The sequence below is a fragment of the Ruegeria sp. BJ3 genome (assembly GCF_056535665.1).
The window spans coordinates 2,090,114-2,146,492 of record NZ_JBQFIT010000001.1; the positions used below are offsets into that span (position 1 = coordinate 2,090,114).

General features: G+C 56.5%; 56 protein-coding genes and 1 pseudogene (2 of these 57 only partly in view). 20 read left to right on the forward strand and 37 right to left on the reverse strand.

The features are described from left to right. Positions 1-42: the end of a TauD/TfdA dioxygenase family protein gene (locus tag ACR3EL_RS10460; protein WP_217358572.1), read on the forward strand. The gene continues 831 nt to the left of window position 1, outside the view; 42 of the gene's 873 nt are visible here — the last part of the coding sequence; its start codon lies beyond the left edge, outside the window; it ends in the stop codon at positions 40-42. 51 nt (positions 43-93) lie between these two features. After that, positions 94-1,128: a zinc-binding dehydrogenase gene (locus tag ACR3EL_RS10465; protein ID WP_480721512.1), complete on the forward strand. Its 1,035-nt coding sequence runs from the start codon at positions 94-96 to the stop codon at positions 1,126-1,128. Positions 1,129-1,329: 201 nt separating this feature from the next. Here the strand turns inward: ACR3EL_RS10465 and ACR3EL_RS10470 are convergent, their stop codons facing one another. After that, positions 1,330-2,889 (reverse strand): fasciclin domain-containing protein, encoded by a 1,560-nt coding sequence (locus tag ACR3EL_RS10470; protein WP_170339280.1) that lies wholly within the window; start codon positions 2,887-2,889, stop codon positions 1,330-1,332. A 213-nt stretch (positions 2,890-3,102) separates the two neighbouring features. Between ACR3EL_RS10470 and ACR3EL_RS10475 the strand changes: the two genes are divergently transcribed. Together ACR3EL_RS10475 and ACR3EL_RS10480 are read left to right on the forward strand one after the other, a co-directional pair. Then, the gene (locus ACR3EL_RS10475) at positions 3,103-4,842 is read left to right on the forward strand and encodes a type I secretion system permease/ATPase (protein WP_170339282.1); all 1,740 of its coding nucleotides are present in this window, start codon (positions 3,103-3,105) and stop codon (positions 4,840-4,842) included. Further along, complete coding sequence (locus ACR3EL_RS10480) at positions 4,839-6,164, forward strand: HlyD family type I secretion periplasmic adaptor subunit (protein ID WP_170339489.1); 1,326 nt, start codon at positions 4,839-4,841, stop codon at positions 6,162-6,164. Before ACR3EL_RS10475 ends, ACR3EL_RS10480 begins: the two co-directional genes overlap by 4 nt. 193 nt (positions 6,165-6,357) lie before the next feature. On the opposite strand, the gene ACR3EL_RS10485 is transcribed toward ACR3EL_RS10480, so the two are convergent. From ACR3EL_RS10485 to ACR3EL_RS10515, 7 genes are all read right to left on the reverse strand, one after another. Further along, complete coding sequence (locus tag ACR3EL_RS10485; protein ID WP_367646642.1) at positions 6,358-6,474, reverse strand: alpha/beta fold hydrolase; 117 nt, start codon at positions 6,472-6,474, stop codon at positions 6,358-6,360. Positions 6,475-7,114: 640 nt separating this feature from the next. Beyond that, positions 7,115-8,191, reverse strand: a complete 1,077-nt coding sequence (locus tag ACR3EL_RS10490) for a PLP-dependent cysteine synthase family protein (protein ID WP_170339284.1) — start codon at positions 8,189-8,191, stop codon at positions 7,115-7,117. Between the two features lie 393 nt (positions 8,192-8,584). Continuing rightward, on the reverse strand, positions 8,585-10,117 hold the full coding sequence (locus tag ACR3EL_RS10495; protein WP_170339286.1) for a phospholipase D family protein: 1,533 nt from the start codon (positions 10,115-10,117) through the stop codon (positions 8,585-8,587). A gap of 551 nt (positions 10,118-10,668) precedes the next feature. Beyond that, the gene (locus ACR3EL_RS10500) at positions 10,669-11,043 is read right to left on the reverse strand and encodes a YidH family protein (protein WP_170339287.1); all 375 of its coding nucleotides are present in this window, start codon (positions 11,041-11,043) and stop codon (positions 10,669-10,671) included. 124 nt (positions 11,044-11,167) lie between these two features. After that, complete coding sequence (locus ACR3EL_RS10505; RefSeq protein ID WP_170339289.1) at positions 11,168-11,668, reverse strand: Dps family protein; 501 nt, start codon at positions 11,666-11,668, stop codon at positions 11,168-11,170. Positions 11,669-11,738: 70 nt separating this feature from the next. Next, a complete protein-coding gene (locus tag ACR3EL_RS10510) occupies positions 11,739-13,364 on the reverse strand; it encodes an acetolactate synthase large subunit (RefSeq protein WP_170339291.1) in 1,626 nt (541 codons plus the stop codon). A 51-nt stretch (positions 13,365-13,415) separates the two neighbouring features. After that, entirely contained in the window at positions 13,416-13,577 is a 162-nt protein-coding gene (locus ACR3EL_RS10515) for a DUF1328 domain-containing protein (protein ID WP_170339293.1), read from the reverse strand. A 123-nt stretch (positions 13,578-13,700) separates the two neighbouring features. Between ACR3EL_RS10515 and ACR3EL_RS10520 the strand changes: the two genes are divergently transcribed. Beyond that, positions 13,701-13,985: a hypothetical protein gene (locus ACR3EL_RS10520; RefSeq protein ID WP_480721517.1), complete on the forward strand. Its 285-nt coding sequence runs from the start codon at positions 13,701-13,703 to the stop codon at positions 13,983-13,985. Between the two features lie 166 nt (positions 13,986-14,151). On the opposite strand, the gene ACR3EL_RS10525 is transcribed toward ACR3EL_RS10520, so the two are convergent. Further along, entirely contained in the window at positions 14,152-15,006 is an 855-nt protein-coding gene (locus ACR3EL_RS10525; RefSeq protein WP_170339297.1) for a formate/nitrite transporter family protein, read from the reverse strand. A gap of 187 nt (positions 15,007-15,193) precedes the next feature. Here ACR3EL_RS10525 and ACR3EL_RS10530 point away from each other — a divergent pair, with 187 nt between their 5' ends. Beyond that, positions 15,194-15,385, forward strand: a complete 192-nt coding sequence (locus tag ACR3EL_RS10530) for a PLD nuclease N-terminal domain-containing protein (RefSeq protein ID WP_093961670.1) — start codon at positions 15,194-15,196, stop codon at positions 15,383-15,385. Positions 15,386-15,479: 94 nt separating this feature from the next. Here ACR3EL_RS10530 and ACR3EL_RS10535 read toward each other — a convergent pair whose 3' ends face one another. Further along, entirely contained in the window at positions 15,480-15,878 is a 399-nt protein-coding gene (locus ACR3EL_RS10535) for a hypothetical protein (protein WP_480721520.1), read from the reverse strand. Between the two features lie 120 nt (positions 15,879-15,998). Between ACR3EL_RS10535 and ACR3EL_RS10540 the strand changes: the two genes are divergently transcribed. After that, positions 15,999-16,691, forward strand: coding sequence for a Crp/Fnr family transcriptional regulator (locus ACR3EL_RS10540; RefSeq protein ID WP_480656803.1), 693 nt, complete (start codon positions 15,999-16,001; stop codon positions 16,689-16,691). An 87-nt stretch (positions 16,692-16,778) separates the two neighbouring features. On the opposite strand, the gene ACR3EL_RS10545 is transcribed toward ACR3EL_RS10540, so the two are convergent. Together ACR3EL_RS10545 and ACR3EL_RS10550 are read right to left on the reverse strand one after the other, a co-directional pair. Beyond that, the gene (locus ACR3EL_RS10545; protein WP_170339302.1) at positions 16,779-17,348 is read right to left on the reverse strand and encodes a PRC-barrel domain-containing protein; all 570 of its coding nucleotides are present in this window, start codon (positions 17,346-17,348) and stop codon (positions 16,779-16,781) included. Between the two features lie 154 nt (positions 17,349-17,502). Continuing rightward, the gene (locus ACR3EL_RS10550) at positions 17,503-18,123 is read right to left on the reverse strand and encodes a PRC-barrel domain-containing protein (RefSeq protein ID WP_170339304.1); all 621 of its coding nucleotides are present in this window, start codon (positions 18,121-18,123) and stop codon (positions 17,503-17,505) included. Between the two features lie 56 nt (positions 18,124-18,179). On the opposite strand from ACR3EL_RS10550, the gene ACR3EL_RS10555 reads away from it, so the two are divergent. The 4 genes from ACR3EL_RS10555 to ACR3EL_RS10570 are packed head-to-tail and all read left to right on the forward strand — an operon-like array spanning position 18,180 to position 21,295. After that, on the forward strand, positions 18,180-19,139 hold the full coding sequence (locus ACR3EL_RS10555; protein WP_480721523.1) for a hypothetical protein: 960 nt from the start codon (positions 18,180-18,182) through the stop codon (positions 19,137-19,139). Then, on the forward strand, positions 19,132-19,530 hold the full coding sequence (locus tag ACR3EL_RS10560) for a phage holin family protein (RefSeq protein WP_170339308.1): 399 nt from the start codon (positions 19,132-19,134) through the stop codon (positions 19,528-19,530). The genes ACR3EL_RS10555 and ACR3EL_RS10560 overlap by 8 nt, the downstream gene beginning before the upstream one ends. Beyond that, the gene (locus ACR3EL_RS10565) at positions 19,523-20,284 is read left to right on the forward strand and encodes a DUF883 family protein (protein WP_170339310.1); all 762 of its coding nucleotides are present in this window, start codon (positions 19,523-19,525) and stop codon (positions 20,282-20,284) included. Before ACR3EL_RS10560 ends, ACR3EL_RS10565 begins: the two co-directional genes overlap by 8 nt. Positions 20,285-20,293: 9 nt before the next feature. After that, positions 20,294-21,295 carry an AI-2E family transporter gene (locus ACR3EL_RS10570; RefSeq protein WP_170339312.1) on the forward strand — a complete coding sequence of 334 codons (1,002 nt, stop codon included), beginning with the start codon at positions 20,294-20,296 and terminating at the stop codon, positions 21,293-21,295. Here the strand turns inward: ACR3EL_RS10570 and ACR3EL_RS10575 are convergent. From ACR3EL_RS10575 to ACR3EL_RS10590, 4 genes are all read right to left on the reverse strand, one after another. Then, positions 21,292-22,788 (reverse strand): phospholipase D family protein, encoded by a 1,497-nt coding sequence (locus tag ACR3EL_RS10575; protein WP_480721526.1) that lies wholly within the window; start codon positions 22,786-22,788, stop codon positions 21,292-21,294. The two genes, ACR3EL_RS10570 and ACR3EL_RS10575, sit on opposite strands and share 4 nt — an antisense overlap. Then, positions 22,766-24,334 carry a sensor histidine kinase gene (locus tag ACR3EL_RS10580; protein WP_480721527.1) on the reverse strand — a complete coding sequence of 523 codons (1,569 nt, stop codon included), beginning with the start codon at positions 24,332-24,334 and terminating at the stop codon, positions 22,766-22,768. The genes ACR3EL_RS10575 and ACR3EL_RS10580 overlap by 23 nt, the downstream gene beginning before the upstream one ends. Positions 24,335-24,532: 198 nt before the next feature. Continuing rightward, a complete protein-coding gene (locus tag ACR3EL_RS10585) occupies positions 24,533-25,078 on the reverse strand; it encodes an RNA polymerase sigma factor (RefSeq protein WP_005982020.1) in 546 nt (181 codons plus the stop codon). Beyond that, entirely contained in the window at positions 25,071-25,295 is a 225-nt protein-coding gene (locus ACR3EL_RS10590; RefSeq protein WP_367646643.1) for a NepR family anti-sigma factor, read from the reverse strand. Before ACR3EL_RS10590 ends, ACR3EL_RS10585 begins: the two co-directional genes overlap by 8 nt. Before the next feature lie 57 nt (positions 25,296-25,352). Between ACR3EL_RS10590 and ACR3EL_RS10595 the strand changes: the two genes are divergently transcribed. Beyond that, complete coding sequence (locus ACR3EL_RS10595) at positions 25,353-26,168, forward strand: response regulator (RefSeq protein ID WP_093961657.1); 816 nt, start codon at positions 25,353-25,355, stop codon at positions 26,166-26,168. A gap of 58 nt (positions 26,169-26,226) precedes the next feature. Then, entirely contained in the window at positions 26,227-27,162 is a 936-nt protein-coding gene (locus ACR3EL_RS10600) for a mechanosensitive ion channel family protein (protein WP_170339317.1), read from the forward strand. Positions 27,163-28,189: 1,027 nt separating this feature from the next. On the opposite strand, the gene ACR3EL_RS10605 is transcribed toward ACR3EL_RS10600, so the two are convergent. Genes ACR3EL_RS10605 through ACR3EL_RS10650 form a run of 10 tightly spaced genes read right to left on the reverse strand, consistent with a single transcriptional unit; the run spans position 28,190 to position 36,407 of the window. Then, positions 28,190-29,320, reverse strand: a complete 1,131-nt coding sequence (locus ACR3EL_RS10605) for a cytochrome-c peroxidase (RefSeq protein WP_170339319.1) — start codon at positions 29,318-29,320, stop codon at positions 28,190-28,192. Further along, positions 29,317-29,694 carry a hypothetical protein gene (locus ACR3EL_RS10610; RefSeq protein WP_170339321.1) on the reverse strand — a complete coding sequence of 126 codons (378 nt, stop codon included), beginning with the start codon at positions 29,692-29,694 and terminating at the stop codon, positions 29,317-29,319. Before ACR3EL_RS10610 ends, ACR3EL_RS10605 begins: the two co-directional genes overlap by 4 nt. Beyond that, positions 29,691-30,497 carry an amidohydrolase family protein gene (locus ACR3EL_RS10615; protein WP_480721532.1) on the reverse strand — a complete coding sequence of 269 codons (807 nt, stop codon included), beginning with the start codon at positions 30,495-30,497 and terminating at the stop codon, positions 29,691-29,693. The genes ACR3EL_RS10610 and ACR3EL_RS10615 overlap by 4 nt, the downstream gene beginning before the upstream one ends. A 21-nt stretch (positions 30,498-30,518) precedes the next feature. Next, positions 30,519-31,385 (reverse strand): dioxygenase family protein, encoded by an 867-nt coding sequence (locus ACR3EL_RS10620; RefSeq protein ID WP_170339325.1) that lies wholly within the window; start codon positions 31,383-31,385, stop codon positions 30,519-30,521. Between the two features lie 10 nt (positions 31,386-31,395). Next, positions 31,396-32,700 (reverse strand): TRAP transporter large permease, encoded by a 1,305-nt coding sequence (locus tag ACR3EL_RS10625; protein WP_170339327.1) that lies wholly within the window; start codon positions 32,698-32,700, stop codon positions 31,396-31,398. Next, positions 32,697-33,248: a TRAP transporter small permease subunit gene (locus ACR3EL_RS10630; protein WP_170339329.1), complete on the reverse strand. Its 552-nt coding sequence runs from the start codon at positions 33,246-33,248 to the stop codon at positions 32,697-32,699. Before ACR3EL_RS10630 ends, ACR3EL_RS10625 begins: the two co-directional genes overlap by 4 nt. Before the next feature lie 30 nt (positions 33,249-33,278). After that, a complete protein-coding gene (locus ACR3EL_RS10635; RefSeq protein ID WP_480721535.1) occupies positions 33,279-34,352 on the reverse strand; it encodes a C4-dicarboxylate TRAP transporter substrate-binding protein in 1,074 nt (357 codons plus the stop codon). Between the two features lie 34 nt (positions 34,353-34,386). Then, a complete protein-coding gene (locus ACR3EL_RS10640) occupies positions 34,387-34,842 on the reverse strand; it encodes an OsmC family protein (RefSeq protein ID WP_170339491.1) in 456 nt (151 codons plus the stop codon). 18 nt (positions 34,843-34,860) lie between these two features. Continuing rightward, positions 34,861-35,526 (reverse strand): malonic semialdehyde reductase, encoded by a 666-nt coding sequence (locus tag ACR3EL_RS10645; RefSeq protein WP_170339332.1) that lies wholly within the window; start codon positions 35,524-35,526, stop codon positions 34,861-34,863. Further along, on the reverse strand, positions 35,523-36,407 hold the full coding sequence (locus ACR3EL_RS10650; RefSeq protein WP_170339334.1) for a fumarylacetoacetate hydrolase family protein: 885 nt from the start codon (positions 36,405-36,407) through the stop codon (positions 35,523-35,525). The genes ACR3EL_RS10645 and ACR3EL_RS10650 overlap by 4 nt, the downstream gene beginning before the upstream one ends. An 84-nt stretch (positions 36,408-36,491) precedes the next feature. Here ACR3EL_RS10650 and ACR3EL_RS10655 point away from each other — a divergent pair, with 84 nt between their 5' ends. From ACR3EL_RS10655 to yghX, 5 genes are all read left to right on the forward strand, one after another. Continuing rightward, positions 36,492-36,878 (forward strand): YciI family protein, encoded by a 387-nt coding sequence (locus ACR3EL_RS10655; protein ID WP_170368222.1) that lies wholly within the window; start codon positions 36,492-36,494, stop codon positions 36,876-36,878. Between the two features lie 42 nt (positions 36,879-36,920). Continuing rightward, a complete protein-coding gene (locus tag ACR3EL_RS10660; RefSeq protein WP_170339492.1) occupies positions 36,921-37,586 on the forward strand; it encodes a GntR family transcriptional regulator in 666 nt (221 codons plus the stop codon). 1 nt (position 37,587) lies between these two features. Continuing rightward, positions 37,588-38,886 (forward strand): malonyl-CoA decarboxylase, encoded by a 1,299-nt coding sequence (locus tag ACR3EL_RS10665; protein WP_480721538.1) that lies wholly within the window; start codon positions 37,588-37,590, stop codon positions 38,884-38,886. Beyond that, positions 38,883-40,406 (forward strand): malonate--CoA ligase, encoded by a 1,524-nt coding sequence (locus tag ACR3EL_RS10670; protein ID WP_170339340.1) that lies wholly within the window; start codon positions 38,883-38,885, stop codon positions 40,404-40,406. Before ACR3EL_RS10665 ends, ACR3EL_RS10670 begins: the two co-directional genes overlap by 4 nt. A gap of 89 nt (positions 40,407-40,495) precedes the next feature. Continuing rightward, the gene (gene yghX, locus ACR3EL_RS10675; RefSeq protein ID WP_170339342.1) at positions 40,496-41,386 is read left to right on the forward strand and encodes a YghX family hydrolase; all 891 of its coding nucleotides are present in this window, start codon (positions 40,496-40,498) and stop codon (positions 41,384-41,386) included. Positions 41,387-41,983: 597 nt separating this feature from the next. Here the strand turns inward: yghX and ACR3EL_RS10680 are convergent. From ACR3EL_RS10680 to ACR3EL_RS10700, 5 genes are all read right to left on the reverse strand, one after another. Beyond that, a complete protein-coding gene (locus tag ACR3EL_RS10680; RefSeq protein WP_367646644.1) occupies positions 41,984-42,799 on the reverse strand; it encodes a CHAP domain-containing protein in 816 nt (271 codons plus the stop codon). A 44-nt stretch (positions 42,800-42,843) separates the two neighbouring features. Then, positions 42,844-44,187, reverse strand: a complete 1,344-nt coding sequence (locus ACR3EL_RS10685) for a metal-dependent hydrolase family protein (protein ID WP_170339344.1) — start codon at positions 44,185-44,187, stop codon at positions 42,844-42,846. Positions 44,188-44,508: 321 nt separating this feature from the next. Continuing rightward, complete coding sequence (locus ACR3EL_RS10690; protein WP_170339346.1) at positions 44,509-45,741, reverse strand: alpha/beta hydrolase family protein; 1,233 nt, start codon at positions 45,739-45,741, stop codon at positions 44,509-44,511. Between the two features lie 306 nt (positions 45,742-46,047). Beyond that, positions 46,048-47,475 (reverse strand): adenylate/guanylate cyclase domain-containing protein, encoded by a 1,428-nt coding sequence (locus tag ACR3EL_RS10695; protein WP_480721544.1) that lies wholly within the window; start codon positions 47,473-47,475, stop codon positions 46,048-46,050. Between the two features lie 20 nt (positions 47,476-47,495). After that, positions 47,496-47,792, reverse strand: a complete 297-nt coding sequence (locus ACR3EL_RS10700; RefSeq protein WP_170339349.1) for a putative quinol monooxygenase — start codon at positions 47,790-47,792, stop codon at positions 47,496-47,498. Between the two features lie 795 nt (positions 47,793-48,587). On the opposite strand from ACR3EL_RS10700, the gene rsgA reads away from it, so the two are divergent. Next, on the forward strand, positions 48,588-49,424 hold the full coding sequence (gene rsgA, locus ACR3EL_RS10705) for a ribosome small subunit-dependent GTPase A (RefSeq protein ID WP_480721546.1): 837 nt from the start codon (positions 48,588-48,590) through the stop codon (positions 49,422-49,424). Positions 49,425-49,428: 4 nt separating this feature from the next. Then, entirely contained in the window at positions 49,429-50,196 is a 768-nt protein-coding gene (locus tag ACR3EL_RS10710) for a VOC family protein (RefSeq protein ID WP_480721548.1), read from the forward strand. Positions 50,197-50,331: 135 nt separating this feature from the next. Here ACR3EL_RS10710 and ACR3EL_RS10715 read toward each other — a convergent pair. From ACR3EL_RS10715 to ACR3EL_RS10740, 6 genes and pseudogenes are all read right to left on the reverse strand, one after another. Beyond that, positions 50,332-50,442 (reverse strand): annotated as a pseudogene (locus ACR3EL_RS10715) (integrase); the annotation flags it as partial. A 346-nt stretch (positions 50,443-50,788) separates the two neighbouring features. Then, on the reverse strand, positions 50,789-52,477 hold the full coding sequence (locus tag ACR3EL_RS10720) for an ABC transporter ATP-binding protein (RefSeq protein ID WP_170339355.1): 1,689 nt from the start codon (positions 52,475-52,477) through the stop codon (positions 50,789-50,791). Then, entirely contained in the window at positions 52,474-53,388 is a 915-nt protein-coding gene (locus tag ACR3EL_RS10725; RefSeq protein ID WP_170339357.1) for an ABC transporter permease, read from the reverse strand. The genes ACR3EL_RS10720 and ACR3EL_RS10725 overlap by 4 nt, the downstream gene beginning before the upstream one ends. Further along, entirely contained in the window at positions 53,385-54,353 is a 969-nt protein-coding gene (locus ACR3EL_RS10730) for an ABC transporter permease (RefSeq protein WP_093964992.1), read from the reverse strand. The genes ACR3EL_RS10725 and ACR3EL_RS10730 overlap by 4 nt, the downstream gene beginning before the upstream one ends. Next, positions 54,354-55,907: an ABC transporter substrate-binding protein gene (locus tag ACR3EL_RS10735; protein WP_480721551.1), complete on the reverse strand. Its 1,554-nt coding sequence runs from the start codon at positions 55,905-55,907 to the stop codon at positions 54,354-54,356. A 55-nt stretch (positions 55,908-55,962) separates the two neighbouring features. After that, positions 55,963-56,379, reverse strand: partial view of an ABC transporter substrate-binding protein gene (locus tag ACR3EL_RS10740; RefSeq protein ID WP_170339360.1) — the final stretch only. Its footprint extends 1,158 nt past the window's final position; only the last 417 of its 1,575 coding nucleotides appear in the window; its start codon lies beyond the right edge, outside the window — the gene reads right to left on this strand; its stop codon occupies positions 55,963-55,965.

Genomic DNA, 56,379 nt, shown 5'->3' on the forward strand with positions numbered 1-56,379 from the left:
AAGGGGCGGCGTGTAACCGTGAAAGGCGACCGACCCGTCTAGTTCTGACGGGACGGGATTTCACGGTCGAAGAAACCATTTTGGGAGCGCGAAGTGCGAGCTGCAGTCGTCAGAGAGTTCAACGAGGACCTTTCGATTGAAACGGTCCCGGACCCAACCTGCCCCAACAACGGAGTGGTCTTGGAGGTCGCCGCCTGCGGCGTGTGCCGCTCGGACTACCACGGCTGGTCCGGTGCCCACCCGAAAGTTCAAAACGGCTCCATCCTAGGGCACGAATACTGTGGCACCGTGGTCGAGGCCGGGTCCAATGCGAAACACAAAGTGGGTGATCGCCTCATCGCCCCATTCATCCTAGGGTGCGGCAGTTGCCATGCCTGTCAAACCGGAGTGTCGAATACCTGCGCCAACCAGATCGTTCCCGGATTTGGCGCACCGGGCGCCTATGCGGAATATGTTGCGGTGCCCTTTGACCATAACTTGGTTCACTTGCCAGACACACTCTCCCCTGCCCTCGCCGCCGGCCTGGGCTGCCGCGTCACCACCGCATGGCATGCTTTGACGGACCGAGCAGATGTTGCTGCGGGCGAATGGGTTGCCGTCCATGGAACCGGTGGAATTGGTCTGTCCGTTCTCTTGCTTGCGAAAATGCTGGGATGCCGGGTTGTCGTGGTGGATGTGGTCGATGAGAAACTCGAGCACGCAAAACTCCACGGCGCGGACGCGACGGTCAATGCATCCAAAGAGGATGCGGCGACCGCGATCCTGGATATCACCGGTGGAGGAGCGCAGGTTTCCATCGAAGCTCTGGGCATCGAAACAACGACGAACGCTTCGCTGGAGTGCCTCGCGATCTTGGGCCGTCATGTACAGATTGGGATGCCGTCGGGTGAAGGTTGGATGCGCATGAACATGCGCGCGATATATTCCAAACAGCTCTCGGTTTATGGCACCCGGGGCATGCCGTCCTGGAAGTACCCGCGTCTGCTTGGACTGATCGAGCGGGGTAACGTTGACATACAGCCGATGGTGGCCCGAGAGGTCCGCCTTGAGGATGCCAGCGGTGAGCTTCGCGCGATGCGTGGCCCGACCTCGCCCGGCACCGCCGTAATCACAAGTTTTCGACCTTGATTGGGTGCCTGTGCCTTGCAGGATGCACGCGGACCCAAATAGTTAAAGTATTTAAAAATAATAACTTAAGGCGAGTAACGTCGTTTGCCCGGGCTGTCGCCACACACACGCCAAAACACTGTTCCCGAAAAATATTGTGAAGCCGTTTCAACAAGAAAAGCCCGCCCAAACAGTTTTGGTCGGTCCAGGCGGGCTTGCCTATCAGAGAATGAAATCACCTTCGTCTAGGCTGCTTGCGCGGACGCCGAACAACGAGATTTCCGTGTCTCCCAAATCGATCTTGGTCTTGAAGAAACGGCCGCTGATCGCATCCTCGACTTCCTCGTAACCTGTGAAGCCATAGGCGCTGAGGTCGATCTTGTCGCGACCTGCGCGAAAGCCGAACACAGTGTCATGACCGCCGCCTTGTTCGAAGACGAAGCTGTCAGAGCCCGAGCCGCCGATGAGTTTGTCGTTTCCGGCGCCGCCCGCGATCTCGTCGTTTCCGCGGCCGCCGAAGATGATGTCGTTTCCACCCTCGCCGTTCAGGGTGTCGTCACCCTTACCGCCGAAAACTTTGTCCCGACCGTCACCGGCGAGAACCAGATCGTCACCACTTCCTGCGAAAACGATATCGTTGCCGCCTTTGGCATCGATCAGGTCATTGTCCCGACCTGTGCGGATAACTTCGCGACCGTCGTCTCCGATGACGAAATCGACTGCCCCTGAACCGTCAGATTGCAGTAGATCGGCGGGCAGCAGAACGCCGTTCAACACATGGATCACACCGTTAGACGCCTGAATGTCGGTCGCGATGAGGCTTGGATCCTGAACGTCCGGATCGGCATCGACTAGGGTAAGGGTCTCGGCATCCACACCAATCGTTCCGCCCTGGAGCGTTTCGATTTCCTCAGACGCCAGAACCTGGCTGGCCTGCAGGCTTTCACCCGAGACATGGTATGTCAGCACCGTCGTCAACAGCTCGATGGGATCGTTTCCGCCGTTGAGCAAACGCAGTGCGTCAACAAGGTATGCAAACGCTCCGCCCTCATCGCTGCCTTCGTATCCCAGTGAGTTCGAGAGCGCGATAAACGCGTCATCGGTCGGCGCGAAGGCGGTAAGGTCGGCATTCGGGTCATTAAGGGCGCCCGCCAGATCAGCCGCGATCAGAGCTTCTCGGAGAATGTCGAAATCACCTCCGTTTTCGTCAAAGCCGGATGCGCCGCTTACCGCCAGAACGGTTTCCGTAATCGTCGGGGCGTCATTGCCTGGCAGATCGATCGGCAGCAGAACGCGATCAATCACGTGGACCACGCCATTGTCCGCCAGGATGTCTGTCTGCACCAGCGACGGATTGATGAGGTCCGGCTCCAGATCGCCAAGTGTCGGTAGTTCGGACGCATCGATCACTCCGCCCTGAAGTGAGGTCACCGAACCCGCCGACGCAATCTCGGACGACCCTTGGGTGCCAGCTGCAACATGGTAGGTGACGATCGTCTCAAGCAGCGTTGCGGTTTCCACCGGATCTTCGTTCAGAGAGGTCAGAAATGCGGTTACGGCTGCGGTGTCAGTAACGTCGCCCGCAAAACCCAGATCAGCTGCAAGCTGCCCGAATGCCGCGTTTGTCGGGGCAAAAACCGTGTAGGTCGCAGAAGGGTCACCGGCAGTTCCACTGAGGACACCAAGGTAGTCAGTCCCCTTCTGGTCATCGATAAAACCTATTGCTGCGACAAGAATGCTAAAGCTTGGATTTCCTGCGGCAATTCCTGCAATTGTCGTCATATTTTCCTCCACCTGAGATTTGCAAGCCAATGATTGGCTTACCGCTGGTACGGAGCGCACAGGCCGTTCGGATCAAATATTTCTGAATCACGATATGTCCCCGGCGGTACCGTGTGGATCGTTCCCGCGCCCACTGAGGCCGAAACCAAAAAAGAAATCCAACCGGGTCAGATCAGCGTATCGGTCATCAGTTGAGAACAAAGGTGACGGCCAATGGGAAAACCCAAATTCGTAGTCGAGACGGGGCGTCAGGAACTTCGCGAAGTGCGTCGAGAAAGCTGGCGGCTGTACGTTTTTGTCGGTGTTCTCAGTTGCTTCACCAACCTTCTGATGCTGACCGGGCCATTGTACATGCTGCAGGTGTACGACCGGGTATTGGGCAGCCGATCGGTGGAAACGCTGGTCGCTCTCTCGGTGCTTGTTGCGTTCTTGTACGGCATTCTGGGCCTGCTTGAATATGCTCGGGGAAGGATTTTCGGACGCGTCGCGGCGCGTTTCCAGGCACGCCTTGACCGTCGGGTTTTCGAAGCTGTGCAGCGTAAGGCCTCGGTCGCTCCGGACGATCAAACGGAAACCGGCCTGCGCGATCTTGAGGCTGTTCAGCGGCTTCTGTCATCTCCGGTTCCAATGGCCTTTTTCGACGTATTCTGGACGCCCGTTTTCCTCTTGGGCATCTGGATATTCCACCCGTGGCTTGGCGCTGTTGCTGCGTTGGGTGGTTTGCTCATCTTGGCACTGACGGGTTTGAACCGAGTTTTTTCGGCACGGCCCATGTCGAATGCCAGCCGTGCTGTCGCCTCGTCCGAAGCAATGTCCAACCAGCTGCGGAACGAAGCCGAAATCGTTGAGGCGATGGGTATGCGCGATGCGACCTTCACGCGGTGGAAGACGTTGCGCGACCGGGCGCTGAAGGAGCAGATCCGCTCGGCTGACGTAAGCGGCAGCTTTGCGAACGTAACAAAGACTTTCCGGTTGTTTTTGCAGTCAGCCATCCTTGCCGTTGGTGCATATCTTGTGCTTCAGGGGGAACTGACTGCAGGCGCAATGATTGCCAGCTCAATCCTGCTGGGCCGAGCGCTGGCACCGATGGAGCAGCTTGTGGCGCAATGGCAGTTGGTTCAGACCGCAAAAAGAGGCTGGGACAATCTGGCCGAACTGCTCGGCACCGTACCGCCCGAACGTGTGAATACGCGACTGCCGAAACCCAAAGCCAAGTTGGTTGTTCAAAACCTGACCGTCTTTCCGCCGAACTCACGGCAAGCCGCTCTGAAATCCGTTTCGTTCAGCGTGAACCCAGGCGAAGCAGTTGGCTTGATTGGATCATCCGGCGCGGGGAAGTCCACACTCGCCAGATCCTTGACTGGCGTATGGCGTCCGCACAGCGGCACAATCCGACTGGATGGCGCCGCGCTGGATCAATACGGCTCGACCGAACTTGGCAGCCTTATCGGCTATCTTCCGCAGCGGTTTCAGCTGTTCGACGGCACCATTGCCGAAAACATTGCCCGAATGGCGCCCGAGCCGGACGATGCCGCCGTCGTGGCAGCCGCAAAGAAAGCAGATGCGCATGAGATGATACTGCGGCTCGCTGATGGCTACGACACCTACGTATCGGCGAACGGAGGGCAACTGTCCGGTGGTCAGATGCAACGTATCGGCCTTGCCCGCGCCATGTACGGAGACCCCGTGCTGCTCGTGCTGGACGAACCAAATTCAAACCTCGACGTCGAAGGCAGTGCCGCGGTCAATCGCGCAATTGAAGAGTTCAAGGCAAACGGAAAATCCGTGTTGATCGTGGCCCATCGACCGGCCGCAATCCAGGAATGCGACAAGCTGATAATGCTGGAAAACGGCACCGTCCGGGACTTCGGCGCCAAGAAAGACGTGCTTCGGAAACTCGTTATCAACCACGAACAAATCGCAAAAACCGCCAGACAGGGAGGCCTGAAATGAAACCGGAACGGTCCGACATCAACTCGTCCCTGTCGTGGTCTGCGCGCGGACCAGTACTCGTGGGTCTTGCAGGCCTGATACTGTTGCTTGGGGGCTTTGGATATTGGTCCTTCACGACCAATATTGCCGGGGCAATCGTTGCCAGCGGCCGAATTGAAGTCGATCAAAATCAACAGGTTGTGGAACACCCCGATGGTGGCGTGGTCGCCGAGATACTTGTCGACGAAGGGTCCTTGGTCGAGGCCGGTGACGTCCTGATCAAGCTGGCATCCAATGACCTTGCTACCAAATTGGCGATCGCCGAAAAAGAGCTTTACGAACTCATGGCCCGCCGTGGTCGTCTTGAGGCGGAAAGAGACGGAACCGAAGAAATCCGATTTGATCCCATACTTCAGCAAGCCGCATCTTTGGACAGCGACATCGCGGACTTGGTCTATGGTCAGGAACGTTTGTTTGCGGCGCGCAAGGAATCCATCGCGCAGGAGATTGATCAGCAACTCAAAAGGGTTGGTCAGATCGACAGCCAGATTGTCGGGATTGATGCTCAAAAACTGGCGCTTGCCACTCAGCTGGACCTGATACGAAAGGAACTGACGGATCAGGAGTCCTTGTTTGAACGCGGATTGGCGCCCGCATCCCGCGTCCTGTCATTGCAACGGGAAGAAGCACGCCTGAGCGGCACGATGGGTGATCTGACCGCCCGTATCGCGGAATCCGAAGGGCGAAAGACCGAAATCGAGATTCAAATCCTCAAATTGCAAAGCAAACGTCGCGAAGATGCCATTACCCGCCTCAGGGACCTACGGTATCGGGAACTGGAGTTGCGCGAGGAAACGACGAATATTGCAGAGCGTATCGCAAACCTTGAAATCACGGCACCGGTCTCTGGGGTCGTACACGGATTGAACATCTTCAGCCTTGGTGCGGTCGTGAAACCGGCCGATCCGGTATTGTACCTGGTTCCGCAGGATCGTCCGCTGATCATAAGTGCCCGCGTCGACCCCATTCACGTCGACCAGATGTTCGTGGGACAAGATGTCGTTTTGCGCTTCTCGGCCATGGATCAGCGCAAGACGCCTGAATTGACAGGACGGGTCACCCTGGTTTCTGCGGATGCGTTCGAGGAGGCTTCGACAAACCAGACCTACTACACGGCCGAGATCGCACTGAATGCCGGAGAGCAGAAAAAACTGCCCGCGGAAACACCTCTGGTCCCTGGAATGCCGGTCGAAACCTTCATACGGACGCAGGACAGAACACCGATTGCCTACCTGATCAAACCGTTCAGCGACTATTTTGCGAAAGCGTTTCGTGAGACTTGAGTGTTGGCCCTATGTCGCCGTCAAATCAAGCCACGATCGATTGACTTAGGTTTTTCTGGCCCAGCACGGGAAACCTGTGTGTTGCGACTGGCACGAAGATAATCCCGCTTCGCTCTTGAATAAACGCCAAGGCAACTTCATCAACCTGAGCTCGGCTGTTTCCTGCAGAGCACCCTGCCGCCTGCAGCGCCCATCACTCCAGAAAGTCGGAGACCAGACGCTGGAATAGTTCAGGCTTCTCGGCATGAACCGCATGGGCGCAACCCGGCACGACCGCAAGCGAGGTCTTGGGGATTTCTTGCCAAAGCATATGAGTCTGACTCCACGGATAAGTCCGATCCCGATCGCCCCAAAGCACAAGTGTTTCCTGCCGGAATTGGCTAAGGTTCTGCTCTCCGGACCAGGAGTACATAGCGTCCAGGCCGGCGTTTATTGCAGCCAGTTTACTTTGCGCGGCGACGGCGGCGCAGTGCTCAAACCCTTGTGCGGCTTCACGATCCAGAAACCAAGTTGCAGCGATCCTATGGGCGGTTGCGGCAGGCGATTTCCTGAGAGATCATGACGCCCATCGAGCGCCCCAAAAGGTGGTGCCACGTCAGCCCGAGGTCGTGGAGGCGCTGCATCACCCAATCCGCCGTGCACAAGGGCACCCAAAAGCCGTTCAGTTAAAGGTGCAACTTCTGTACTTCCATCGAAGTAGCACATCATTGGTCAACGACAGGCTTTCTCGATCAACGCAATAGGTCAGTATGCACCCGCACAGGCGATGATACAGGACACTCGGCAGCCATCCGTTGAAGTCGGTTCAACTTCTGCAGCGCGACCCAACCGGAGCGTTTGGTCGAGCAGCCACGCATTGCCATAACCACGTTGTCCGCAGAATTTCAGACGGCATCAACGCTACAGATCGAACGGTCTAATACCCGGATCGATGAGCGACGAGACCTGGCTCAATCAGACGGCATTTGCGCCGTTGGTGTCGACATGGAAATCGCTCGTTCCTCATCCGTCATATCTTCGGCAATCCCGTCAAAGAGCGGTGTCGAAAGATACCGCTCGCCTGTGTCGGGCAGCATCACCAGCATCACCGATCCGTCCGGGGCGCTTTTGGCCACTTCCATTGCGATGGCAAATGTGGATCCCCCTGAGATTCCGGTGAAGATCCCCTCCTCTGCGGCCAGACGCCTGGACCAGGCAATACCATCCGCTCCGGCGACGGGAAGCAGGTCATCATAATAAGCATTGTCCAGAGCTTCCTGAAGCACATACGGGATGAAGTCGGGCGTCCAGCCCTGAATGGGATGCGGCTCGAAGGCCGGATGGCTCTCAGTGGGCTGATGGGCCTCGTTGCGGGTGTTCACGTAGCCAGACCCGACAATCGCAGCGTTTGCAGGTTCGGTAAGGATAATCTTGGTGTCAGGGCGATCGCGCTTGAGAACGCGCGACACGCCCGAAACGGTACCGCCTGTTCCATAACCGGTGATCCAGTAATCAAGCCGCTCTCCTTCGAAATCGCTTAGTATTTCCCTCGCTGTCGTGGCCTCGTGGATGTCGGCATTGGCGCTTGTCTCGAATTGGCTGGCGAGAAACCAGCCATTTGCCTCGGCCAACTCCTTGGCCTTGGAGTACATCCCAAAACCCTTGAGCGCACGAGGCGTGAGCACAACCTTGGCCCCAAGAAACCGCATCAACCGGCGGCGTTCCACCGAGAAGCTGTCAGCCATAGTGACCACAAGCGGATAACCCTTTGCGGCACATACCATCGCAAGACCAATCCCGGTATTTCCCGAGGTAGCCTCGACGACCGTTTGCCCGGGTTTAAGCCGACCTTCCCTTTCACCAGCTTCGATGATGTTCAGCGCAAGGCGGTCCTTGACCGAGCCCGCGGGGTTGAAGGCTTCAAACTTGACGTAGACCGTCACGTTGGCCGGCGCGATTTTGTTGATGCGAATGCACGGCGTGTTGCCGACCGTGTCCAAGACGCTGTCGTATAGACGGCCGCGCCCCGATGTGGTTCGAATTTCCATCTGCCCCTCCTACTTATCCACTTTTCTTCAAATGCGACGAAGACTGCCACAAGCGCGATGCAATTGATAGAACGTCGACAGCACAGCAGAAGAACGGACCTTCTCGAAGCACGAGCAAGTCAGACACGCGTGACCCAATTTCTTGATCGATTAGATTGCCCTAGAGTTGCCGCCATTAGGCTCAATCGTCTGGACCGCCGAGGGCCATTGAAGCGATTTGCCTGGAGATGACTGCCGCCTTCTGCATCGATAAACTTGCCCGTAAACCGGACGCGCTGACCTGGGCGCCTGACCGAACCTTCGAGAACGTGGCTCACTCCAAGCACTCGACCGATTTCCCGGATAGGGGGCGAGGTTGCGCGTCTCCGCTCTCACAGGCCCTCTCCGAAGCCACTAAAGCTGAGAGCCGATTGGCAAAATACTGAAAAATCCAGCTACGATATGATCCCATGCCGAACCGGTTGGTTCTGAGTCATATTCGAGAACTTCTCCGTTCTCGCCCCGGGTTCTCCATTTAAGTTGGCCAGCACTCTCCAGCGTCACATGATATGTATATGCTGGAAGCGCATCGTCCAAAGCACCCATGGTTTGTGCGGTCAGCGCCGGAGAGTCGATGAGAATGCCCATTTCCGTGTTAATGTTGACTGAACGAGGGTCCCAATTGAACGAACCGACAAACAGATATCGGTCATCGACAGCGAACGCTTTGGAATGAAGACCTGACCGAGATTGAGCCCAGTTTATTCCACGACGTTGGACCTGATAAGCGTCAGGCCGCAATTCATAAAGCTCGACCCCACCGCGCAGCAACGCCCGGCGTTTCTTGGCGTAGTGCGCATAGACTGGCGCTACGTCGTTTGAAGCAAGCGAGTTGGTTACGACTTTGACTTCGACACCTCGGTTTTCCAGTTCGGTCATCCACTTCACGCCGTTGTTGCGCGGCACGAAGTAGGCCGAAACGATATTGACCTCCCTGTCAGCACCTTCGAAGTAAGGCAGCAGTTGCGACGCGAGAATTGGATCTGAGTTATCAAGCCCTGCGGCTTTGGAAGGCGGGTCGGCGTAGAGTTTTGCAGGCACCCAATCCAAGGAAAGCGTGCCGTCTGCAAAGCTCTCCCTTGCAGATTTTCTGAGAGCTTCGCCGTACTGGGTCCGCTTTGCCGCCTCCACGAGCTCATTCAGTCTGCTTCGCGCTTGGCCAAGCGAAAATTCTTCAGGTTGCCCGACGACCACGCGGGCCGGAACCGCGAACTCACTGTTCCAATATTCGTCAAAACTTTTGGAAACTTCATTTACGACGGGACCGGCTGCCAGAACATCCAGATCCGCATAGTTCATTTCCTCCCGTGCCAGGAAGTACTCGGCGCCTATATTCCGGCCACCGACAATTGTGAACACATTGTCTGCGGTCATCGACTTATTGTGCATTCTGCGATTGATCCGCTTGAAATCCGTGAGCCCGGCGATAATCAGGCTTTGATTGCGCCAGAAAGGATTGAACAGACGGATTTCAATATTCTCGTGGTAGTCCAATGCGGCTGTCATCGCGTCATATCCGGATGTGTCCATGTCATCCAAAAGCAAGCGAACACGTACGCCTCGGTCCGCCGCCTGCAAAAGACTGGCCGCAAAGAGATGACCTGTCGGGTCGTTATGCAAAAGGTAGTATTGAGCGTCGATCGATTGTTCAGCTGCTGCAGCGAGTAGAAGCCGTGACACCAAGGCTTGTTCACCGTCGCTGATCAATTTGACACCGGACCGGCCGTCTTTTGGGTCCCCAAGCCGGGTCGCCGCCTGCCCAAGTGCGTTGTTTGTCCTAGCCGAAAATGAAACCGAATTAACCTTCTCATATGTACGAACTTTCGGGGTACAAGCGACAAGAGCGAATGTGCAGAACGCACAAAACATGATTGTCCAAGGCTTCATCGACTTCCTCCGCTCGTCGCTCATAGGTGACTACGCCAAGAGGCACGATTGCAAGTATGTTCCGAGAAAGGTGGGGAGGTTTCTTGGAGTCGTGTCGTTCCAGAGGAATTGCGGCTCAAAGCCAGTCAGCCTGTCATACTAAAAAATTTGATCGCCTGACGAAGCACCCTGTCCAAAATCGCAAGGCAAACCGCAACCTCAGAAGCTCTGAATTTGGAATGTGCACAGAAGACAAGATATACGGGCGCGAAGTCAGGGTTCGTTCTATCGACGCGTTCTAAATAGCCCGAGCTATTGGGCAAACGGCCGATAGCTCCAATGAGCGGTCACAAAGCAATTCCGCGAAGGGCCGCTTCGAGCCCAAAATTTCGATGCTGCAAAACAAACAAACAAAAATTAGTGCACTGCTCCCTGGCATTGGACCGCCGAAAGCTGGATTTTTCCTGGACCAGTGCAGGCAGAGCAACTGAGGATCAGGCAAGCGGGAAATTAGGGTTGGCTTTCTTTGGCCGCACCGTAAACGAAGTCAAACAACGACGGCACAAGGGCGTCTAAACCAACCACAACACAAGGCAACATGCGACGGAACCTAGGGACAGGCTTCCGACAACCAGTTGCAAGTGGAAGCGAGATGCCGGTTGGGCGCTGTGCGCTTCCAATCGGGAATACACGCGGCGGGCGTTCATCCACGCTCCCCAATAGATCAGCAGCGAGATCAACACAAAAAGAGTGGCTGCGGCTTTCGCCAGCCACTCGGGCTCGACGGCGGAAAATACGGCCTTGAGGCCAAGGGCGATGGCCACGCATGCCATTCCGGTTCTCATCCATCCCGCAAATGTGCGCTCATTTGCCAAAATGGTGCGATCTTCGGCCCAGTCGGTCCGCTCCTCGGCCAAGTTTTGGCTTTTCGTGTTTTTTTCAGACATTGCCGCCCTTTGGACTAGTCACCAGATCGGAATGTGCAGGCTTGCCGGTTTTTCGGCTAGCCTGCACAAGACCTTAAACGCGCACAGTTGGGTCGCAAAACGACACACGCGCCCGGTCACCGCGTCAGCTTGATTTCGAGATCGCCCGCAGCATCCAAGCTGCCTGCTCATGAAATGCCGAACGTTCGGTCGCCAGATCTTCCGTCACGACGTCTTTGCGCCTTCCTGCAAGCTCGGTCAGGGCGTGCAGGCGGTGCGCCGCCCGCTCGTGATCAGCAGCCAGATCTTCGATCATTTCGGCGGCGGACAGGTCCCCTTCGCGATCCTTGATGGCCGAGAAATCCAGGATGTCGGACATCCGCGAGGGCGCCAGATGGCCCAGCGCGCGAATGCGTTCCGCGATCTCATCAGCGGCGGCGAACATGTTTTCGTACTGTTCTTCCGTCAGCTTGTGGATCGAATAGAACAGCGGGCCCTCCGCGTTCCAGTGATACGCATGAGTCTTGAAAGTCAGCCGGTAGGTGTCGGCCAGAACATCAGCCAGACCCTTGGCCAAGGGCGCGGTGTCGCGCACGCCAGTCGAAACGGGGTTTTCGTTCGGGACAACGTTCAATGCGTCGGTCATGACAACTCCTTTTTTCTACTGGGGAAGAAACGGCCAAAGGCGGATTTGGTTCCACTTTCGACGAAAATAATCAGGTGACAGTGGGCATCCCGCCATCAGCCGAATAGTCGACCGACACCCGCAGCAATGTCGGAACGGCGACGTCGGCAGCCGCCTGCAGAGCAGGAGCAAGTTTGCTGTGGCTTTCGATGTCGTGGTAGACCCAGCCAAAGGATCGGGCAAGTGACTCCCAATCGGGGTTGCCGAAGGAAAACTCGCGCGCACCTGGCTGTTTTTCGTCGATCAGACCATAGCCGTTGTCTTCCCAGACCAGAACAGTCACGGGCACGCACAACCGGGCCGCCGTCTCCATCTCCTGAACGTTCATCAGGAAGTCCCCATCACCGCAAACGGCGATCACCCGACCCTCGTCCAACAGGCGGGCAGCCTCGATCGCTCCGGGCAGCGCAAGGCCCATACCGGCCAGGCCGTTCGGAATGATGATTTGACCCGCTCGGCGTGCTTGAACCTTGCTGGCGACCCAAAGTTTGTGCAGGCCCACGCCAGACAACAGAACGTCGCTTTCGCGAAGCGTCTCGGAAATCGCCTGACAAATGTCCGACGGCGCGACGCAGGCGGCATCTGTAGCTGTTGGTCCACCCTCCAGCGAGGCGTCAATCCTCCGCTGGAGACCTTTGAACCAGCTTTGCGTGGGACGTTCGGCGGTGGCCTTGGCCAGAACGTCGATGCAGTGCGGAAGATCCCCAGTCAGAGCGGCCTTTACCGGCCAGTCCACATCAACAGTCGAGGCCACGTCCGTGATCTCGAGTACCGGCTTCTTACCGCCCATCGAGATGTTCGAGGGTGGATATTCAACCGGGTCAAACCCGATGGCAATGATCAGGTCGCACAGGTCGAAGGCTTCTGATGCCAACTCCTTGCCCGGCTGACCGATCGAATGCAGCGAGAGCGGGTGCCCCGGAGGCAAAACGCCTTTGGCCATGAATGTCGTGACGACCGGGGCAGACAGGCTTTCCGCAAGTGCCCGAACGTCGCTTGCGGTGCCGGATCGGATCACCCCGTGTCCTGCGAGGATCAAGGGCTTTTTCGCCTCGGCCAGCAGGCGCGCGGAACGGATGACCGCATCGGCCGCCGGTCGCACCTCGGCTGGCGGCGGCGCCACGAAAGGTTCGGCCAGAATCGGGACCTCGGCCAGATCTTCGGGCAGGGAAAGATGGACGGCTCCGGGTTTGTCGAGCTTGCTCAATCGCACGGCCTCGGCCACGACTTGGGGAATTTCATCCGCGACCATCAGCGTTCGGCTCGACTTGGTGACTGGCGCGAAGAGCGCTTCGAGATCAATGATCTGATGGCTTTCGCGGCCCAGCCTGGACCGCGCGCCTTGCCCCGTGAGGGCGATCAGCGGCACATGGTCAAGCGTGGCGTCAGCCACACCGGTGACAAGGTTGGTCGCTCCAGGTCCAAGCGTCGAAAGGCAAGCCGCCGGGTTCCCCGTCAACCGACCGTGAACCGATGCCATGAACGCCGCCGACTGCTCGTGCCGGCACAGGACGAAGTCGATGCTCGACTGGTCGATTGCGGCGATCAGATCGGTTGTTTCCTCACCCGGAACACCGAATGCACAGGTCACGCCGTTGGCCTCGAGGCAGGCAATCAGCAATTCGGCGGCGGTTTGGGTATGGACGGCATCTTTCATGGGGCTTTGAACCTCGGGGTACTGTTTCAGGGAGTGCGGATGCGCCGGAGTTTACCCACGGATCAGCCGCAAGATCAGCGAACCGATGAACAGGACCAGAAAGATCACGAAAAGGACCTGTGCGATACCGGCCGAGGCCGATGCGATGCCGCCAAACCCGAAGATGCCAGCAACGATAGCAAGTGCGAAAAAGATCAGCGCCCAAGACAACATGGGATTTCCTTTCATTTTTGTGACTACTGAGGGGTCAACGCTTGGAACCCCAGATTCGTTCCGGATCATTTTGGTGGAACCTTTGGCGACCGCCCGCGTTGGGTCGATGAAAGGAGATCTGACATGACACAGAAAACGGCGAAGAAGGCCCCTCAGGACACTCCCCATGTCGAGATGGCGGCGCGGATCGACGAAGCGGCCAAGGAGGCAAAATCAGCGTTGGAAGATGGCGTAACCGCAACGCGTGACACGTTGAAGACGGCGCGCGACGAGGCGCAAAAGCAGCTGACACAGACATCCGAGAAAAGTGCCGCATTCGTGCGCGAGAACCCGGGCTTGGCAATGGTCGGAGCGTTGGGCGTGGGTGTCCTGCTGGGCCTCGCGTTGCGCAAGGCGGACCGCGGTTAGAACACGCGGTACACCGCGACCGATATGGGCATCGAATACGTATTGCCGGCCATGCTCGGCTTGGGTTTGGCCGGTCTACTGATCTGGTTTTTCATCAGGAATCGCTGACAGCGCTATTCGTCAATGCCACGCCAACCAGCCCGCCATCCCAACGACCCAAAGCGCCTCAGCCGCGCTTTGGGTCTTCTTCTATTTCGGGTTTGATCTGGGCGTAGGCCAGCATCGTGAAGACAGCGGTTCCTCCGATGATGTTGCCGGCGAGAACGGGTAGGAAAAAGCTGAAAACGGCTGCGCCTACTGGCAACTGCCCCTGAAGCATCAGAACCGCCATTTCCACCGATCCGGCAACGACGTGGGTAAAGTCACCGGCCGCAATCATCCAGGTGAAGATTACAATGACCAGCACCTCGTTGTTTTGTGCCGATGGCAGCATCCAAACGATCGCCGCAATCAGGATCCCTGCCGGTATTCCGCGCAGAAAGCCAACCCGGGCGCCCATGCCGGTGGCGTGATGGCTCAGGTCGTTGATGACTGAGACGAGCTGGGGCGACAACACAGGCGTATGGATCAGGAAGGCAGATATCGCAAACGCCCCAAGCACATTGGCACCCAGAACGATTGCCCACAACCTCGCGGTTTTGGTGAAGCAGGCAACAGACGGATTAATCATGGCTGGAACGACGGTCGTTATGGTGTTCTCGGTGAACAACTGCATCCGCCCCAAAATGACCAGAACAAAGCCGAGAGAATAGCCCAGGTTCTCGATCAGGAACCGACCGCTGGTGTCGGGCAGATGTGCCCGCAAGATCGCTTCGCCCAGCACCGAAAAGCTGATCAGCACTCCTGCGGCAATCCCGGACCAGAACAACGCTTTGGTCGGCCGATCCAGTTCCTCCTCGCCGTTTTGGCGGATGGTCTCGAATATCAGGCGCGGAGACAGCCCGGACGCTTCTTCGACCGCTTCGCGCTCGCTTTCTTTCTCGACAAGATCTTTTCGCGGCGCTTCGTGTGTATCGGACATTTTGACCTCATGTATCGACCTTCAATCCCAACGTTCTGCCGGTCGTTTTGGTTCCGTCAGGCGAAGAAATCCTCAAGACTTCTACGAGAACAGGTACCACACCCAGATCTTTGTCGGGAACTTTCAGCCACCTATCGCGTTGTATCCTCGTAGGAACAACGACACGTAATTCGAAAGGAACTTCGGTATGGTGGAAGTATATGGCATTGGCGGTCTGATCGTCCTGGTTTTGTCGATCTGGGCCATTATCTCGATCATCGGTTCGTCTGCGACGACCGGTGCAAAAATCCTGTGGGTCCTTTTCGTTCTGTTGCTTCCGGTCATCGGATTCATCTGCTGGCTGATCTTTGGCCCGAAGGCCGCGCGCAGCGCGATCTGATCAGTTCGGAAATTGTCAGTACAAAACAAAGCGCGGCATCGGCCGCGCTTTTTTCGTTCAAGGATATTGGGGGCACAATGCGCCCTGCGCCGTTTCACCCAGGATCAGAACCGATCTTCAAGCCGTTCCCACTGAAATCAATGGATGCAATCGTGCGGGCAATATCCGCGGCCGTGAAAGGCCGTGTCAGAGCCGCGCATTCAAATTGAGCTTGCACCTCGGGGGACGGGTCCAACAGCAACAGTGCACTGCCGCGTTCAACCAACAGCCGCGCGACGGCGTTGAATGACGTCTCACTTCTGCGATAGCTCAGAACGCCTAAGACCGGGGCGAATTTGGGATCCTGCCAGAAGTGCCCACCCGCGTGCAGCTCGCGTATATGGACAATGCGATCGGGCGAAACTCCGGGGACGGCATCACTGATGTCCGCTGCTTCGATAAAGTTTTCCGTAACAATCAAAACATCTGCTACGCTGCGGGAAGAGACTTTCATCAATACCATCCTGAAATCTGTTCGATGCCACCGTAGGGCAATCCCGCAGCACCGCAATAAACTATGACACAGCAACGGAAAATTTCTCTGATCGCATGTGCGGACTGTCCGCTGAGGCAGATGGACGTCTTCCGGCCGTTCGCGGAAGACGACCTGCGGTTCATGCAGAGTTTCAAAACCGGCGAGATGCAGGCCGAACCCGGAACGCAACTGTTCATCGAGGGCACGAAATCCGCGCATCTGTTCACGGTTCTGAGCGGGATGGGCGTTCGTTACAAAACGCTCGAAAACGGTCGCAGGCAGGTCATCGGTTTTGTGCTTCCCGGCGATCTCGTCGGGCTGCAGGCTGGCGTCATGGGCGAGATGCGGCACTCCGTCGAGGCGACAACCGCGATGCGGCTGTGCTTGTTCAATCGCTCGCGGCTGTTCGAGTTATATCAGAACCAGCCTGATCGGGCCTTTGACCTGACATTCCTGGCAGCCGTCGAAGAGCATTTCCTGGGCGACGCCCTGACAACCGTTGGCCAGCGCGGCGCGATCGAGAAGATCGCGTGGAGCCTGCACCGCTTCTACACACGGTCCCAGGCCGTCGGATTGGCCAAAGGCTTGCGGTGTCCGCTGCCCTACCGGCAGCAGGATCTTGCGGATGCGTTGGGCTTGTCGCTGGTTCACACGAACAAGACCCTGCGCCGGCTGAAGGATCTCGGCCTGGCCGAGTGGGCCAACAATGTGCTGCAGATTAACGATCTTGAGGGTCTAGCCGAGCTTGGCTTGGTCGAAATCACCGAAGCCGTTCCGCGCCCGCTGATCTAAACGTGGCGGATGGACAGGAATAAAAGAACCGCCGACCGAAGAATCGGCCGGCGGCTTGACCACATACTTTGCGACTGAGCAGCCGGTTTACGACCCTTCGTAGGCCGGCATGTCCTTCAGCATCTCCTTGTCCGCGTGAACGAAGGCATAGGTGGTGTCACCATCGACTTCACGCATCAGCGACACGCGCGAGAAATCGATCAGAACATCCTTTTCCCCCAAGCCGAGGAACCCGCCGACGCCGATCACGGCCCCATCGACCGATCCGTCCATGTCGACGACAACCTCTTCGATCTCACCGATCCACTCTTGCGAGACGTCATAGACGCGCATGCCGGTCAGATCTTCGGCCGGGATGGTGCCTTGGGCAACGGGGACATAACCCTCGATGTCGATGGTGGTGGGATCAACTGCATCGGCCATCTGCCCAGCTTTTTCGCTGATGTACTCACCGGTTGCTTCGGCGGCCTGGTCGACGTCTTCCGCCGTGTTCTGCGCAGCGTTCTTGATGTCCTGCGCGGTATTGGACAGTGCATCACCGGCTGCCTCGGCTGCCTCTTCCAGATTCTTGCCGACTTCTTCGACATTCGAGCTTTCTGCATAGGCCGATGCCGACATCACCAGAACGATCGAAGTTGTGGTCAGAAAACGTTTCATAGCTCACTCCTTTGGTCTGTTCTGACCGCATTTCCCGCGGTCTTGTTGAACAAACGAATGACGCCGCGACTTGTTCCCAGAAAAATGCAAAAATATTTGTTTTAAAAAGAAAAAACCGCGCATCTGCGCGGTTCGACAAGTTGTGTCCAGATACTCAGACCGGGTGCAGCGGGTCGGAAGACCTGGATAGAACCATGTAGTGTTCGTCGTCGGGAATATTGCGTAGTTCAGCGAACGGAAAACTCAGGATAGCTGGTCGCCCGTCGATCAGGAGAAACCGCAGAGCCTTGGTGTCTGGGTCGAGCTCAATATCCAAAAATCTGCCCAACTCACCAGTCGAGTCAAACGCAGGGTTGCCCTGCAACTTCGTAAACCATCGGAAGTTGCTACCGGGTGGCGTGGGTTGGGGGCATTGGCGGAGGGCGTCATTCAGGACCGCCCCCATCACAACCGGCGCAATCGCGTTGCCGAACGGCCCTACGACCAGGGGCGGCAGGCCTTCGATGTCCACTGCCAGGGGATCTTCGTCGTCTTTGCGCTGGCGCAGATGATCCACTTGCTGTTGGGAAATCGCGCACGTTACCTCGCTTGCGCCAAGTTCGAGCGTATCGGCCGTGAACGCCACCGGGTCATTCCCTCCGGTGAGGCTCAGATTGACCAAGACGTACTCCAACTCGGTCTGCCCAGCGCGGATGGCGATATCGGAAACGCGACCAATTTCTTGGTCGGTTCCGGCTGGGACAACGGGCGTGTTGATGAGGTCAGACAGCTTCATGGCGGTGGTGATTTCGTATTGGGGTCGATCTTGGGAGCCGGTGGGGCGCCATTGACTTGATGCCGCCCCACGCGATGTGCGTATCCACCTTTGGGCTACATGTCCTTCATCAGGCGATCCACGATTTCCCGCACGTCTTCTTTCGAATCTCCGTATTTCTTCTGGATGATGCCTTCCAGTTGCTCGCGATCGCCCCGGGCTTGTTCGATCTCATCATCAGTCAAATCGCCGAAACGCTCGATCAGCTTGCCTTTGAATTCGGTCCAGCGTCCAAGAATTTGGTCCCAGTTCATCGTAATTTCCTTTCGATTGCTTCGTCGCTGTCAGTGAAACGCGCCAAACGCGAGCTGGTTCCGGGCGCCGGCGATATTTCTGCGTTGGCCCCGGAAAAAAAGGGGGTCGGGCAGTTACCGAACTTTGTCCTCAGTGGCGTTCGAACTGGTCTTGGGAACAATCTCGCCTTCCATGCGTTGGTGGACCGAGACCTCAACACAGGAGATCGAACCATGCCACGTCGAACCGAGACCACGGAGAACGCAAAAGCCCATGCCCAGGACTTGGCCGGCAAGGTCAAAGACACCGTGACCGCCGAGGCATCGGCCCGGGCCGAATCCTTGAAAGACAGCGCAGCGCAGGAGGCAAAGAGCGCCGCTCATGCAGCTGACGCAGCCGCCGATGCATTTCCCGACCAATCTGTGCAGCATCAGGTCCTGTCGAGGATTGCCGACAACATGGAGGCTGTGGCTGGGCAGGTGCGCTCTGCCGACTTGGCCAGTATGAGCCGAAAGGTATCTGATTTCGCTCGCGAAAACCCGCTGTTGTTCGTCGGATCGGCTGCCCTGGCAGGGTTTGCCGCAGCCCGTTTCCTGAGTGCGCGCAATACGGGCGCGGCCCAATCCGCATCTTTTGGTGCAGATCCGTGGGATATTGATCCGTCGCCGTTGCATGGGACCTCGGTCGATACCTCGGGCCACACCAGCGCGTTGGCGCGAATGAATGGTGGCCGCGATGCATAACCCCAACGATCTGCGATCTGCACCGGGGCTTTTGGCACACGCGCTCAAACATCTGTCGAGTTTGCTTCAGGCTGAGGCGAAGCTTGCCAAGGAGGAGTTCTCCCGAAACCTGACGCGAGCGGGCGTAGGGCTGGCCTGCATTGGCATTGCTCTGATCCTGTTGATGATCGCGCTGAACCTCATGGCAACAGCCCTGGTCGCGTATATCGCCGCCAATGGATTGTCGGTGGGTATGGCCTCGTTGCTCGTTGGCGCGGGCTTGGCACTAGTTGCTGCGTGCCTCGCGCTTTTTGGCCGGTCCCGCATGTCCGCCACCGCCTTGGTTCCCGAGCAAGCCATGAAAAACCTGCAGCGCGACATCGAAGCGATGAAGGAGTCCACCCATGTCTGACCTGACACCCCTTGAAACGCAGATTGCATATGAACGCAGCGCCCTTGCGCGCTCGCTGAATGCTCTGTCGGATACGCTGGCGCCGCAGCGCCTGGCCGACGAGGCGAAATCGACACTCGAAGCCTATGGCGGGCAGATCGGTGCGCAACTCTGGTCCGCGGCTCGAAAAAACCCGGCCGCCTTTGCTCTGTTCGGTGCAGGAGCAGCCCTTTTTGTTGCGGGTCCCGGGTCTGGCGCAAAAAGCACCCAATCCCCGCCCCAGGCCGTACCTCCGCAGCAGGCGTTCGACGGGTTTGACCGGCGTGTTGCCGACGCTGACAGCCGCATGAAACAGGAGATGACCGGTATGACTGAACACAGCCAATCTGCCAGCGTGCTGTCTGCAGCCTTGGATCGTGGTCTGGACAAGCTCTCACCCCAGGCCCGTGCCCGTGTGATCGAGGCGCGCAAGGCCGCAATCGGTGCGCAGCAAGCGGTCGAGAAGCGTGCGCAGAAGGCGGCAAAGGCCTCGCAAACCTTCGTTCATGATCAGCCGCTGGCGGCCGGAGCATTGGCGCTGGGCGTAGGTATTCTGGCTGGCGCTCTGCTGCCCAACACCCGCAAAGAGGACGAGTTGCTGGGCCATCGGCGCGATCAGCTGATGCGACACGCCCAAAGGGTTTTGAACGAAGAACTGGACAAGCTGCATGCCGCGGCCAACGCACGGCTGGATGAGGCGGCTGATCGGGCCTCTGACGCTTTGCGCAGTCAGTGAAGCGCGCCCATGCCAACTGCCTTCAGCTCTCCATCGGCCTTGCGTGCAATGTTGGCGATCCTGACCGGGATCGCCATCATCACCGCTTTGTACCTGGCCCGGTCCATCGTCGCTCCGATCACCTTTGCGTTGGTTTTGGGGGTCGTGGTCGCCCCGCTTGCCGACAAGCTTGAGAAGGTCGGTTGCCCACGTGTGATATCCGCTTCGTCACTGCTGTTCGTGACCAGCACCGTCATCGTCGCGGCTTTCCTGCTGCTCGAACCATTGCTGTCCGCGCTGGTCGAACAGTTGCCTGCCATCAAACGCGAGTTGCGCTCTTGGGTCGCTGCGATGTCCGAATTCATTCGGGGTATCGAAACGCTTGGACGCGAGATCGAGGAAACCGTCGGCGCCGATGGGGCAGCGGAAACGGAGTCCGCCCTTCCGTCAGTGATGGATGCCTTGTGGCTGGCGCCCAATTTCGGATCAAAGATCCTGATTTTCATCGGCACGCTGTTCTTCTTCGTTTTGACCCGACCCGAGCTATATGCCGCAGCCGGCCCGTTGACGGAGCGGCTGTATCTGGCCGACCGCGCGGTCTATCGCTATTTCGCTGCCGTGACGTTGGTCAATATCGGCCTCGGGACGGTAACGGCCGTGGCCTTGGGACTGATAGGCATCAATGATGCCGTGATCTGGGGGGTGGCCGCCGGCCTTCTGAACTTTGTGCTGTATCTGGGGCCTCTGATGATCATGACCGGCCTTCTGATTGCCGGTTTGACTCAGTTCGGCGGGGCAGCGGCCCTGTTGCCCCCGCTGGTTTTCCTCGCAATCAATTTGTCCGAGGCGCAATTCGTGACACCCGCCTTCGTCGGCCAACGTCTACAGGTGAACCCGCTGGTCGTGTTCATCGCCATCATCTTCGGACTTTGGCTGTGGGGGCCGGTCGGGGCCATCGTCGCGCTGCCGATCCTGTTGTGGTTCGGCGTGTTGATGAACCCCAAGGTCATGAGTTCGATCGAAAACACCTAGACGATGTTTTCAGTAACCCCCGGCAACGGTTGCCGCATATCACGCGCGACATCGGCGTCATGCGGGACCAAGAAACCACTGCGCGCTTCGGGGCGACGCAGGCCGTTGGCGCGAACCTCTCGCTTCCACCACGCGAACATGGCATCGGGCTCGATCGGTTTGCTCAGATCATCCGAGAACCACCAATGGTCCACCAGGGCCTGCCGCAGAACCGCAACCCGCTGCCGGTCGGTTACCCGAAGGGCGACTTCTGTGTCCCACCGCAAAGACCGTCCGTTCAGGTTGGCGGACCCGACCAAAGCATGATGGTCATCCACCACCAGAACTTTGTTGTGAACGTGAATGATCGGAGACCCGCTCAGAACCTCGGCGCTGGCATCGGCCCCACTGGCTGAAATCGGTTGGACCGGGGTCGACACCGAAACCCGGTCTTGGAACCCCTGCTGGATGATCTCCAGGCATTTGGCTTGCAGGTCCAACCCGAATTGCGCATCCAATCCGTCATGCCCGCCAAAGGCCACTTCCTCGGGCAAGGCTGGCACAACAAGCACCAGTTTCAGATCCTGCTTGGAATGGCCCGCCTCAGCCAAGGCCTCGGCCAGCCGGGTTGACCTGAAATACTGGGTCTCGATGTGCAGAAGTTGCCGCGCGGCCTGAAAGGCGGCGATGTGCTCGTCCTCGATCTCATGCGCGATGGTCTTTGGCGACAGCCGCCAGAACGCAAACCGGCGTGGGCTGGACAGGGTGCGGCGCAGATGGGTCGTCTGGGGGTCCGGTTGTCCGGTTGCGATTTCATGTTCGAACCGGTCGATATGGCGCGCGGCCTCGGCGGCCTCGGGTCCGCGGACCAGCAATTGAACGTCTGACCATGTGTTTCTGGCCAGACGGTCGTGATCCGGTGTGTCAAAGCGCCTTTCGTTCAAGTCCAATCCGCCGAGGTAGCAGACCTCATTGTCGATTACGGCGACTTTCTGATGGTGCGACACGGTGTGAAGCCGGGGCAACATGTCCGACCCCAGCCGTACCGCCTGCCGTTCGCGTCGTTCGCGGGACAGTTCCTGCATCCGCTGCGCCTTTTTTCGCAAAACCGCGGGTAACAGCGTGGCCCAAGGCAATGCGCCGGCCTGCGCGGGATGCATGGACACGCGAACGCTCAAGCTCGAAGCCAGTTCGGGACCCAGGATTTCCGCAAGCGCAACTGCCTGCCGTTTGGTGCGCCAGCTCAGCTCGTGCAACTCGGTCGCAAAGATCGGGTCGAAATCGCTGATGACCAAATGAAACGAGACACCCTTGCGGATGACATGCTCGATCAGGTCAAACCAGGTATCGCCGATCTGGCGCGCCTCATCGCTGCGCAGCCGCGTCATGAAATCGAATACCCGAAAACTTGCCTTGATTTGGTGCCGGGCCTCCAGAACCGCTTTTTCCAAAGCGGGCCAGGCTTGCTCGGCCGTGATCAGGACCTCAAAGTCATTCTGCTGCGGCAAGGGCATCACCGCCTCTCTCATCCGCAATGGTCTTTTGTTCGCTATCCCCTTCTACTTCGGCGATATCGAACGTCACCTCATACACATAATGCGAGGACGTCTCGGTTATGGTTTCGGAACCGTCCAATTGGCGGAGGAAGGCCTGCATCAGCCGCTGACCGATCCCGCCACTGTGGAACAGATCCGCACCGTCGTCCGTCTGCCCGCGCGTGTTGGAGATTTTCAGATGCAGGGTGTTCTCCTCGGGTCGGGTCAATTCCACCGAAATTGTCGGCGGTCCGTCCTGCGGAACGCCTACGTATTTAACCGCGTTCGTCAGTGCCTCGGCCACCAGCATCGACAGCGTGACGGCCTGGTCCTGCCCCAGTTCGACCGGAGCGATCCGACAGTCGACCTCGACCACCTGACCCAGAATTGGCGGTCGATGCGCCAGTTCGGCCACCAAATGCCCGATGAGCGCCTCGGTGTTGATCGTCGTCATCTGCGAGTTCTGGTTCAAGGTTTGGTGCACCATGGCCAGGCCGCGAACCCGGCGCTGCAACTGTTCCAGCAAGCGCCGGGCCTCGGGGGTTTCGGCCTTGCGCAAATGCATGTTCATGATCGAAGCGATCAGTTGCAGGTTGTTTTTGACGCGATGATGCACCTCGCGCAACAACAGCGTTTTTTCCACAAGATCGCGTTCGTGCTGCGCCTCAGCCTCGCGGATCAACAAGACCATGCGGTTGAATGCTGTCTGGATTTGCTGAAACTCCTGCGGCGCGCCTTCCAGGCTTTCAATCGGATCGCGCTCACCCAACGCAAAACGACGCACGGCCGAACGCAAGCTGTCGAGGTGCCGGATCACCAATCGATGCAGGCCCCACAGCGCCACCCCCAGCCCCGTTACCCACATAAGGATCGGGAAGGCAATGGTCAGGGCGGTACTGCCGGCGCCGACCGAAGCCAAGGCCACGTCTCGTGGCCAACTACCAATCACGGCGACTTCACCCGGAATGATCGTCGCAACCGCGAAGATACGCTCCTCTCCGAGGGGTGTACGGTCAGAGAACGTCTTTCCCGAGTTGGAAAGCACCAAACGCTTGTCCGGCGCGGGAGGCAAATAGCCGCTCACTTCGTCGAGACCGACATTCGACAAGAGCACCTCACCGCTCGCATCGAACAGGGCAATGACGACGTCGCTTTTTTGGTCCTCGACATCCAAAGGAATACTGGCGAGGGCATGGGGGATGGATATGGATACGAACCCCAGCAGCTGTGCCCGATCCATGACCGGTCGGGTGACGATAATCACGGATTGCCCTGAAACAGCGCCGGATCGGTTGACGGAAAAAGTCAGCTGCGGGTTTTCGATAATTTTGGAGAATCCCGGAGCGTCGGACAGGTCCATGACTTCGTCCGCTGTCGAACACGCCATGATACCGTCGGGTCGGATGAACCCGGCAAATACAAATTCCGGCGCACTTTTCAGGAACCGATGCATAAGGGCGGAACAGGCGACCCCATCTTCTCGCACCTCCGCCAGCGCCGCCGCCAAACCGGCGCCGGCGCCCACGGCCTTTTGCAACAGCTCTTGTTCCCGGCTGGCCGCCTCGATTGTTCGGGCCAAAACCGAGGAGCGCGAGTTGTCGTCGGCTTCTGCGATGACCGCACGGGTCTGGAGGACGGCAATCAGACCCAACGGCAGAAGCGCCAGAGTGACCAGCGCGGCAAGATAGACGGTCAGGCTGCGCGGCTTCGCATCCATCGATCGTCAGGCCGCCGGTTGCGTCTGAACGATTGCCGCCGTTACCGCATCGGTCAATTCGATGGGTTCGTCATCTTCCAAATCCATCAGTTCGGCCAATTGCGCGCGGGCCCGGTTCACCCGGCTTTTGATCGTTCCAAGGGCGACGCCACACATCTCGGCCGCTTCCTCATAGGAAAACCCTTGTGCACCGACCAACACCAAAGCTTCGCGCTGCTCATCCGTCAACTGATCAAAAGCAACCGCAAAATCCTTCAAGGCCAAACGTCCGTCATGGTCGGGCTTCTGCGACAGGCTCTCGGCCATGGCACCATCGACATCCTCGACCTCGCGCTTGCGTTTGCGGTGCAGGGAAAAATAGGTGTTCCGGACTATGGTGAACAGCCAGGCCCGCATGTTGGTGCCTTCCTGGAACGAGTCGATATTACTCCATGCCTTGATCAATGCGTCCTGCACGATGTCATCGGCCGTGGCCCCGTTTCGGCACAGGCTGATCGCAAAGGCACGCATCGCGCCAATATGTTCGACCAGCTCTTCTCGGGGATCAACCATCCGAGCCTCCCGTGTCACCGCTCTTGGGAACACTGGTCTGATTGCGCAGTTTTTCAAGAAGAGCGACGAACCGATCCGGAACCGGTTCGCTGGCAACCTCATCGAAAGCCCGCTTGAGGTTCTCGTCGATCCTTTGTTCTATTTCTTGCCGATGTTCTCGGCTGGGCTGTGGTTTTGTCATGGCATCATCAAAAATTTTTACTTTTGCTGGAACCATAACGCCCCAGTATGCGTTTGGTTCCCGAGTTTAGAGAAAAAAATGAGGAAAACATAGATGACTGAGCTGACCGGAGTTTCCGTCGCAGATCAAATTGGCCCGCTGCTGCCGTTTCTGCGCCGTTATGCCCGTGCCCTCACCGGCTCACAGGACAGTGGCGACGCCTACGCCGCAGCATCGCTTGAAGCGATCCTTGCAGATCCCGCGCAGTTCGATGCCGATCTCACGCCGCGGGTCGCGTTGTTTCGTGTTTTTCACGGTATCTGGTCAACGTCGGGAATGCCCGTTGACGCCGATGGCGGCAGTTCTGACATTCAATCGCGCGCTCACGCCCAGTTGGCACGCCTGACGCCGAACACGCGCGAGGCCTTGCTGCTGCGCACGGTCGAAGAGTTCTCGGTCAGCGATATCGCCGCGATCATGCAGATAGAACCCGCCGAGGCTCAGAAGCTGATCGATATCGCCTACGAGGAAATGGCCCGCCACACCTCTGGGCGCATTTTGATCATCGAAGACGAAGCAATCATCGCGATGGATCTTGAGACGATGGTGACCGACCTGGGCCACCGGGTCACCGGGGTCGCTCGCACCGAGACCGCCGCCATCGACCTGGCCGAGCGCGAGCCGTTCGACTTGATCCTGTCAGACATCCAACTGGCGGACAAATCCAGCGGGATCGATGCGGTGAACCGCATCATTGCCCAGCACGGCGATTGCCCCGTCATTTTCATCACCGCCTTCCCCGAGCGCCTTCTGACGGGCAAAGGCCCCGAACCGGCCTTTTTGATTTCCAAACCCTACACCGAAGAACAGGTCAAATCGGCCGTCAGCCAGGCCATGTTCTTTGCCTCTAGCGCAGTGATCGAGGTCTGACGCGGCAGGACCGCGCTGCAAGACACGAAAACTCAGGCGATGAAACACGAGGAACACCATGGAAAACGAGATTGCACAGACCGCAGAGACCGTGACGAACACCGTTTGGGCCGAACTGTCGCAAGTTCTGAATACCGAGTTGTATGACGGGAAATCGCTAAGCGACCTGCTGACGCTCGAGGCCCTTCTTGGCCTCGTCGCGAACACGATCGCGGCTCTGATCCTTCTGGTTCTTGGGCTTGTGATTTCAAGATATGTCAGCCGGAAGATCCGGGGCGTCGGTGAAAAATCGGAACGCCTGGATGATACGCTGTTCAACTTTCTCGGCAATCTGGCGCGCTATACGATTCTGGCGTTTACGGGGCTGTTCATTCTGAACACGTTCGGGGTGCAGACCACGTCGATCATCGCGCTGATCGGTGCCGCGGGTTTGGCCATTGGACTTGCGCTGCAAGGCACATTGTCCAACGTTGCAGCCGGCGTGATGATCATCCTGTTCCGGCCACTCAAGATCGGCGATTTCGTCGACGTGAACGGCGTGCTCGGAACCGTAAAAGATATCACCCTGAACTACACCGAAATTGCGGATATGGGGAACGTCAAGGTTATCGTTCCCAACGCCGAGGTGTGGGGAAACACCATCAAGAACTATTCCGTCTATGAGACCCGTCGGGCCGAGTGGACGTTTGGCGTTGGATACGGCGTAAACCTGGCGGAGGCCGAGCGTGTAATTCGCGACACGATCATGTCGGACGCTCGTTCGCTGGCAGACCCAGAACCGTTCATCCAAGTGAACAATCTTGGCAGCAGCAGCGTCGATTTTCTTGTCCGCGTTTGGTGCAAGTCTTCGGACTACTTCCAGTACCAGGCAGACATGAAGCGCAAAGTCAAAGAGGCACTGGACGAAGCCGATATCAATATTCCGTTTCCGACCCGCACTTTGTTGGTTGAAGGCGAAAAGACTCAGCAAGAAAAAGCGATCGCTGCGGAGTGACTTTGGATTTGGCCTAGGGCGGACAACCAACAGTCTTCCGGAACGTGGTGTCGGACGGATGAGAACCAGTCTCCGCAAAGGCAGTGCCGGTCGCCGTTGATCCCCACAAACATCTCATCCAAGCGCCATCGCCAATTGGAATATCCGCGCATAAGCTGGAAGTGTTACCTGCGCATCTCAGCCGCAAACTGTGCGCAAACCGCCGCAAGGACCGTACCGATGTATTGGTCACGTCGATGCAGCGCTCGTGCTCAAGATCCTCCAGATTCCGCAGCGGCAGCGGAAACCGAATGCAGTCTTTTCCTCCAAGCGAATAATCTCTGGCCTGGTCCGAAAAAAGGAACAGAGACTTGCATCAAGAATGCGCTCTCAATCTGCAAATCGGGCCGTCTCCGATTGAGGAATGCGGCACAACCCACGGTAATGCCGACAGAAGCCTGTGACGGAAAAGTTAAGTGCAGAGTAGCGGCGCTGTCAGACGAATTCGAATTAGTCTCAGTTTACTGCGGAAACCACAAACCTATCCGGAACAGAGTTGACACCACTCGCTGAGACCGGCGGCACGGATCAGCCTGAAGGTGCCCGGGCTGGTTAGCGATCTTTCCTAGTTGAGGTGGTCAAATTCAGAGGATTTGAAGGCGGCTAATTATTATAGATATCGCATGTGTTTGAAACGCTGTAACGCGAGGTCGAGTCGTCGAAACGGCAGGTGGGAATTCTCGAGGTGGTTGTTGAGTCACCTGCCCATTTGCCGTTTGTTGATAGCGCCCAACCCAATTCCCTTAGCGCAGCCTTGCAGGATGCGAAGCGACCCGTGACGAGAGTTTTTGTGGGTAGGCGCTGGAGCAATACGAAATTTTACTCGGGAACGGCCCAACCACGGTAGCCGACAAGGTATTCGGCATAGATCATTCGGACGACAGCAACGACCTTGGTTTGATGGCCACACTCTCTGACGTGGAGATGGGGTCAACCAAATGCGGCGTGCCGCATAACTCGGGCGGCACTTAGGCTGAAATAGAGTATTTCAACGCCATGTAACGTCGGACAAAGTCTCCAAAAACGTAACGAGATCAGCGATCTCCTGCTCGGACAAGCTCAGTTCCGAAAGTATGGCCTCACCGTCGGCATGCAGCCTTTCGGTATCAAGCTCGCTGTAGTGCCGGACCACCGCATCCAAGTCGATCAGACTGCCGTCGTGCATGTAGGGCGGAGTTTCAGCCACACCTCGCAGGCTTGGCGTACGAAAGGTCCCAAAATCAGAATGACGCCTACGCACACTGCGAACCGCCCATGCACCTTGCTTGGCGGGATCGTCGTTCCATTCCCCGTCCAGTGTGTAGACGCTTGAAAACAGGAAGTTCAACCCGCCGAACCGTCCTTCATCGACTTCGGTTTCGCTTAGGAAGTAAGGCACCCCGGCGTCGTGAAATTCATTGTTGGAAAATGCCGGGCCATTGTGGCAAAGGGCACATTTCCCGCGCCCCAGAAAGAGCTTTAGACCTCTCTGAGCAGCTTCGGGATAGTTCGCAGCCGCCAACAGATCGCCGCGTTCCAGCGCATCGCGGAAACTGTCAAATTGGGTCCGCTCGGTTCTAAGCGTCTCCAAATAGGCTGATAAAGACTTGGCAGTGTTGACCAGCACCAAATCCGGGTCTTGATCTCGGATATTGCCAAAAATGGACTCAAAATCAGCAACATAAGAACTCTCGGAGATTGCCGCCTTTAGACTTTCGCTGCTATGAGCCATCTCTTGTTCCTCGATGATCGGATGCAGACTTGCTGCCCAGAGACTATCGCTCTTGCCGCCCCAACCGTACCAGCGCAGACCCGCAAGGTTTCTCAGGGATGGGGTGTTCCGATCCAACCTGACACGGCCGAGCGCCCGTGCCTCGGATGTTGCAAATGCCTGTTCGGGGTCGTGACAACTCGCGCAAGAAAAAGCGCCGTCTACCGACAGCACCGGATCGTTGAACAAAGCCGCGCCAAGCGAAATAGCTCTTGTGTCACCTGAAACGCGATTGCTGGGGTCTGGCTGGTATGTTGGCGGCCACGGCCCGAAGGAACGCGTTTGCTGTATTTCCTCTTCGGACAATAGAATTTCTGAGTGTACCGCAACCGGAAGCGCCATTAGCGCGGTTAAAGCCCAGAACTTCATTTGAGCGTAATCGCTGATGTGTAGGACAGCGATCGCCCTCCGATATGAACGTCAGCCTGCAGCTCCCAGAGTCCCGGCATGTGAAACAGCAAATCATCGACCCGGAACATTCCATCGCCCAATGCCGAAACTTCGGGAGCGTAGTTCAAACCGTGCTGATGGGCAGGCATGATTGCATCAATACGCACGTCATGTGCTGTTGCTTCACTGCAGACTGAAATCAGAACGGAAAACGGTTGGGCCAACGGAATTTCGCTGACTCCCAAATAAACCGCAGGCGCATCTGGCGCTTCCGACCCCATGCGTTGCCCCACAGCGTCACAAGCAATTGCTGCGCCCGGTGAAGCAAGGAGCCATATAACCCAGCGGATCATTCTGATGCCAGCAAACGTTCAGCGTTGGCATAGGCGATGTTGTCTGCGATCCGATCCGGCAGCAGATCCAGCCATTCACGCGAAAAATCTGCGTGCGGGCCAACATAGTACCAACGTTCCGGCGCAAATGTGTCCGTACCGACCATGAACCGATCGGGATGCGCCTCGAACGCGGCCTTCCAATCCGGGTCTAAACGGCCGCGTGAAACCATATCCGACCGAAAAGCCAAGTCCGCCCAAAGCCTGGGATAGGTGTCCAACGCGTCAGACACACTGGCCGGGTCATCAAAGCCAGAATGCGCCCACAAAACCCGCGCCTCTGGCCAAGTCTCGAAGATCAGGTCAACTGCCTCGCGATCACCGTGGTGGTGTAGAATGAGGTTCCGCTCTTTGGCCAGTGCAATCATACGCTGGATGACCGGCGTTTTGATATCGTCGCCGTAAGCGTGAAACTCGCCGATAGCTTCGTAGTCGTTTTTGGCCAGGTTTTCTTCCAGATAATCAATTACAGTTTCATCGTGCATCCAGGTGTTGATTTCACCGCGACGACGGTACGGGCGCAACGCTGGAACGACGATGTCCGGTGCCGCGGCCAACAACAGCTGAGTGCCATTGTCGTCTGAGCTGGAAACTAGCGCTTTCCGCACGCCCGCATCCCGAAGGATTTTAGCCACCTGTTCTGGTGGCACCAGTTCGACGGCGTCGTGGCTGTAATGAATATGCGCGTCGAAGATGGGCCGCTCTTGTGCGATGGCGGCACTGCAAAACAGGGTAGCGCCCAAAATGAAGATACGTTTCAGCACCTCAAGCCTCCTATCTATCAATCAGTCCTTGGCAAGCGTCACGTCGAAATTCACATGCAAGAAAGGTTCATTGATCTTACCAGAAAGCTCCATGCCATCAGGAAATTCAGAAGCCGGGCGTTCAACATATGTCATCACCAGATCGTCGCGCACGCCAAACACCGTGTCTTCATCCAGATAGGGATCATCGTCGGGAAATATCTCGGTCACCAAAGTGCGATAACCGGGAGCTTTGACGATGTAATGCAGGTGCGACGGTCGCCAGGGATGGCGACCACAGGCTCGCAGAATGTCTCCGACTGGCCCATCAGATGGCACCGTGTATTCGACTGGTTTGACTGTGGTGAAAGCGTAACGGCCATCTGAGCCGACCGTCATCAAGCCATGAAAAGAGTAGATATCCTGTTCCTCATCCTGACTGGCGTAGAGCCCGTTTGGCGCTGTTTGCCAGATGTCGAGCTCGGCACCCGCAATCGGATTGCCCCTTGTATCCCGGATCACGCCTTCGGCCAGCAGAACCGGCCCTCCATAGTTACGTTTCATATCGCCACCGATCGGCAGCGGGGGTGCGCCCGAGACGTGAAATGGACCCAACACAGACGAGCTGGTCGCGTCAGGGCTGGAATGCAGCATGTCAACCAATGACGACAGGCCCAACACGTCCGAGGCTAGCACGAATTCATGCCTATCCTCGGTTTCCACCGCGGCGCAGCCTTCCAGAAACGCAATCCCGGCCCGCCACTCGTCATGCGTCAGGTTGGTTTCCCGTGCGAAATCGTGCAGGTGTTTGACCAGAGAGCCCATGATTTCGCGCATCCGTGGATCGGTGTCTTTGGACAGGTACCCCATGAAGACGTCAGTGATATTGTCTTTGGTGACAGAGCGCATCTTGGCCTCCTTAAATCAGGGCAAGGCTGAGGATCGGGAACTCGATCAGAATGAACAGAACGATCAGCATCACGAACGCAAAGGGAAGTGCGCCCATGAACACGTCTTTGAGTGATATGCGGTCATCGTTGATCGTGGATTTGATAACGAAGCAGGATATACCCAAAGGTGGTGTCAAAAGCCCGATTTCGGCTCCAACCACGGTGATAATGCCGAACCAGATCAGCGACATATCCAGCGCTTCAGCCATGGGCAGGAACAACGGAACAACGATCAGAATGATCGACGCTGTGTCGAGCAATGTTCCCAGAAACAGCATCAACAGAACATAGAGCAGCATGATCGACCAGAAAGATGCGGAATTCCCTGCCAGCAAGTCCTGCAACTGATTGGGCAACCCCGCCAGTCCCAGCATGCGGCTGTAGATTGAAGCGGCCGTGATCAGGAACAGGATCGCCGCCGTGATGTGACCGGTTTCCAGCAATGCGTCCCAGAATGCGCGTGGTGACATCGACTTGCGGGCAACCGCTATGATTAGCGCGACAAAAGCCCCGGCGGCCCCTGCTTCTACTGCTGTCAACCAACCCGTATAGATACCACCAAGAACGATGGTAATAATGAACAGTGTCGGCAGTGTCTTGGAGGCGATCTCGCGCCCAGACATCCACTCAGTGTCTTCAACAACACGACCACCGACGAAAGCTGGGGTGAAGCGCCCCATGACCCAAATTGCGCCGACATAAGCGATTGCCAGCATAATCCCAGGAATGACCCCCGCCAGGAACATGTCCCCAACGGATTGTTCGGCGACGAAGGAATAGATGATCAGCATTGCCGACGGCGGGATGATCATCCCCAGGACCGAAGACCCTGCTACTACCCCAACCGCAAAGCGCGGGTTATAAGCCTGCGCCATCATTTGCGGGACCGAGACTTTGGTAAAAACGGATGCAGATGCAATTGACGAACCGGTAACCGCGGCAAAGACGGCGTTGGCTCCGACAGTTGCCATACCGATACCGCCTTTGACCTTACGAAACCGCATGGTCATGACTTCGTAAATGTCGCGACCCAAACCCGCCTTCGAAACAATCAGCCCCATAAAAGTAAACAGCGGGATGGTCGCAAAACTATACTCCATCGCACTATCGCCAACCGCCACTTTCAACAGGTTGAGCGCAAGCGTGAAGTTGTCCCGCATCAGCCAGATCGACACGAACGAGACCACGCCCAGAGCGATAGGAATGTAAACGCCCGCGTAAATCAGAAAGACGATGGCGATGACCGAGATCAGGCCAATCTCGATCGGGGTCATTCTGCAGCCTCGTCATGCTCTGGGGTGCGGACAAGTTGCGGGCGGTCCTGCGCCGTGACGACCTTGAGCAGGAAGATCACGCAGGCAAGCGCAGTACCGCACGCGATGACCAGTTTGACCGGCCACCAAGGCAATGTGAAAAGACCGGGCACTCCGAAGTAGTCCTGTGTTTCCCACATGTGAAGAAATTCTGGAAAGGTTACATAGGCGATCAAGGCCATGAAGATTGCCGAAATGGCGTTGATGATGCGCCTCAGGTTGGCTGTCAGACCGGGGCGACGATGGTGTAGCAGGTTCAAAAACCCGTCCGAGCGCGTCAATCGATCCACTCTGACAACGTCGGCCAGCTGCAGGAACACGATCATCACGACCGAGAATTGCACCATCTCGTAGGTTCCGCGCAGTGGGGCCGAAAAAAGGCCCCGCGCAATGACGTCAACATTCAGAATGACCACCAACGCCAGGACGACAAGCGTACCCAATGCGTTGGCGGCGATAGCAAGCGAATTGGCGACCCGCGACAGGACGGTAACTGCGGTCTTCAGCATGTCTGGCCCCTTTCTCGGGTCGCCGAACGATTATTCGGCCGTCCAGTCCCGCACACCAGCGAAACCAGCATCCTGAAGCTTGCCGAGATAAGCGGCCAGCATATCTGTGCCCTGCTCGCCGTTCTCATTCAGCGTTGCAGCCCATTCCTGCGCAACATTGGGCATCGCATTTGCCCACGCAGCGCGGTCTTCGTCCGAGATTTCAATGATCGATCCGCCAGCTTCTACAAATGCATCTCGCGACGCAGCGGCTCGATCCATTGCAATACCTGCCACGTGGTCACGGTAGTCGATAGCCACGGCCTGTAGTACTTCTTTGACCTCATCGGGCAGACTCGCCCAGTAGTCGGCATTGACGGTGACTGTTTTTGTATTTACCGCACCAAGGTCTGCCTTCAACATGTAAGGGGCCACTTCGACGATTTTGAACGTCTTGGAAGCTTCCGGCCAAATCATTACGCAATCGACAAGGCCGGTTTGAACCATGTTGTAGAAATCAGTGAGGCCTCCGCGTACGCCCGCCGCGTCCTTGATACCCTCGAGATAGCGCAAGTTCAGGCCGGCACCCGCGATCTTGCGTCCTTCAAGATCTGCAACTTTCTCGACCGGCTCTGAGCAGAAAATCTGATATGTGTCGAGCACAACGCCCGTCGCCAGATAAACTTGGTTCTGCGCGGCAAACTCATTTTGCATCGCCGGGAACTCACGCGCGATTTCATCCACGGCTTTGGCCACAGCACGGGCGTCGGATGCAACGAAGGGCGTCGACCCCGAGATACCCTGACTAGGAAGCTTTGAAGAATGGAAGATCGTTGTGACGATCCCGATATCTCCAAGGCCGAGCTGGACACCTTCCAAAACACCCTTCGGCTTGACGATCGAACCGCCATAGTTCTCTTGCCAGCTCATCTTGTAGTTACCGGACTCAGCCAGCCGCTTGTCCACTTCTGGAATGAAGAAATTGGTGAATTCCTTCACCCAAAGGGCCCGATCTGGGTACCCATCAATCACAACGGCCGAAATGGTCTCTTCCGCCTTAGCAGGCATCGCCATGACGCTTGCCACAGCAGCCGCAACAAGGCTGCGTTTGGTCCAGTTTTTCATTTCTCTCCTCCCAGAAAGTCGGGTCTGTTGACTTTTAGCTGCTTGTTTTGACCCAGTTGACGGTCAGGTCAGTGCCTGCCGCTTCGAACAGCTTTGCGATGGCACAGTATTTGGCCGTTTCTTCACCCACGCGTGTCAGCTCCTCCTGACTGGCGAGCGTTTCACAATTCACGGTGAGTTCAATTTCCGGAAACGGAACATCGATCTCTTCTTCCATTAGGACACCACGGCGATCCAACCTGCATTTCGCGTCTATCGTCACTGTGCCAAGATCAACTCCCAAACGGTGCGCATTCTTGTGCCCGATGACGTTGGTACAGGCGATCAGCGCTGCCATTGCGGTTTCGGTCGGAGACGGGCCAAGATTTGTTCCGCCCCGTTCGACCGGTTCGTCTACGACAACATCTAAATCACGAATGGGAATCTCGGTCCGCGCGTGCGTCGGGCATTGAGCTGTCGTGCGGTACGTGACGACAGGTTTCACTTTCATGGCCACTGGGTCACCTCCTCATGCATAAGAGCAAACCTTTTCGAATGGGAAGCGAGGCAGCTTGTGAAACAGTCCCGTTTCATCTGCGTAGCCCAGATTGCACAAAAAGTTCGACTTGAGCGTTGTTCCTGCAAAGAACTCCTCGTCGACGATCTTGTTCGAAAAGCCTGACATCGCACCGACATCCAACCCTACCGCTCGGGCGGCGATCATGAAGTAAGCGCCCTGAAGCGTTCCATTGCGAAACGCTGTATCGGCTACATATTCGGGATTGTTCTCAAACAATGGCCGTCGGTCTTCGTGCGGGAAAAGAAAAGGCAATTCCTTCCAGAAGTCCATGTCATAGGCAATGATCGCCGTGACCGGCGAATCCATCATTTTTGGAACGTTCTTTGGCTTCAACGACTTGGCAAGCCGCTCTTTTCCTTCGGCACTTTTCACGAAAACGAAGCGGGCGGGCAGCGTATTCATGCTGGTCGCGCCGTTGATCGTGATGTCATAAATCTCTTCGAGCAGATCGTCAGAAACTGGCTGGTCGGTCCAAGCATAGTGAGACCTGGACTCGCGAAGGATCAAGGCAATTGCATCGTCGGACAAACGCGGAATGCGCTCGCGCAGATCACGATGATCTTGCTGCGCCTTGGCGCGAAGTGCTTCCAGCTCTGCCCCGGTTGGTGCGGTCATGCTGCGGCCACCTTGGACTTGGCGTCTTTTTCGTCAATGACTGGGCTGGCGCAAATTCCAATGCCTTCAATCTCGACCTCTACGGTTTCGCCGGGCTTCAACCAACGGGGATTGGGCTTTTTGGCGTGTCCCACACCAGGCGGCGTGCCCAGCGCAATCAGATCCCCCGGCTCCAAAGTGGTATATTCCGAAATCGTCGCAATTACCTGCCGGACCCCCCAGATCATGTTGGCCGTATTCGAGCTTTGTAGGATTTCATCGCCCACACGGCTTTCGATCTTCAGACCTGATGCCCCTTCCGGCAACTCATCCGGCGTCACGGTGAAAGGACCGATCGCGCCCGTGTCATCAAAGTTTTTGCCGGGCGTCCACTGAACGGTTTTGCGCTGATAGTCCCGCAGCGAACCATCGTTGAATACAGTGTAGCCAAAGACATAATCCAGCGCGTCCTGCTCCGAGATATGGCGGCCGCGTTTTCCAACGATCAGCATTAGTTCGGCTTCGTAGTCGAGTTTTTCCGAACACGCAGGCCGCACCATAGGCTGGCCTGCCGCCATGATCGAATTCTTACCGCGCATGAACAGCGTTGGATATTCGGGGATGTCGTAGCCGCCCTCTTTGATGTGATCCGTATAGTTCAAACCCATACAAATGATCGTGCCGGGTGACGCCACGGGCAACGCCGGTGTGACTGAGGATAACGGCACACTATCTGCCGAGGTGATTTCTTCAGCCAGCGAGTCGGCCAGGCCAGGCTTGCTGATCAAACCCATCAAGTCGGAACCGACGGCAGGGTCCAAAGCCGTTAGATTCACTGCGTTTTCACCGTTCACGGCAAAAACCGCTGTGCCTTCCGAAGTCTCTCCCACCAGGTATTTCATTGTCACCTTCCATGTTAGCTTGCTTGATTTTTGCCGACTATTTTGCCATATGTCAAATAATATCGATATTTTTGGAGGCCGCGAATGGTTGCTTGGGCAGACTACAAATCAGAAGCAAAAAGCCGCGGTGCGCTTGCTTTGGAGCTTTACGTCGCATTGAGCTCGCCAGCTAAAGCGCCCGAAGACGTAAAGGCTTCACTGCCGGATCACCTGGCGTATCAGGCGAAGCTTGAACATTCGGGGCAGCTGGCTTTTGCAGGTCCCATGTCGGATGAAACCGGCGAGCATATGCAGGGCATTGGCCTCATCATCTATAGGGCCGACAGTCTCGAAGCCGCCCGAAAGCTTGCAGAAAATGACCCGATGCACAAAAGCGGGGCACGCAGCTTTGTACTTCGGCGATGGCTGATAAACGAGGGCTCGCTGAACATCTCAATCGGACTATCGACTGGAACGAGCACGCTCAGCTAAGAGCTCCCAATAGACTGCGCCACGAAGAAGGGAATGCCAGACATGGATGCCATGCTTGATACCGAGGGCAAAGAGACATCCGCCACTCATGGTGCGTATCGAAAACTGCGCGAAATGATCCTGACTGGCGAGCTGCCGCCCGGTCAAAAGCTCAAGATCGAACAGCTCCGCGGGATGCTGGACACCGGCGCAAGCCCGGTTCGCGAAGCACTAAGCCTTTTGACATCGGATATGTTGGTGGAACGAATTGACCAGCGCGGCTTCAGGGCGGCACCAGTTAGCAAATGCAACTTCGAGGAAATCCTTATGTTGCGATGCAATCTTGAAGAAACCGCGTTGCGTACGTCCATCGCCAATGCAAACTCAGCCTGGGAAGACAGGCTTGTTTTGCGGCACCACCATATGAAGAAGGCGAGCCAAAAAGGGGCACACGACTTTGAAGACGCACACAAGGCGTTTCACATGGCCTTGTTGGATAATGCGAGGCTTCCATTACTCTTGCGGTATTGCTCGCAGCTTTACGATCTGAACATCCGCTATCGTTATCTGGCGGCTGGCGGGTCGAGTTACAAAAAGCGCGATATCAACGCAGAGCATCAGGAAATTTTGGACGCAGCACTGGATCGAGATGCAGAAAGCGCAACCCGGCATTTGATCGATCATTACCGTCGAACAGGTGACTATCTGAGCAGTCAGATGGAGTCGTGAAATGCAGCGGAACTGGTTTCTGGGCGATGTGCTTGATCAGCTGTTCGACCGCCCCGGCAAAAAGCGGCGCATAGATGACAAGCGATCCGTATCGGAGCTATGTGAAGCACTTTTATCTGCGGAAGGTGAAGTATCAGGTTTCGCGCTCGCATCAACGATACTGGATCGATACCAGACCTTGGACGACCCGGAAAAACTGGACTTCTTCGCCTATTTGAATGACCAGCTTGAGTTAGACGCGGATCAACTGTGTGAGACGGCGCGTCATTATGCCGAGTATAGAAGTGTAGATCTGTATAAAAAGCTTAGCGAGGCGGCCGAACCCAAACGGCAAGAATTGCTGCGCCGTCTGAATCAACCTTCCGGCGCGACGCAAGAGCTTGTGGCAATGCGCGTTGACCTGTTGCGTTTTCTCAAATCCAACCCCGAACTCAAGCGCACAGATGTAGATTTCGTGCATTTACTGCGAAGCTGGTTCAACCGGGGTTTTCTAGTCCTCAAACAAATCAGTTGGGATACACCAGCCCGCGTTCTGGACAAGATCGTCGCGTATGAGGCCGTCCATCAGATTCATGATCTGGACGACCTGCGGCGCCGGCTATTCCCGCCCGACCGACGCTGTTTTGCGTTTTTTCATCCCTCAATGCCGGATGAGCCGCTGATTTTTGTCGAAGTGGCTTTGACGACTGAGATTCCGAACGCGATTGATGTGCTTTTGTCCGAAGTTCGAGAACCGATCGAACCAGAACAGGCAACAATCGCCGCATTCTACTCAATTTCAAACTGCCAGAGGGGTTTAACGGGTATCAGCTTTGGAAACCTGCTGATCAAACAGGTTGTGACCGAACTCTCGCGAGAGCTTCCGGGCCTCGACACATTTGTGACCTTGTCTCCGATACCTGGTATGAACCGATGGTTAGCTGGCGAAACAGGGCATCTCGAGCATGGCCATGCTGCCGAAGCCGTACTTGCGGGAACAGCCCCTCCGCAGGACGTGCGGGCGATGGCCGCCCGATACCTGTTACTCGCCAAGCGCGAAGATGGGATGCCGCTGGATCCTGTGGCCCGCTTTCACCTGGGCAATGGCGCCGAGCTTCACGAACTGCATGCCGGGGCCGATCCGTCGCAGAACGGACGATCCCAATCCGGCGGCGCAATGGTCAATTACCTTTACGACTTGAAAAAGACTGAACGTAACCACGAAGAATTTGTGGCGCACGCCACAATCGAAACCTCGCGTTCCGTGCGCGCGGCTTCAACCGCAGTACTTGCGGCCAGACCAGAGGAAAATCCAGCGTGACTAACACTCTCTACGACAGCTTGTTTGCCCACCACGCGGGAAACGAGGTTCCGTTCCTGCTACTCGATGACGGAGAGGTAGTGTCATATGACTCGTTTCTGAAACGCGCGGCACAGATCGCGCATGTTTTGCAGAACAACGGAGTTTCTCCTGGCGACCGCATCGTTGTGCAGGCCCCAAAGTTGGCCGATACGATTGCACTCTATGCTGCTTCAGTTCAGGCAGGTGCTGTCTATTTGCCGCTAAACACTGCTTACACAATGGCAGAATTGGACTACTTCGCATCTGACGCCCAGCCTGCGGTGATCGTCTGCGACGACAACGACGCAGCCGAGATCAAAACACTGGCGGATCGGTATGGCGCAAGGCTGCTTACCCTTGGTGGTGAAATATCAAGCTTAAGCCGCCAGGCTGACGCGCAGCCCCGCGAGTTTGAAACCGTTGATCGCGCCCCGGACGACCTTGCGGCTTTGCTTTATACGTCGGGAACCACGGGTCGCTCTAAGGGCGCAATGTTGAGCCACCAGAACCTTTTGTCCAATGCGCAAGCTCTCGCGGATTTGTGGGGTATCACAAACAACGATCGCTTGGTTCACGCGCTGCCGATCTTTCACACGCACGGGCTTTTTGTGGCGATGAACACGTCACTAGTCGCCGGGTCCGAAGTTCGGCTGATGGAAAAATTCGACATTGGAATGATCTTGGAGGAATTACCGCATTCAACCCTTCTAATGGGCGTCCCAACTTTCTACACTCGATTGCTGGCAGATGACGGTTTCACCAAAGAGACGGCGGCGAACATGCGGTTGTTCGTGTCGGGCTCTGCCCCATTGCTGGCCGAAACCCATCAGGCGTTCGAAGCGCGCACAGGCCACCGCATCCTGGAGCGCTACGGTATGACCGAGACAAACATGAACACCTCGAACCCTTATACTGGCGAACGTCGCGCAGGAACTGTTGGCATGGCATTGCCCGGCATCGAGGTGATCGTCACTGATCCTGAAACCGGTGAGCAACTGCCCAGAGGGGCGGTTGGAATGATCGAGATACGCGGCCCTAATGTTTTCCAAGGCTATTGGCAGATGCCCGAAAAAACCGCTGCAGAACTTCGCGAGAATGGGTTCTTTATCACCGGGGATCTGGGCAAATACAGCGAGGATGGCTACCTGTCGATTGTAGGTCGTTCAAAAGACCTCATCATTACTGGCGGTTACAACGTCTACCCCAAGGAAATCGAAGACGTTTTAAACGACATCGATGGCGTACTGGAGTCGGCAGTCTTTGGCGTCCCTGACAACGACTTCGGGGAAGAGATCATTGCCGCTCTGGTTGCTGAGCCAGGCGTAGAACTCGACACGGATCAGATTGCATCAATCATCAGGGAAAGGCTGTCGCGCTTCAAACATCCGCGTCGCTACGAACTCGTCCAAGAGTTGCCACGAAACACCATGGGAAAAGTCCAAAAGAACGTTCTGCGCGATCAGCACACGAAGAAGGAACCCGCTACGGCAATATCTTAGCCGACCTGCCTAGAACTTCGAACAAACCATAACCCTTTGAACTGATAGTATCCCACGGATTGAATCGCCACCTCATCAGGAGATTGACCATGACTCGCATGACAGCAAAAGACTTCGATCAGGAACTGCTGGATCTGTACGACTATTATGCGCACGGAAAGATCACCAAACGCCAATTTCTGGACCGCGCCGGAAAATTCGCGGTTGGCGGCTTAACGGCTGCCGCGTTATTGAACATGCTCAGCCCGAACTATGCGCTGGCACAGCAGGTGTCGTTCAACGATCCCGATATCCACGCAGACTACATAACCTACCCCTCTCCGAACGGAACGGGTGATGTCCGAGGCTACCTTGTTCGTCCCGCTGGTGTGGAAGAACCCCTGCCCGGGGTGCTCGTGATACACGAAAACCGCGGTCTGAATCCCTACATCGAAGATGTGGCGCGACGCTTGGCGAAAGCAGGCTTTATGGCACTGGCTCCTGACGGCCTAACGTCGGTTGGCGGATACCCCGGCAACGACGCAGATGGGCGCGAGTTGCAGAAGACAGTCGACCGGGTCGAGCTGATGAATGACTTCTTCAATGGCTTCGAATACCTGTTGAACCGGGAAGACTGTACTGGGAAAGTTGGCGCTGTAGGTTTCTGCTATGGCGGTGGTGTGGTCAGCGCAATTGCCGTGGCCTACCCCGAATTGGCAGCCGGCGTGCCATTCTACGGCCGCCAACCGGCCTCCGAGGATGTGGCTAGAATTCAGGCACCGCTACTGATTCAGATGGGAGAGCTTGATGAACGCATCAACGCAGGTTGGCCGGAGTTCGAAGCTGCGCTGCAATCCAACAATAAGGTTTACGAGGCCTACATCTACGAGAATGCCAACCACGGCTTTCATAACGACAGTACGCCTCGGTATGACGAGGAAATGGCAAACTTGGCCTGGGACCGCACCATTGATTGGTTTGACACCTACCTAAAGTCCTGAACTGAGTTCGCGGAATGGCGAAGCGACGGCAAAAAATCTGTCGTCGCTTCGGTGTTCAAAAACTTCGAGAGAGCGTCATCAAACAAACTCAAAGCATTCTCGGCCAGCCCCAAATAGCTGCCTTTTTGCTGCACCAAGCTCGCGCCATTCGCCGAGGGTAGCGTTGCATGTCAGCTTCAAGGTGTCTCGATTAGTAAGAGATCGCTCCTGGTTGCAGTGATTTTAGAGGGCGGAGTGAACGGCCGCGAGCTTTTGCAATTTTGCATCCGACTTACTGGCTGCATAGTAATTCGAGAACGGTTGTTTTGGTCCGTGACCCGGTCATACCGGATCGCAATCTCGCTGCGTTCTGCCTGAACGTCCGCATTTTCCTCTATCATACAGCGGGTGATTTTCGGCGATGCGGTGGGTAATCTTGCTGCGAGCGCTCGCTGCGTAAATTCTTCACTTCCACGGAGGGCTCGATGCGGTCACTCGCTCTACCGCCACAATTATCCGATTTGCGGACTTTTTCCGTCACTGGCCCGCGTGAACTACTGAGCCGCTTGTGACCCATCCGTCGGATACGCACAGTGTGCGGTTCACAATTGAATTAAGTTATTCCCCAACATTGGGATAAATGAACCCGTTCACCGGGTAGAAGCTGCCATACCGGCCCGGATGGCTTTCAACGCGGACCAATGTCCAATCATTGTTTTTGGATACATCCTTGACGCCCATTTTCAATGATACCTTGTTGCGGTGCCAGTTGGCGTGGTTCACGATGACTTCTCTGTCAGTGACGACATCGGATACGACGGCCACGTGACCAAGCGGCATACCTCGGGTTGCTCGAAATGACATGACCGCACCAACAACCGGTTCATTGCCTCGCTCAAAAGTATTGCGCGCCTTCCCCCACCAGTCCTTGGCGTTTCCGCGAATATCGATACCGCTGAGGTTACGTGCGTAGGGTACGCACCATACCCTTTGCCCTCGAGCTTGTTTTTGAGAGACCTCGCGCAACGCCATGGCCTGACGTTCTGGATCGAGATCCGCGTCGTTTGAGCCCTGAGCGCAGGCAGAAACAAGAGCAATAAGCCCCATCGCAAACGCAGCGCGAGCAGCACCGGGCAAGCGCGGCCGTTTCGTATTCGTTTTGCTGTCGCTGTTTTTCAAGAAATTACATTGACGGTTTGTGGAGTTGACTAGTTTTATGGTGATCTTGTGGCTTATGAAAAGAGCCCGGCCTGTTTCCCGGCAGAAATTTGCCAGTTGATATTCATCCTCGATGGGCCGAGCGCGAGACTTTATAAAGTCAGCTTTCTGCGCACAGCCGCCGTCGGTCGATCGCGCAGCATCGGTCACTTGGGGCTCGTAGCGGTCATTTGTCGCATTCGCCATGAGCAACTGCTTTGCGGACTCTTCGGTCATTCGCATGCAATTACCAGTGTCTATCTTGACCCTTGGCAAATGGCTCAGGCCAGATTGTTCTTGTGCGCTTTGCCATTCTTCATAATCACATCGAAATTGTCCGCAGAGCCCATGACCGTAAGGTCGGCAATAGGGTCGCCGTCCACGAGCAGAATATCGGCGTAGGCTCCGGGTTGGATGACACCGACTGGACCAGCCTGGTATGGATTACGCGGGCCGGTCAAGTCCCAAAGCTGACCATTCAGACCAGTTGCCTGCCGCAAAATCTCGGCGTTGCTGAACCATGGCGTCCTGAGCTGCAATTCCTCCAACTGCGTTGCTTTCGTTTGCCTCGATCCGACGAAGTCTGTTCCGAGTGCAATTTTAGCTCCGGACTCTCGCGCTAATCGAAGCATGGCGTCGAGACCATCAAACGCCATCTTTTGGCGCTCTGCCTGGGCGGGTGTGAACCCTGCCGGAATTTCTGCTGCAAAAAAGCCAACCTGGGTTGAAAGCCAGACCCCTTTTTCCACGGCCAACTCCATCGACTCAGGCGTCATGAGGTTGCAATGTTCAATACATTGGTAACCTGCCTCAATGGCGGCCCGAACCGATGTGTCCATGTATGCGTGCGAGGTCGCGTAAGTGTTCCAACGTTTGGCCTCCTCTACTGCTGCTTCGAGTTCTGCCGGCGAATACTCGTTGATATCCAATGGGTCGTAGAGGCCAGTCACGGCGCCGCCTGAAAAGACTTTGATGAAGTGCGCACCCTGCCGGAACTGCTCGCGTGCAGCCGCCAGAACTTCAGGAACCCCGTCTGCGAAAAGTGTGATCCCAAGTCGCTCCGCTTCTGTGAACGGCGGCCCGCCGAAGGCTCTCGGACGCACGGATCGCGGCCGAAGGTCGCCATGACCGGCGGTCATTGAAATCGCAGCGTTCGAGGCCTGAATACGTGGGCCGGGGTGAAGCCCTTCATCTATGGCGCGCGCCACACCGAGAATGCCGCCACCGGTATCGCGGACACTGGTAAAACCACGCATCAGGGTGGCTTCACTTTCGCTCAATGCCAATGCAGCAATGTAATCTGGACGTGCTGTCAGGAAGCCAGCAGGGTCCTGGTTCCACTGAAGGTGCACATGCATGTCGAGGAGCCCCGGCATCAAGGTCCGTCCATCTCCATCGATGCGCGGCACCTCTGGCGCGGCATCAATAGCGGGCGAGACATCCTTGATCATTTCCCCTTCGACAAGAACGCTCGTGAGTTCGGTCAACTCATCGGACATCCCGTCATAAACACGCACGTTCGTGAAGAGCGTTGCATCTGGAGCTTGAGCTCGGGCTCGCGCCGGCACCAGCGCCAGCGCAGCGGTCGATGCAAGGCTGGACAAAAATACGCGTTTGGAGATCATAACTGAACCCTCAAGATGGCGAAGAAGTTATTGAAGGCTAACTCAGGCTCACCTGTAAAACCATCTGGTAAACCTAATGAAGAGGGTGACGTAAGGTATCGAGCTATTTGGGCGTTAAACTGAAGGTAATCCTACGTAGCAAGAACGCCCGCTTTGGGCTCGTAGCGGTCTTCCGGCAAGACTCAGTGTATGACTTCTCCGCGGACAGAAGCTGCAATCCCAATCATATCGGTAAAGCTTGCTTCCAGACAGAAACGGAAATTCGCATAAGCATCTGGAAAAAAACACGGAACTGACAGGGTCGCAATCCAATTCATTGTTTCAACGTTGATCCTGAAGACGCCGGATGTAGTCGCTGACGATCTCTTCCCAGAGCATCGGCCACCACAATACCCAATGACCTTTGTTGTAGCCAGGAACGGCCACGATATGAGTCTCACTATTGGCACCCATCGCTTCCATTGCGGTGAGGTTGGATAGGGAATGCTCGATGCTGTAGAACATGTCATCTTCCCCATAGATGGAAAGCACCGGCCCATCGAATGTTCCAATACGTCGAAAGAGCGTCGGATTGATTTGGGGATCACCGGAGCCCTCTGCCATCCATCCCCCAACGAAGTTGATCACACCAGCGGTGTTTCCCGGATCGTCGCCGGCCTGCATAAGGGCAACAATGCCCCCGCGCGAGAAACCAATCAGTAGAACCGATCCATCACTCACATCCGGTCGTTCCTGCAACGCATGCAGCGCTGCTTTTGCATCCATCAGCGCACGTTCCGCCCCTGCCAAAGATAGCCGGGCCTCCGTCGAATAGCCCTCGGTCCGATCTTCAGCGAATCCCTCGTCATACAATCCGTCGGACCCGCCCCGACCGCGGCGCTGTGGGAACGCGGCGATCCAACCGTGTGAGTTCAGAACGTCCGCAAGCCAGTCGTTGGAAAAGAACCTATCAAAGGCCTGCGGATCGGTTCCAGAGCCGGTTGAGCCGTGATGAACCAGAGCCAACGGGAAAGGCCCATCACCAGGAGGTCGATAGATAGCCACAGCAAGCTCGACTGTTGCGCCGTCCTCTCGGAGTTCCGTCGTAAGGAAGTCTCGCGTTCCAACCTCAAACCACTGGCGGTTCGCCGTCGCGAGGACCTCTGAGAGGGTTTGTCGCTCGAGTATTGCAACGCGATCCTCGGATGGATAGATGCCCCGCAGTCGCCCCGTACCCGAAATTGAATAACGCGCCGCGAAATCGTTGTCGGTGAACACCAAAGTGTTCCCATCTAAACGCGCTTTGCTCCGGAACCAGTTTCCGCGGCCATTCTGGCCACGTCCGACCGAGTAAACAACATTGAACAACCCATCCTCATCTCGGCTTTCGACGACGAGGATATGACTTCTCCAAGAGTCCCATCTCCCCGTCCAAATTCCAAGAAAAGGAGAATCTAGCGTTACATCAATTGCAATGTCGGCAGGAAGCGGGGCGTCCCCGATGAGAACGGAGTCTTGCGCAAAAGACTGAGTGGCCAAGACAACGAGTGTTGCGATGGCAAGAGAAAAGCGCATGACGAATGCCCCGATTCTGTACGTGATACGAGTCCATCCTTTTTTAGCACAGTACACGGTGCGTTTAGTGCAACTCATCTCTCTGGACTGCCAAGCCTGATACTCACCATCTTGTGAAGCATGGTTGGCATGGCCTTTGGTTCCCACTTGCACGCGTGCAAGTGGTCCTTTGCACACGCGAATTCTCAATGAAGCAAGTCCTGGCGTCGCAACGCGGCGGGAAACTGGCCTTTCGATTGTCGTGCAGCCATTTTTAAGAGGTGAGGTTACAAGTTTTGGACTGAGCTTCCGTGACCGAAAATTTGACTAGTCGTCCAGACCTGAAACAAGGGACTTTAGTCGGAGAATTGCCCCTTTGCTTATGCGAGCCCGATCAACTGTAAGAGAAAAGCCTTCATCCTCCTCGTGAATAATGCGGCTATCGCGGTCGGCATTTTCATAAATAGCGGTCGCAGCATACGTCCGAATGGGGTTCTGAAATCCCTTCACTCGAACAGGCTCTCGTTCCTCGACCGGAAGCCAGTCTTTTACCAAAGAATAGGTTTCGGCAGCGAGTAAGAGACCTCCTGGATCACACTCGGCCTCAAGTCTCGCAGCAAGGTTCACTTCGCGTCCGATAGCAGTGTAGTCCATCCGGTCTTCCGAGCCGAAGTTTCCAATAGTGCAGTAACCAGTGTTTATGCCCATGCGAGCGCGAAATGGTCGATCGATCAATCCTTTGCGCTGCCATTCCGTTTGCAAGTGGCCAAGCTTGCGTTGCATATCTATTGCCATTCGCACACATGCAGCGGCATCTTCTTCTACCCCGAGGCTTTCGGGTTCGCCAAAGTACAGCATCATGGCGTCACCGACAAACTTGTCGAAATATGCGCCGTGCTTCAGGGCGATTTCGGACATTGCTGAAAGATACTCATTCAACAAAGTAGTCAACTCCTCGGCTTCGAGATGATCTGTGATTTCGGAGAAGTCGACGATGTCTGAGAAGAAGATCGTGAGCTTACGGCGGCGGCTTTCGATAGCCGCGTGTTGGTAGCCGGCAATGATTGACTCGTAGAGTTGGGGTGGCATGTATTTGGCAAGCTGTTTGGACACGTGTGTCAAAGTGTCATTCGCCTCACGCATCTGGCTCAGCAAGTGCAAGTTGTCCAAGGCGATGTTCGCTTGTGCCGCAAATGTTGTGAGAATATCGAACTGCTCTTTTTGAAGTCTTCCGGTTGAATGCCTCAACACGGCGAGAGCTCCAACAGTTTGTCCTCCTTGTGAAATCGGCACCATGGTGACTGCCTGAAACCCTGAGGCGAGGAAGTTTCCAGCCCCTATACGAAACCTGTTTTTCGATGCGGCGACGTCCGGCAGATCAATCGCCTCGCCGTTCAAAATGACATGGCCATGGATTGTTTCTGGATGAAGTGGCGCCGGAAAGCGACGCCGCCAAGCCTCGACGCCACCCGGTTCGGGACCAGAAATTGCTCCCAAAATCAGTTTGTCGCCGTCCTGTAATCCAATGCTGACTGTCGACTTTGGGAACAGCGTTTGACCCGCTTCAACAATCGAGTTGAAGACAGGCTGAGGGTCTTTGATAGAGCTGTTGACGACCTCCAGGATTTTGGCGGTCGCCTTTTGCCGATCCAGCGCCTCCCGCAACCGGAGTTCCAAGGCCGCCAAGTCCTCAGCCTTCGGTTCGTTCAGACCAAGGACGCGTTCTGGCAGCGATTTTCCCCTACCCTTCGACATCCTGATCCTCCCGTTCGCGATTAGCCGTCGACCAAGTCATAGTGCTTGATGGATCGAGACTCGACGAGGTCTGCTTCTATTGGATCGATGTGCGGGCTTTGATAGTCTTCGCCCACAAACGACTTCCGTGCCTCCAGGCTCTCCCAAACCATAACGAAACTGAACTCTCGTGGCGCATCCTCTCTCGGCGCACCCGGAAAAAGGTGCACGATTCCAGGGGTGCTTTTCATCAACGGGATCGCAGTGTCGCGAAAAAAGCGGCCAAACTCCTCTTCTTTTCCCGGCCGCGTTGTCACCTGAAAAATGCGCATGATCATACATCCGTCCTCCAAAAGATGCGGTTTCTGAATGTATGTGTGCCTCACACGATCCAGCTTAGCATACTCGATGGCGAGTGTCAGATTATGGCTCCGAGCCGTCTCTCGGTGAGTTCAGTTCAGCAAACGCCTTGCAGACGAAGCTGCCTAATATTCAGCTTGTTGGTATGTCTGATAACGGCCCAAGGCGGACATTGGGGGAATTTTGGCTCGGTGCGGTCAACAGCTGTTTTTGGCGTAAGTGGCTGATACGGGGTAAAGCTCACACAGTCTTCTTCGTGTTGAATGGTCGCTACAGAGAACTGAAGAAGTGCGCCAAATCACTTGTCAACTGTTGTGTTGTGCCCGCAGTCTTCCTATGTGCACTTTATCGGAAATGGAGATTTTATGTCCCGGTAAGGAAGGGAGGCAGCGCGCCTCCCGGAGCATATTCAAGATCTGAAGCACCGCCGTCGCTTTGTTGCCGACGGAGTGTTTTGATGTGCGCACTCTTTCCTACCATCAGCGCCCAAATCTGACCTGGGCCAGAGACATGAAAGTGAACACCCTATGACAAGGGATTACTCCAACTTCCTTCCGCCTCGCGCAAGCGAAGCGGGATCGCACGCCAATCCCAGCCCTCTTCAGGCATTGGGATGGCAACCGTTTTTCGCCCAACAGATCAGCGTAGAGGACTTGTCGGCGACACCTCCCGTTCGCGTTGTCGAAGTGCATCGAAATGGGCTGCATGTCGTCGGTGACGGCATAGATACGGTACTTCCGCCGGGAGCCGACGCAACTGTCGGAGACTGGCTGATGCTGGACTCCACACGTCCGCGCTCCAGTCGAGTTCTTGAGCGCACAAGCCTCATAAAGCGGCGTGCGCCCGGAACCGACCGGCAGGAACAACTGATCGCGGCGAACATTGATACGGCCTTTATCGTCACGTCTTGCAATCAGGACTTCAAGGTGGCCCGGCTGGAACGCTATGCAGCTCTGGCTTTTGAGGCACGGATGACACCCGTCATCGTCGTCACAAAGACCGACCTCGTGACAGACCCGCAGAACTATGTCGACGCGGCTCGCGCAGTATCGGACATGATCGACGTGGTCGCCCTTGACGCCCGCGGAGATGCGCCACGGACAAAACTGCTTCCTTGGTGCAAGCCCGGCAAGACGGTGGCGTTTCTCGGCTCATCTGGTGTCGGGAAGTCGACGTTGGCCAATGCGCTGCTCGAGAGCCAGTCCATTGAAACCCAAACCATCCGTGAGGACGACGCAAAGGGGCGGCATACGACAACGCGGCGCGAGCTTCATGCTATGCCCAATGGCTGTCTGGTCTTGGACAGTCCGGGCATGCGGGAACTGCAACTCACCGATGCAGCGGAAGGTATCAATGATCTTTTCGCCGACATTCAGGAGTTGGCCGCGCAGTGTCGATTCAAGAACTGTCAGCACGATTCTGAGCCGGAATGCGCTGTTCTGAAGGCTATCGATGAGGGTGTTCTTGATAGCGATCGGCTTCGCAGATGGCGCAAGCTCATGGCCGAAGATGCGTTTAACTCGGCGAGTCTTGCGGAACGCAGGTCGCGCGACAAGGCGTTCGGGAAGATGGTCCGCGGAGTCAAAAAACTCAAAGATGTCAGGAAGTAAGGCAATGACACAGTCGAAAGCCGGCGAAATCGTATGGCATGACCTATTTACACCAGACAGGGCGCGTTCAATGGCATTCTACCAGCACGTCGCCGACTGGTCTTATGAAGTCGAGCGGGCATCGGATTTTGCATGGGGTGGCGGCGAGCAGGATTTCGTCCTCGCCCTCTCCGGTGACGAAGCGGGCGCGGGGTTAATCGAGACGCCGCCCGAGCAAGCGAAGGGCTGGGTCGCCTACATCGAGGTCCCCGACGTGGACCTGGCGGCCAAGCGCGTCGACACGCTCGGAGGCAAAATCGTTCGGGAGCCATTCGAGGTGCCGGGCGTCGGGCGCAACGCACTCGTTCGCGATCCGCTCGGCGCTTTGGTGGGGATTTCGCTGTCTCGGCACAGTTTCCCCGTGCCGAGACGGCAATTTGGTCCTGAAGTGTATATCGGAAACGGTGATGGCTTTCCGCAAGCGTTCTACATCGAACTCTTCGGATGGCAGGTGTCTCCCGATCGGGACCAGGATTGCGCCACTCTCCTCGGGCCTCGGGGCCGTCTTGTTGCAATCCAGCATGCCGCGACTTGGGCAACCGCCTCAAACGCATCTTGGGTCCCGAGCCTAAAAGTTGCTTCAGTCCCTGACGCCTTCCGTGCCGCTGAAACCAAAGGGGCGCATCCGGCCTCCTTGAACTTAAGCGAATCCGTTCAAGCTCAAATCCCCATCCTGTGTGATCCGGACGGAGTGCCGTTTGCGTTCGGCGGCAAGCAGGCAAACCCTTTCTAGCCACCTGCAGATTCTATTCAGGAACTGCAGAGCGGATATTTTCCGCTCTGCAAGGTCCGGAACTCAGCGCTTATGCGCGCTAGTGGACAGTGTATTGGTTGGAATCCAGCCGCAGACTTGTTTCTGAGGTCAGTTCTCCGATGCTTTGGTCCGGCATAGGGGGTGTGAACCGTAGCCGCTTGGTTTGAGACCAATGGCCGACACCCAGTCCCTAACAAGTCTCGCGTATTGCCGTTTCGAGATGTGGAAAGCTGTCTTTCAAGGGATATCCTGAATTCTGAAGTCGCAAACCGCATTACTGCCGTCGGCTGCGACTTCGACACAGATGAGTCACTTAGGCCTGAGAATGGGGTTTGTTTTGGGTCACTCGGCGGCCACCATCACGCTTTTTGCGACGCAGACCTCATTGACCGAGATTGCATTTCATTCAGCTTCGTCCGGGTCCGAAGTTGGGTCGATAACGAGTACCAGACGCTTTGCGATGGGGCCAACTCAAGTCGGTGTTTGAGTTCAAACTACCGTTGATTGCTTGCGCGAGCACCTCTCAAACAACTACTTCTGGAATAACCGATGCAAAACCAAACCGTTAGGGTTATGCCAATTGCTTCAGCCGTGGCATCAAGTCCAAGAGTTCCCGTGTATACGGATGCTCTGGTGCTTCGAACAACGAGTCCGTCTCCTGAACCTCAAGCAGCTTCCCATGTCGCATCACGCCCACCCGGTCACACATCTGACGTACGACCGGGAGATCATGGCTGATAAAGAGCATAGTCAGGCCCAGATGTTCTTGCAGGTCTTTGAGAATGTTCAGGATTTGCGCCTGAATGGATACGTCCAGGGCGCTGGTCGGCTCATCGCAGATCAGAAAACGGGGCTGAGTTGCGAGGGCGCGAGCAATACAAATGCGCTGACGCTGCCCACCAGAAAACTCGTGTGGATACTTACGCCACGCGTCCTTGGCCAGGCCAACCCAGTCAAGCAATTCGCGCACGCGCGGTTCAATAGCGGGCTTGGGCAGGATTTTGTGATGATGAATGGGCTCAGCCACGAGGTCCCCGACCCTCATGCGGGGGTTAAGGCTGGAGAACGGGTCTTGAAAGATCATCTGGATCTGGCGGCGGTAGGCTTGCAGGGCCTCTGCCTCCATCACTGTGACGTCTTCGCCATCAAAGATCACCCGCCCACCGTCCACGGGATAGAGTGTTCCAATCATCCGGGCGACTGTGGACTTGCCAGAGCCACTTTCGCCGACAAGGCCGAAAACCTCTCCGTCGCGAATGTCGAAACTCACTTGATCGACGGCAGTGAAGTACTTGCGTTGCGATGGCAGCAGCCCGCCTTTTTGCAGGAACGTCTTAGTTATGTTTTCGATTTCCAGCAGTTTGCCGGATTTCGACAGATCGGTCTTGTCCCAATGGGCCGCCAGATCTTCGATCTTGAAGGTTCTTTCCCGCTCGCCATAATTGACCACTGGGAAACGCTCGACTTTGGTATGCGGCCGCGGCACGGCGGCAATCAGAGATTTGGTATACTCATGTTTCGGTGCGCCGAGGATCTGATCAGTCGTACCGCTTTCAACCACATGACCGGAATACATCACGGTCACCGAGTCGGTGGTGTCGGCGATAACGCCCATATCGTGGGTGACGAGGATCACGCCCACCTGACGCTCTTTCGCCAGTTCCTTGATCAGATCCAGCACCTGCGCTTGGACAGACACATCCAAGGCCGTTGTGGGTTCGTCCGCGATCAGAACGCTGGGCTCGGTACAGAGTGCAAGCGCGATTACCACCCGCTGACGCATCCCGCCGGAAAACTGGTGTGGATACTGGTTGAAACGGTCCGCCGGGTCTGGGATGGACACTCGATCCAGCAGCGCAATGGCGCGCTTTTTGGCCTCGGAAGCCGAAAGGCCGAGGTGCAGCTGGATCGTCTCGACCAATTGCTCACCCACGGTGAACAACGGGTTCAGCGAGGTTAACGGGTCCTGAAAGATCATGCCGATCTCTTTGCCTCGGATTCGGCGTTTGTCCTCGGCGTCCAGTTCGTCAATCCGGCGACCGTTCAGCCAGACCTCACCTTCGGAGACGTGGGCCGGGGGATCCAGCAGGCCGATCACGGCATTGCCGGTCATGGACTTGCCAGCACCGCTTTCGCCGACGACGCCTCGGATTTCGCCAGGATGCAGGTCGTAGGTCACATGCTCGACCGGCTTAAAGATGCCGTGGCGAGTGGGGATTTCCACTGTCAGGTTGCGGATCGAAAGAACTGGATCGGTCATTTCAGCCTCGGGTTCAGAACGTCACGCAGCCAGTCGCCCAGCAGGTTTACACTCAGCGCCAATGCCAGCAGGGTGCATGCCGGGAAGAACAGAATCCACCACTCACCCGAGAACAGGAAGCCCTGCCCGATGCGGATCAGCGTCCCCAGCGAGGGCTGTGTCGGTGGCGCGCCAACGCCAAGGAAACTAAGCGTCGCCTCGGCAATGATAGCCAGCGCCAATGAGATAGTCGCGATCACCAGCACCGGTGACAGCACATTGGGCAGGATATGGCGCAGCATGATGGTCAGCGGGCTTTGCCCGATGATGCGAGCGGCGGCGACGTAATCCTTGTTCTTCTCAACCAGCGTTGCGCCCCGAACTACCCGAGCAAACTGCACCCAATCGGACAGTCCAATGGCCAGAATCAACACCCAAATCGCCATCTGGTCGCGATACTCCACCGGGGTAATGCCTTTGGCGATCCCAAAGATCAGCATGGCCAGAAGGATCGATGGGAAAGTCAGCTGCACATCCGCCGTGCGCATGATGATGGTTTCGGTCCACCCGCCGAAATACCCCGATAGCAGGCCCAGTATGATCCCAAGAACCATCGCGAACAGAACGGCCGCCACCCCAACGAATAGCGAGATCCGCATTCCGTAGAGGATGGTCGAGAACACATCGCGCCCCTGATCGTCTGTGCCCATTACGAAGGTTTCGCCTGTAAAGGCATTGGGTTCCATCGGCGGGGTGAAGCCATTCATAAGGTTCAGGCTGGCCGGGTCAAACGGGTTTGTCGGCGCAATCAGTGGTGCGAGGATCGTGGCTAGGATCAGGATCAATGCCACCGTCGCCGACACCATGGCGACAGGCGAGCGGCGGAAGGCGTAGAACTGGTCGCTATCCAGAATGCGTTTCACACGGCTCATGCGCTGACCCTCAGGCGCGGGTCGATAAAGGCGTAAAGGATATCGACCGCAAGGTTGATGGTGACAAAGATGACCGAGATCATCATCAAGTATGCTGCCATGACAGGGATATCCACGAATTGGATTGCATTGATGAACAGAAGGCCCAGGCCCGGCCACTGAAACACTGTCTCGGTGATGATGGCAAAGGCGATGATGGCGCCCAGTTGCAGGCCGATAATGGTAATGACCGGGACCATAGTATTCTTCAGCGCATGGCGGAAATTGATGGTCCGGTCACTCAGCCCACGGGCGCGGGCAAAGCGGATATAGTCTTGCCGGAGTACTTCCAGCATCTCGGAGCGCACCAGCCGCATGATGAGGGTCATCTGGTATAAACCCAATGTAATCGCGGGCAGGATCAGCGCCTTGAGGCCACTGCTTGTCAGCAAGCCGGTGCTCCACCAACCCAGGTCTACGACTTCTCCGCGTCCAAAGCTGGGCAGCCAGCCAAGTTCGACCGAGAAGATGTAAATCAACAGGATCCCGATCAGGAACGTCGGCAGGGACACCCCGATCAGAGAGGCTGACATGATGAAATTCGCTGCAAACCCGTCTCGCCGGATTGCGGTGAACACACCCAGCGCGATGCCCAAGACTATGGCAAACACGGCTGAGACCAGCGCCAGTTCCAACGTTGCCGGAGCGCGTTCGGCCAGGATTTCCGCGACCGGACGCCCTTGACGGAAGCTGACGCCGAAATTGCCCTGTACCGCTTCCTGCAGAAACTTCACATATTGCACCGGAAACGGCTGATCGAGCCCCAACTGCGCCCGCAGACGTTCCACATCTTCCATGGTCCGCTCTTGTCCCAGCATATTGTCGATCGGATCGCCGACAAAGCGGAACATGGAAAAGGCGACCAGGCCCACTACGAACAGAACCAGCGCCGACTGAGCCACACGCCTGATAATGTATGACAGCATTTAGTTGACCGTTACCCAGCGCAGAAGGAAGAAGTTGTCGGGCCGTTGTGTCAGCTCGATATTGCTGCGCGCGCCCCAGACCAACGGTTGAACGTATAGCGGTACATAGGCCACCTCGTCGTGCAGGATACCTGCCACCTCGTCCAGCATTGCCTGACGTGTGGGTTCGTCAATCTCGGACTGGATCAGCGGCAGCAATTCATCCACGCGAGCGTTCGAATAGCCGCCAAAATTCCACGAACCCAACTTCTTTTCCTCATTTGGGGTCGAAGCGAGGAAACGCACGGGATGCTCGGCATCGAACGTACCGGGTGACCAACCCAACAGATACATATCAAAATTGTCGGCCCGCAATTCAGGCCAGTAGTTCTGAACCGGCATCGCATCGAGCGTCACGTTCAGCCCGGCCTGAGACAGCATGGCGGTGATCGCCTGGCAAACGGCTTCGTCGTTCAAGTAGCGATTGTTGGGGCACTTAAAGCTGATCTCGGCCCCCTCAGCGCCAGCCTCAGCCAGCAAAGCTTTGGCACTCTCGGGATCGTAGCCATAGGGATCCGCATTCGCAGCCGAATAGCCACGCATCGCAGGACTGACCAACTGGCTCGCCACCTCAGCATTGCCACGCATGATGGTTTGCAGGATAGCGGGAACGTTTACTGCCTTTGCTACCGCCTCGCGGACGCGCACATCTCGGAACAGGTCCGAGCCACCCTGCCCGGCTTCACTCGCGCCTTCCTGCTGATCAAAGCCCAACATGATCACGCGCGCTTCGACGCCCTGAATGACCTTCACATCCGGATTGCCTTGCAACCGAGCCACATCCTGAATTGGGACCGGGTTGATGAAGTCCACATCTCCAGACAACAAAGCCGCCAGAGCGGTCGCCGGGTTTTGGATTGGCACCAGTTCAGCGCGGGTCAGGTTGTGTTCTGCTGTGTCCCACCAGCCGTCAAACGGTTCCAGAACAGTGCGCAGGCCCGGCTCTCGCGCGGTAACTCGGAAAGCACCGGTGCCATTGGCGTTCAGGGTCGCATAGTTGCCCGTTTCTTTGTCAGGCAGTGCTGCGTCGTTTGCCTCAGCCCAACCGCTATCCATGATCATCCAGTTGGCAATGCTGTCCGGGAAAATCGGGTTCGGCGCGGTGGTCATGACATCGACGGTGTAGTCGTCGACCTTCACCACCTCGCTGACGGGCGCGAACCAGCTGCGGGTGTCCGAATTTTCGTCAGACGCCCGCTGGTACGAGAAGATCACGTCATCCGCATTGAATTCAGAACCATCATGAAACGTTACGCCCTCGCGCAGTTTGAACCGCCATCCAGCTCCGTCCCCGATGGTCTCCCAACTCGTGGCCAGCGCCGGTTCAATGGTCATGTCCTTGCCCCGGCGCACAAGCCCTTCGTAGACATTGTTCAAGAAACCTAGAACCGGGGCAGAGTTGACAGCATGAGGATCCATTGTTTGCGGGTCCGTTGTAACGGCAAACGTGAACTCTTCGCCTGCGACGGGCAAGGCAAGCGCGCAGAATAGCACGGCAGTGGTCAGACGTTTCATGATAGCTCCCACTCTTTGGTGGCGGGCCTCGCATCCCGAGGCCCGGCCACGTTTCTTAGTTCAGGCCAAAATGCTTGACCATAGGCTGATCTTCGGGATCAACGTTGATGTCCAGGTTTTCAGCCATACCCCAGTTCAACACTTGATGGTGGATCGGAATATACAGCTGTTCATCCTGCACCACGCGCCAGATCTCGGCGATAGCCTGATCTCGCGCGACGAGATCCGTGTTCGAGGCCAGCGACTTGATCTTGGCATCCAACTCATCATTGTCATACCCGGTGCCGTTCCATGTTCCAATGTCGCTTTCACGGCCATGGACCAGGAAGTTGAAGATGTATTCCGAGTCATACGTCGGAACGCCCCAGCCCAGCATGTAGAAATCGGTCTTTCCGTCCGTGATCAGCGGGAAATGTTGTGCTTTCGGTTTGGCATCCAGATTCACAGTGATGCCAATCTGACCCAGCATCCC

Coding starts and splice junctions, on each gene's coding strand:
- ACR3EL_RS10500 (WP_170339287.1), bottom strand. CDS start 11,043: ATGTCTGAAAAAAACACGAAAAGCCAAAACTTGGCCGAGGAGCGGACC.
- ACR3EL_RS10655 (WP_170368222.1), top strand. CDS start 36,492: ATGGTTGCTTGGGCAGACTACAAATCAGAAGCAAAAAGCCGCGGTGCG.
- ACR3EL_RS10700 (WP_170339349.1), bottom strand. CDS start 47,792: ATGATCATGCGCATTTTTCAGGTGACAACGCGGCCGGGAAAAGAAGAG.
- ACR3EL_RS10540 (WP_480656803.1), top strand. CDS start 15,999: ATGGACGTCTTCCGGCCGTTCGCGGAAGACGACCTGCGGTTCATGCAG.
- rsgA (WP_480721546.1), top strand. CDS start 48,588: ATGCTGGACTCCACACGTCCGCGCTCCAGTCGAGTTCTTGAGCGCACA.
- ACR3EL_RS10650 (WP_170339334.1), bottom strand. CDS start 36,407: ATGAAATACCTGGTGGGAGAGACTTCGGAAGGCACAGCGGTTTTTGCC.
- ACR3EL_RS10495 (WP_170339286.1), bottom strand. CDS start 10,117: ATGAAGCCTTGGACAATCATGTTTTGTGCGTTCTGCACATTCGCTCTT.
- ACR3EL_RS10600 (WP_170339317.1), top strand. CDS start 26,227: ATGGAAAACGAGATTGCACAGACCGCAGAGACCGTGACGAACACCGTT.
- ACR3EL_RS10525 (WP_170339297.1), bottom strand. CDS start 15,006: ATGTCCGATACACACGAAGCGCCGCGAAAAGATCTTGTCGAGAAAGAA.
- yghX (WP_170339342.1), top strand. CDS start 40,496: ATGACTCGCATGACAGCAAAAGACTTCGATCAGGAACTGCTGGATCTG.
- ACR3EL_RS10570 (WP_170339312.1), top strand. CDS start 20,294: ATGCCAACTGCCTTCAGCTCTCCATCGGCCTTGCGTGCAATGTTGGCG.
- ACR3EL_RS10480 (WP_170339489.1), top strand. CDS start 4,839: ATGAAACCGGAACGGTCCGACATCAACTCGTCCCTGTCGTGGTCTGCG.
- ACR3EL_RS10725 (WP_170339357.1), bottom strand. CDS start 53,388: ATGAGCCGTGTGAAACGCATTCTGGATAGCGACCAGTTCTACGCCTTC.
- ACR3EL_RS10630 (WP_170339329.1), bottom strand. CDS start 33,248: ATGCTGAAGACCGCAGTTACCGTCCTGTCGCGGGTCGCCAATTCGCTT.
- ACR3EL_RS10645 (WP_170339332.1), bottom strand. CDS start 35,526: ATGACCGCACCAACCGGGGCAGAGCTGGAAGCACTTCGCGCCAAGGCG.
- ACR3EL_RS10545 (WP_170339302.1), bottom strand. CDS start 17,348: ATGAAACGTTTTCTGACCACAACTTCGATCGTTCTGGTGATGTCGGCA.
- ACR3EL_RS10620 (WP_170339325.1), bottom strand. CDS start 31,385: ATGCGCTCTGTCACCAAAGACAATATCACTGACGTCTTCATGGGGTAC.
- ACR3EL_RS10710 (WP_480721548.1), top strand. CDS start 49,429: ATGACACAGTCGAAAGCCGGCGAAATCGTATGGCATGACCTATTTACA.
- ACR3EL_RS10475 (WP_170339282.1), top strand. CDS start 3,103: ATGGGAAAACCCAAATTCGTAGTCGAGACGGGGCGTCAGGAACTTCGC.
- ACR3EL_RS10695 (WP_480721544.1), bottom strand. CDS start 47,475: ATGTCGAAGGGTAGGGGAAAATCGCTGCCAGAACGCGTCCTTGGTCTG.
- ACR3EL_RS10510 (WP_170339291.1), bottom strand. CDS start 13,364: ATGAAAGATGCCGTCCATACCCAAACCGCCGCCGAATTGCTGATTGCC.
- ACR3EL_RS10560 (WP_170339308.1), top strand. CDS start 19,132: ATGCATAACCCCAACGATCTGCGATCTGCACCGGGGCTTTTGGCACAC.
- ACR3EL_RS10720 (WP_170339355.1), bottom strand. CDS start 52,477: ATGACCGATCCAGTTCTTTCGATCCGCAACCTGACAGTGGAAATCCCC.
- ACR3EL_RS10660 (WP_170339492.1), top strand. CDS start 36,921: ATGGATGCCATGCTTGATACCGAGGGCAAAGAGACATCCGCCACTCAT.
- ACR3EL_RS10505 (WP_170339289.1), bottom strand. CDS start 11,668: ATGACCGACGCATTGAACGTTGTCCCGAACGAAAACCCCGTTTCGACT.
- ACR3EL_RS10605 (WP_170339319.1), bottom strand. CDS start 29,320: ATGAAGTTCTGGGCTTTAACCGCGCTAATGGCGCTTCCGGTTGCGGTA.
- ACR3EL_RS10690 (WP_170339346.1), bottom strand. CDS start 45,741: ATGCGCTTTTCTCTTGCCATCGCAACACTCGTTGTCTTGGCCACTCAG.
- ACR3EL_RS10575 (WP_480721526.1), bottom strand. CDS start 22,788: ATGCCCTTGCCGCAGCAGAATGACTTTGAGGTCCTGATCACGGCCGAG.
- ACR3EL_RS10485 (WP_367646642.1), bottom strand. CDS start 6,474: ATGCTTTGGCAAGAAATCCCCAAGACCTCGCTTGCGGTCGTGCCGGGT.
- ACR3EL_RS10515 (WP_170339293.1), bottom strand. CDS start 13,577: ATGTTGTCTTGGGCGCTGATCTTTTTCGCACTTGCTATCGTTGCTGGC.
- ACR3EL_RS10665 (WP_480721538.1), top strand. CDS start 37,588: ATGCAGCGGAACTGGTTTCTGGGCGATGTGCTTGATCAGCTGTTCGAC.
- ACR3EL_RS10730 (WP_093964992.1), bottom strand. CDS start 54,353: ATGCTGTCATACATTATCAGGCGTGTGGCTCAGTCGGCGCTGGTTCTG.
- ACR3EL_RS10520 (WP_480721517.1), top strand. CDS start 13,701: ATGACACAGAAAACGGCGAAGAAGGCCCCTCAGGACACTCCCCATGTC.
- ACR3EL_RS10565 (WP_170339310.1), top strand. CDS start 19,523: ATGTCTGACCTGACACCCCTTGAAACGCAGATTGCATATGAACGCAGC.
- ACR3EL_RS10530 (WP_093961670.1), top strand. CDS start 15,194: ATGGTGGAAGTATATGGCATTGGCGGTCTGATCGTCCTGGTTTTGTCG.
- ACR3EL_RS10590 (WP_367646643.1), bottom strand. CDS start 25,295: ATGGTTCCAGCAAAAGTAAAAATTTTTGATGATGCCATGACAAAACCA.
- ACR3EL_RS10535 (WP_480721520.1), bottom strand. CDS start 15,878: ATGAAAGTCTCTTCCCGCAGCGTAGCAGATGTTTTGATTGTTACGGAA.
- ACR3EL_RS10550 (WP_170339304.1), bottom strand. CDS start 18,123: ATGAAGCTGTCTGACCTCATCAACACGCCCGTTGTCCCAGCCGGAACC.
- ACR3EL_RS10595 (WP_093961657.1), top strand. CDS start 25,353: ATGACTGAGCTGACCGGAGTTTCCGTCGCAGATCAAATTGGCCCGCTG.
- ACR3EL_RS10625 (WP_170339327.1), bottom strand. CDS start 32,700: ATGACCCCGATCGAGATTGGCCTGATCTCGGTCATCGCCATCGTCTTT.
- ACR3EL_RS10685 (WP_170339344.1), bottom strand. CDS start 44,187: ATGATCTCCAAACGCGTATTTTTGTCCAGCCTTGCATCGACCGCTGCG.
- ACR3EL_RS10490 (WP_170339284.1), bottom strand. CDS start 8,191: ATGGAAATTCGAACCACATCGGGGCGCGGCCGTCTATACGACAGCGTC.
- ACR3EL_RS10735 (WP_480721551.1), bottom strand. CDS start 55,907: ATGAAACGTCTGACCACTGCCGTGCTATTCTGCGCGCTTGCCTTGCCC.
- ACR3EL_RS10585 (WP_005982020.1), bottom strand. CDS start 25,078: ATGGTTGATCCCCGAGAAGAGCTGGTCGAACATATTGGCGCGATGCGT.
- ACR3EL_RS10640 (WP_170339491.1), bottom strand. CDS start 34,842: ATGAAAGTGAAACCTGTCGTCACGTACCGCACGACAGCTCAATGCCCG.
- ACR3EL_RS10610 (WP_170339321.1), bottom strand. CDS start 29,694: ATGATCCGCTGGGTTATATGGCTCCTTGCTTCACCGGGCGCAGCAATT.
- ACR3EL_RS10470 (WP_170339280.1), bottom strand. CDS start 2,889: ATGACGACAATTGCAGGAATTGCCGCAGGAAATCCAAGCTTTAGCATT.
- ACR3EL_RS10680 (WP_367646644.1), bottom strand. CDS start 42,799: ATGACCGAAGAGTCCGCAAAGCAGTTGCTCATGGCGAATGCGACAAAT.
- ACR3EL_RS10635 (WP_480721535.1), bottom strand. CDS start 34,352: ATGAAAAACTGGACCAAACGCAGCCTTGTTGCGGCTGCTGTGGCAAGC.